Origin of the sequence: Azohydromonas lata, assembly GCF_034427735.1 — a bacterium.
GTDB lineage: Bacteria > Pseudomonadota > Gammaproteobacteria > Burkholderiales > Burkholderiaceae_C > Azohydromonas > Azohydromonas lata.
In genome coordinates this window covers 1-55,003 of the sequence record NZ_JAXOJX010000033.1, presented here as the reverse complement: position 1 = coordinate 55,003, position 55,003 = coordinate 1, and the positions used below count along the sequence as shown (strand labels likewise).

Annotated in this window: 55 protein-coding genes and 3 pseudogenes (1 of these 58 cut by a window edge); 34 read left to right on the top strand and 24 right to left on the bottom strand. The window is 70.7% G+C overall.

Annotated features, from left to right (window positions below):
• The 7 genes in view from SM757_RS19215 to SM757_RS19185 are tightly spaced (at most 39 nt apart) and all read left to right on the top strand, a layout consistent with a single transcriptional unit that may run on beyond the window.
• On the top strand, positions 1-1,249 hold the 3' portion of the coding sequence (locus tag SM757_RS19215; RefSeq protein WP_322466722.1) for a diaminobutyrate--2-oxoglutarate transaminase family protein. Its footprint begins 128 nt before the window's first position; the window shows 1,249 of its 1,377 coding nt (coding positions 129-1,377); its start codon lies off the left edge, out of view; its stop codon occupies positions 1,247-1,249.
• Between the two features lie 14 nt (positions 1,250-1,263).
• A complete protein-coding gene (locus SM757_RS19210) occupies positions 1,264-2,586 on the top strand; it encodes a SidA/IucD/PvdA family monooxygenase (RefSeq protein ID WP_322466721.1) in 1,323 nt (440 codons plus the stop codon).
• Positions 2,567-3,856 (top strand): NAD(P)/FAD-dependent oxidoreductase, encoded by a 1,290-nt coding sequence (locus SM757_RS19205; RefSeq protein WP_322466720.1) that lies wholly within the window; start codon positions 2,567-2,569, stop codon positions 3,854-3,856. Before SM757_RS19210 ends, SM757_RS19205 begins: the two co-directional genes overlap by 20 nt.
• A 39-nt stretch (positions 3,857-3,895) precedes the next feature.
• The gene (locus SM757_RS19200; RefSeq protein ID WP_322466719.1) at positions 3,896-4,522 is read left to right on the top strand and encodes an FMN-binding negative transcriptional regulator; all 627 of its coding nucleotides are present in this window, start codon (positions 3,896-3,898) and stop codon (positions 4,520-4,522) included.
• Positions 4,504-5,595, top strand: a complete 1,092-nt coding sequence (zapE, locus tag SM757_RS19195) for a cell division protein ZapE (protein ID WP_322466718.1) — start codon at positions 4,504-4,506, stop codon at positions 5,593-5,595. Before SM757_RS19200 ends, zapE begins: the two co-directional genes overlap by 19 nt.
• Entirely contained in the window at positions 5,586-5,978 is a 393-nt protein-coding gene (locus tag SM757_RS19190) for a tautomerase family protein (RefSeq protein ID WP_322466717.1), read from the top strand. Before zapE ends, SM757_RS19190 begins: the two co-directional genes overlap by 10 nt.
• Positions 5,979-5,989: 11 nt before the next feature.
• Positions 5,990-6,493 carry a flavin reductase family protein gene (locus SM757_RS19185; protein WP_322466716.1) on the top strand — a complete coding sequence of 168 codons (504 nt, stop codon included), beginning with the start codon at positions 5,990-5,992 and terminating at the stop codon, positions 6,491-6,493.
• A gap of 33 nt (positions 6,494-6,526) precedes the next feature.
• Here the strand turns inward: SM757_RS19185 and SM757_RS19180 are convergent, their stop codons facing one another.
• Positions 6,527-6,880, bottom strand: coding sequence for a hypothetical protein (locus SM757_RS19180; RefSeq protein WP_322466715.1), 354 nt, complete (start codon positions 6,878-6,880; stop codon positions 6,527-6,529).
• The gene (locus SM757_RS19175; protein WP_322466714.1) at positions 6,810-7,139 is read right to left on the bottom strand and encodes a hypothetical protein; all 330 of its coding nucleotides are present in this window, start codon (positions 7,137-7,139) and stop codon (positions 6,810-6,812) included. The genes SM757_RS19180 and SM757_RS19175 overlap by 71 nt, the downstream gene beginning before the upstream one ends.
• Positions 7,140-7,361: 222 nt before the next feature.
• On the opposite strand from SM757_RS19175, the gene SM757_RS19170 reads away from it, so the two are divergent.
• From SM757_RS19170 to SM757_RS19160, 3 genes are read left to right on the top strand one after another with little or no spacing between them, the layout of a single operon-like run.
• Positions 7,362-8,300, top strand: coding sequence for a 3-carboxyethylcatechol 2,3-dioxygenase (locus tag SM757_RS19170; RefSeq protein WP_066331062.1), 939 nt, complete (start codon positions 7,362-7,364; stop codon positions 8,298-8,300).
• A gap of 33 nt (positions 8,301-8,333) precedes the next feature.
• The gene (locus SM757_RS19165; protein ID WP_322466713.1) at positions 8,334-9,536 is read left to right on the top strand and encodes an acyl-CoA dehydrogenase family protein; all 1,203 of its coding nucleotides are present in this window, start codon (positions 8,334-8,336) and stop codon (positions 9,534-9,536) included.
• A 13-nt stretch (positions 9,537-9,549) separates the two neighbouring features.
• Positions 9,550-10,101, top strand: a complete 552-nt coding sequence (locus SM757_RS19160; RefSeq protein WP_322466712.1) for a flavin reductase family protein — start codon at positions 9,550-9,552, stop codon at positions 10,099-10,101.
• Positions 10,102-10,161: 60 nt separating this feature from the next.
• Here the strand turns inward: SM757_RS19160 and SM757_RS19155 are convergent, their stop codons facing one another.
• The 3 genes from SM757_RS19155 to SM757_RS19145 are packed head-to-tail and all read right to left on the bottom strand — an operon-like array spanning position 10,162 to position 15,573.
• A complete protein-coding gene (locus tag SM757_RS19155; RefSeq protein WP_066331070.1) occupies positions 10,162-10,791 on the bottom strand; it encodes a DUF4126 domain-containing protein in 630 nt (209 codons plus the stop codon).
• 52 nt (positions 10,792-10,843) lie between these two features.
• Entirely contained in the window at positions 10,844-13,399 is a 2,556-nt protein-coding gene (cphA, locus tag SM757_RS19150; RefSeq protein ID WP_066331072.1) for a cyanophycin synthetase, read from the bottom strand.
• Positions 13,399-15,573 carry a cyanophycin synthetase gene (locus tag SM757_RS19145; RefSeq protein ID WP_322466711.1) on the bottom strand — a complete coding sequence of 725 codons (2,175 nt, stop codon included), beginning with the start codon at positions 15,571-15,573 and terminating at the stop codon, positions 13,399-13,401. Before SM757_RS19145 ends, cphA begins: the two co-directional genes overlap by 1 nt.
• Positions 15,574-15,718: 145 nt before the next feature.
• Here SM757_RS19145 and SM757_RS19140 point away from each other — a divergent pair, with 145 nt between their 5' ends.
• Both SM757_RS19140 and SM757_RS19135 read left to right on the top strand, forming a co-directional pair.
• Positions 15,719-17,989: a cyanophycin metabolism-associated ABC transporter gene (locus SM757_RS19140; protein WP_322466710.1), complete on the top strand. Its 2,271-nt coding sequence runs from the start codon at positions 15,719-15,721 to the stop codon at positions 17,987-17,989.
• Positions 17,990-17,992: 3 nt separating this feature from the next.
• Positions 17,993-18,481: a cyanophycin metabolism-associated DUF1854 family protein gene (locus SM757_RS19135; RefSeq protein ID WP_066331080.1), complete on the top strand. Its 489-nt coding sequence runs from the start codon at positions 17,993-17,995 to the stop codon at positions 18,479-18,481.
• A gap of 25 nt (positions 18,482-18,506) precedes the next feature.
• On the opposite strand, the gene SM757_RS19130 is transcribed toward SM757_RS19135, so the two are convergent.
• The 4 genes from SM757_RS19130 to SM757_RS19115 all read right to left on the bottom strand — a co-directional run bounded on the left by SM757_RS19130 (position 18,507) and on the right by SM757_RS19115 (position 20,674).
• On the bottom strand, positions 18,507-18,827 hold the full coding sequence (locus SM757_RS19130; protein ID WP_066331083.1) for a hypothetical protein: 321 nt from the start codon (positions 18,825-18,827) through the stop codon (positions 18,507-18,509).
• A 246-nt stretch (positions 18,828-19,073) separates the two neighbouring features.
• A complete protein-coding gene (locus SM757_RS19125) occupies positions 19,074-19,664 on the bottom strand; it encodes a hemerythrin domain-containing protein (protein WP_066331086.1) in 591 nt (196 codons plus the stop codon).
• Between the two features lie 74 nt (positions 19,665-19,738).
• Positions 19,739-20,170 (bottom strand): SirB2 family protein, encoded by a 432-nt coding sequence (locus tag SM757_RS19120; protein ID WP_322466709.1) that lies wholly within the window; start codon positions 20,168-20,170, stop codon positions 19,739-19,741.
• Between the two features lie 66 nt (positions 20,171-20,236).
• The gene (locus SM757_RS19115) at positions 20,237-20,674 is read right to left on the bottom strand and encodes a DoxX family protein (protein ID WP_066331093.1); all 438 of its coding nucleotides are present in this window, start codon (positions 20,672-20,674) and stop codon (positions 20,237-20,239) included.
• A 187-nt stretch (positions 20,675-20,861) separates the two neighbouring features.
• On the opposite strand from SM757_RS19115, the gene SM757_RS19110 reads away from it, so the two are divergent.
• Positions 20,862-21,347, top strand: a complete 486-nt coding sequence (locus SM757_RS19110; RefSeq protein WP_066331102.1) for a hemerythrin domain-containing protein — start codon at positions 20,862-20,864, stop codon at positions 21,345-21,347.
• A 325-nt stretch (positions 21,348-21,672) separates the two neighbouring features.
• Here the strand turns inward: SM757_RS19110 and SM757_RS19105 are convergent, their stop codons facing one another.
• Positions 21,673-21,831 carry a hypothetical protein gene (locus tag SM757_RS19105; RefSeq protein WP_169805831.1) on the bottom strand — a complete coding sequence of 53 codons (159 nt, stop codon included), beginning with the start codon at positions 21,829-21,831 and terminating at the stop codon, positions 21,673-21,675.
• Between the two features lie 97 nt (positions 21,832-21,928).
• Between SM757_RS19105 and SM757_RS19100 the strand changes: the two genes are divergently transcribed.
• From SM757_RS19100 to SM757_RS19090, 3 genes and pseudogenes are all read left to right on the top strand, one after another.
• Positions 21,929-24,853 (top strand): ATP-binding cassette domain-containing protein, encoded by a 2,925-nt coding sequence (locus tag SM757_RS19100; protein WP_322466708.1) that lies wholly within the window; start codon positions 21,929-21,931, stop codon positions 24,851-24,853.
• Between the two features lie 43 nt (positions 24,854-24,896).
• Positions 24,897-25,403 (top strand): hypothetical protein, encoded by a 507-nt coding sequence (locus tag SM757_RS19095; protein ID WP_322466707.1) that lies wholly within the window; start codon positions 24,897-24,899, stop codon positions 25,401-25,403.
• 108 nt (positions 25,404-25,511) lie between these two features.
• Positions 25,512-26,007: pseudogene (locus SM757_RS19090) on the top strand (SDR family oxidoreductase); the annotation flags it as partial.
• Between the two features lie 59 nt (positions 26,008-26,066).
• On the opposite strand, the gene SM757_RS19085 reads toward SM757_RS19090, so the two are convergent.
• From SM757_RS19085 to SM757_RS19075, 3 genes are all read right to left on the bottom strand, one after another.
• Positions 26,067-26,537 (bottom strand): GNAT family N-acetyltransferase, encoded by a 471-nt coding sequence (locus tag SM757_RS19085; protein ID WP_218011408.1) that lies wholly within the window; start codon positions 26,535-26,537, stop codon positions 26,067-26,069.
• Positions 26,534-27,979 (bottom strand): class II fumarate hydratase, encoded by a 1,446-nt coding sequence (locus SM757_RS19080; protein ID WP_218011409.1) that lies wholly within the window; start codon positions 27,977-27,979, stop codon positions 26,534-26,536. The genes SM757_RS19085 and SM757_RS19080 overlap by 4 nt, the downstream gene beginning before the upstream one ends.
• Positions 27,980-28,117: 138 nt before the next feature.
• Positions 28,118-29,539: a sigma-54-dependent transcriptional regulator gene (locus SM757_RS19075; protein WP_322466706.1), complete on the bottom strand. Its 1,422-nt coding sequence runs from the start codon at positions 29,537-29,539 to the stop codon at positions 28,118-28,120.
• 68 nt (positions 29,540-29,607) lie between these two features.
• On the opposite strand from SM757_RS19075, the gene SM757_RS19070 reads away from it, so the two are divergent.
• The 6 genes from SM757_RS19070 (at position 29,608) to SM757_RS19045 (ending at position 33,250) form a co-directional block, all read left to right on the top strand.
• A complete protein-coding gene (locus SM757_RS19070) occupies positions 29,608-30,264 on the top strand; it encodes a cysteine hydrolase family protein (RefSeq protein WP_322466705.1) in 657 nt (218 codons plus the stop codon).
• Positions 30,265-30,327: 63 nt separating this feature from the next.
• Entirely contained in the window at positions 30,328-30,597 is a 270-nt protein-coding gene (locus SM757_RS19065; protein ID WP_066331227.1) for a GlsB/YeaQ/YmgE family stress response membrane protein, read from the top strand.
• A 145-nt stretch (positions 30,598-30,742) separates the two neighbouring features.
• A complete protein-coding gene (locus SM757_RS19060; RefSeq protein WP_322466704.1) occupies positions 30,743-31,243 on the top strand; it encodes a hypothetical protein in 501 nt (166 codons plus the stop codon).
• Positions 31,243-31,809, top strand: coding sequence for a phage holin family protein (locus SM757_RS19055; RefSeq protein ID WP_066331116.1), 567 nt, complete (start codon positions 31,243-31,245; stop codon positions 31,807-31,809). The genes SM757_RS19060 and SM757_RS19055 overlap by 1 nt, the downstream gene beginning before the upstream one ends.
• Positions 31,772-32,698: a lipocalin family protein gene (locus SM757_RS19050; protein WP_322466703.1), complete on the top strand. Its 927-nt coding sequence runs from the start codon at positions 31,772-31,774 to the stop codon at positions 32,696-32,698. The genes SM757_RS19055 and SM757_RS19050 overlap by 38 nt, the downstream gene beginning before the upstream one ends.
• A gap of 27 nt (positions 32,699-32,725) precedes the next feature.
• Positions 32,726-33,250, top strand: a complete 525-nt coding sequence (locus SM757_RS19045) for a DUF421 domain-containing protein (protein WP_066331117.1) — start codon at positions 32,726-32,728, stop codon at positions 33,248-33,250.
• 62 nt (positions 33,251-33,312) lie between these two features.
• On the opposite strand, the gene SM757_RS19040 is transcribed toward SM757_RS19045, so the two are convergent.
• On the bottom strand, positions 33,313-33,603 hold the full coding sequence (locus SM757_RS19040) for a hypothetical protein (protein ID WP_066331124.1): 291 nt from the start codon (positions 33,601-33,603) through the stop codon (positions 33,313-33,315).
• 146 nt (positions 33,604-33,749) lie between these two features.
• Here SM757_RS19040 and SM757_RS19035 point away from each other — a divergent pair, with 146 nt between their 5' ends.
• Positions 33,750-34,313: a hypothetical protein gene (locus SM757_RS19035; RefSeq protein ID WP_174548599.1), complete on the top strand. Its 564-nt coding sequence runs from the start codon at positions 33,750-33,752 to the stop codon at positions 34,311-34,313.
• A 111-nt stretch (positions 34,314-34,424) separates the two neighbouring features.
• Here the strand turns inward: SM757_RS19035 and SM757_RS19030 are convergent, their stop codons facing one another.
• A complete protein-coding gene (locus SM757_RS19030; protein WP_322466702.1) occupies positions 34,425-37,403 on the bottom strand; it encodes a hybrid sensor histidine kinase/response regulator in 2,979 nt (992 codons plus the stop codon).
• Between the two features lie 199 nt (positions 37,404-37,602).
• Positions 37,603-38,832 carry a cation:proton antiporter domain-containing protein gene (locus SM757_RS19025; RefSeq protein ID WP_157118699.1) on the bottom strand — a complete coding sequence of 410 codons (1,230 nt, stop codon included), beginning with the start codon at positions 38,830-38,832 and terminating at the stop codon, positions 37,603-37,605.
• A 176-nt stretch (positions 38,833-39,008) separates the two neighbouring features.
• Between SM757_RS19025 and SM757_RS19020 the strand changes: the two are divergent.
• The 8 genes and pseudogenes from SM757_RS19020 to SM757_RS18990 all read left to right on the top strand — a co-directional run.
• A pseudogene (locus SM757_RS19020) lies at positions 39,009-39,569 on the top strand (glycosyltransferase); the annotation flags it as partial.
• Between the two features lie 254 nt (positions 39,570-39,823).
• Entirely contained in the window at positions 39,824-40,459 is a 636-nt protein-coding gene (locus SM757_RS19015) for a D-glycero-alpha-D-manno-heptose-1,7-bisphosphate 7-phosphatase (RefSeq protein ID WP_322466701.1), read from the top strand.
• Complete coding sequence (locus SM757_RS19010; protein ID WP_084267120.1) at positions 40,456-41,631, top strand: glycosyltransferase family 9 protein; 1,176 nt, start codon at positions 40,456-40,458, stop codon at positions 41,629-41,631. The genes SM757_RS19015 and SM757_RS19010 overlap by 4 nt, the downstream gene beginning before the upstream one ends.
• Positions 41,628-43,466 carry a carbamoyltransferase family protein gene (locus SM757_RS19005; RefSeq protein ID WP_322466700.1) on the top strand — a complete coding sequence of 613 codons (1,839 nt, stop codon included), beginning with the start codon at positions 41,628-41,630 and terminating at the stop codon, positions 43,464-43,466. Before SM757_RS19010 ends, SM757_RS19005 begins: the two co-directional genes overlap by 4 nt.
• A 59-nt stretch (positions 43,467-43,525) precedes the next feature.
• Positions 43,526-43,675, top strand: a pseudogene (locus SM757_RS35590) (glycosyltransferase family 2 protein); the annotation flags it as partial.
• A gap of 37 nt (positions 43,676-43,712) precedes the next feature.
• On the top strand, positions 43,713-43,922 hold the full coding sequence (locus SM757_RS19000) for a hypothetical protein (protein ID WP_322466699.1): 210 nt from the start codon (positions 43,713-43,715) through the stop codon (positions 43,920-43,922).
• 11 nt (positions 43,923-43,933) lie between these two features.
• On the top strand, positions 43,934-45,073 hold the full coding sequence (locus SM757_RS18995; RefSeq protein ID WP_322466698.1) for a glycosyltransferase family 9 protein: 1,140 nt from the start codon (positions 43,934-43,936) through the stop codon (positions 45,071-45,073).
• A gap of 316 nt (positions 45,074-45,389) precedes the next feature.
• Positions 45,390-45,689, top strand: coding sequence for a hypothetical protein (locus SM757_RS18990; protein ID WP_066331137.1), 300 nt, complete (start codon positions 45,390-45,392; stop codon positions 45,687-45,689).
• 345 nt (positions 45,690-46,034) lie between these two features.
• On the opposite strand, the gene SM757_RS18985 is transcribed toward SM757_RS18990, so the two are convergent.
• From SM757_RS18985 to SM757_RS18970, 4 genes are all read right to left on the bottom strand, one after another.
• A complete protein-coding gene (locus tag SM757_RS18985; RefSeq protein WP_322466697.1) occupies positions 46,035-46,385 on the bottom strand; it encodes a hypothetical protein in 351 nt (116 codons plus the stop codon).
• A gap of 10 nt (positions 46,386-46,395) precedes the next feature.
• On the bottom strand, positions 46,396-47,517 hold the full coding sequence (locus SM757_RS18980; RefSeq protein ID WP_322466696.1) for a DNA topoisomerase IB: 1,122 nt from the start codon (positions 47,515-47,517) through the stop codon (positions 46,396-46,398).
• A 33-nt stretch (positions 47,518-47,550) separates the two neighbouring features.
• Positions 47,551-48,408 (bottom strand): DUF4142 domain-containing protein, encoded by an 858-nt coding sequence (locus SM757_RS18975; protein ID WP_322466695.1) that lies wholly within the window; start codon positions 48,406-48,408, stop codon positions 47,551-47,553.
• Positions 48,409-48,517: 109 nt separating this feature from the next.
• Positions 48,518-48,970: a ferritin-like domain-containing protein gene (locus SM757_RS18970; RefSeq protein WP_066331240.1), complete on the bottom strand. Its 453-nt coding sequence runs from the start codon at positions 48,968-48,970 to the stop codon at positions 48,518-48,520.
• 97 nt (positions 48,971-49,067) lie between these two features.
• Between SM757_RS18970 and SM757_RS18965 the strand changes: the two genes are divergently transcribed.
• Both SM757_RS18965 and SM757_RS18960 read left to right on the top strand, forming a co-directional pair.
• Positions 49,068-50,324 (top strand): glycosyltransferase, encoded by a 1,257-nt coding sequence (locus SM757_RS18965; protein ID WP_322466694.1) that lies wholly within the window; start codon positions 49,068-49,070, stop codon positions 50,322-50,324.
• Positions 50,325-50,337: 13 nt separating this feature from the next.
• Positions 50,338-51,162 (top strand): polysaccharide deacetylase family protein, encoded by an 825-nt coding sequence (locus SM757_RS18960; RefSeq protein ID WP_322466693.1) that lies wholly within the window; start codon positions 50,338-50,340, stop codon positions 51,160-51,162.
• 84 nt (positions 51,163-51,246) lie between these two features.
• Here SM757_RS18960 and SM757_RS18955 read toward each other — a convergent pair whose 3' ends face one another.
• Positions 51,247-51,483 (bottom strand): hypothetical protein, encoded by a 237-nt coding sequence (locus SM757_RS18955; RefSeq protein ID WP_066331151.1) that lies wholly within the window; start codon positions 51,481-51,483, stop codon positions 51,247-51,249.
• A gap of 158 nt (positions 51,484-51,641) precedes the next feature.
• Between SM757_RS18955 and otnI the strand changes: the two genes are divergently transcribed.
• Positions 51,642-52,439 (top strand): 2-oxo-tetronate isomerase, encoded by a 798-nt coding sequence (gene otnI / locus SM757_RS18950; protein WP_322466692.1) that lies wholly within the window; start codon positions 51,642-51,644, stop codon positions 52,437-52,439.
• A gap of 132 nt (positions 52,440-52,571) precedes the next feature.
• On the opposite strand, the gene SM757_RS18945 is transcribed toward otnI, so the two are convergent.
• From SM757_RS18945 to SM757_RS18935, 3 genes are all read right to left on the bottom strand, one after another.
• Entirely contained in the window at positions 52,572-53,117 is a 546-nt protein-coding gene (locus SM757_RS18945) for a phosphatase PAP2 family protein (RefSeq protein WP_322466691.1), read from the bottom strand.
• The gene (locus SM757_RS18940) at positions 53,101-54,261 is read right to left on the bottom strand and encodes a glycosyltransferase family 4 protein (RefSeq protein ID WP_322466690.1); all 1,161 of its coding nucleotides are present in this window, start codon (positions 54,259-54,261) and stop codon (positions 53,101-53,103) included. The genes SM757_RS18945 and SM757_RS18940 overlap by 17 nt, the downstream gene beginning before the upstream one ends.
• Positions 54,262-54,357: 96 nt before the next feature.
• A partial coding sequence (locus tag SM757_RS18935) for a phospholipase D-like domain-containing protein (RefSeq protein ID WP_407655784.1) occupies positions 54,358-55,003 on the bottom strand: 646 nt, incomplete at its 5' end.

Genomic DNA, 55,003 nt, shown 5'->3' with positions numbered 1-55,003 from the left:
GGAGTATATTGACTGCCTGGCTTGCGCCGGTGCGCTGCCCCTGGGCCACAACCACCCGCTGATTCAGGAGAAGGTGGCTGAATTCCTGAGATCCGGCCAGTTGCAACAAGCCCTGGATATTGCCACTCCCGCCAAGCTGGATTTCGTCGAGGCGCTGTACCGGGCTTTGCCGGCCAGGTTTGCGGAGGATGCCCGCGTTCAGTTCTGCGGACCTTCCGGCTCGGACTGTGTGGAGGCGGCTCTCAAGTTATTCAAAACGGCCACCGGGCGCCGTTCGGTACTGGCTTTCCAGGGCGCCTACCATGGCATGACCATGGGCTCGCTGGGCATGATGGGCAATTTGGGTCCCAAGGCCGCCGTCAGCGGCTCTCCGGCGGAAATACAGTTCCTGCCTTTTCCTTATGCCTATCGCAGTCCTTTCGGGGTGGGTTCCCGGGAAACTGAGCAGTTGTCGCTGGCATTCATTGAGAATCTGCTGTCCGATCCTGAAAGCGGTGTGACCAAGCCGGCCTTGCTGATCGTGGAGCCTATTCAGGGCGAAGGGGGCTGCATTCCGGCCAGTGCCGAGTGGCTGCGTGGCCTGCGCGAGATTACTGCACGCCATGATGTACCCCTGGTGCTGGACGAGGTTCAATCCGGGTTTGGGCGCAGCGGCGACATGTTTGCCCATGAATATGCCGGCATCGTGCCGGATGCCATTTTGATGTCCAAGGCGGTGGGCGGCGGATATCCGCTGGCCGTGATGGCCTACCACCGCAAGTATGACCGTTGGGGGCCTGGCGCCCACGCCGGCACATTCCGCGGCAACCAGATTGCCCTGGTCAGCGGCGCGGCCACACTGGAGTATCTGCAGCGCCCTGGCGTGCTGGAGCATGTGCGGCAAATGGGCCAATTGTTGCGCCGGCGGCTGGACGCGCTGCAGCAGCGGTTTGCCTGTATCGGCGAAATTCGGGGGCGGGGGCTGATGCTGGGAATCGAATTGATCGATCCCCAGGGGCCCAGGGATAGCCATGGCCGGCCGCCAGCCCATGGCAGCCTGGCCAAGGCCCTCAAGCGTGCCTGCCTGGAGCGGGGACTGATCATCGAAACCGGTGGCCGGCACGGCGCCGTGATGCGCATGCTGCCGCCGCTGGTGGTTTCAGCCGACGACATCGAGGAAATCAGCCGGCGTTTCGAAGCAGCGCTGTCCAGTGCCTGGCCCGCGGCTCCCGTGCCGGGGGCCATACCCGAGGCCGCCTTGGCCATTTGAATTGGGATGACAAAGTGAATCAGCCCGTTTACGACATCATCGGCATAGGCTTCGGCCCTGCCAATATCGCGCTGGCCATTGCGCTGGAGGAACAGGCTCCGCAATTGTCGGTGCGCTTCCTGGAGCGGCGGGAATCCACCGTGTGGCAGCCCGGCATGCTGCTGGAGGGGTCGGACATTCAAAACCATCCCTTGCGCGACCTGGTGACGCCGCGCAACCCGCGCAGCCGCTATACCTTCACCAATTTCCTGCATGAGCACAACCGGCTCTACGAACACTTGAATCTGCCGCTGCATTACCCGCTGCGGCTGGAGTATTCACAGTATGTGAGCTGGGTGGCGGGCTGTTTTGCGCAGCAGGTGGAATATGGCTGTGACGTCGCGGACATCATTCCGGAGATGGCGGACGACGGCTCGGTGGCGCATTACCGCGTGCCTTGCGCCAATGGCACGCAATACCTGGCCCGCTGCGTGGTGCTTGCGCCTGGGCGCAGCCGCAATATTCCCCAGCCTTTTCGCAGCATGAGCGATGCGCGCGTCGTACACCTGGACGACTACTTGCCGGCGCTGGAGCAGCTCAAGGCGGCGGGCGGCGGGCGCCTCGCAGTGGTCGGGGGCAGCCAGAGCGCGGTGGAAATCCTGCTGCATGCCAGTGCCGAGCCTTTGCTCACGCACGTGCTGGGCATCACGCGGAACTTCGGCTATCGGCAAAAGGACACGAGCCCGTTTTCCGACGAGGTCTATTTCCCGGCCTTCGTGGACGCCTTCTTCAAGGCCAGCGCCAAGAACAAGGATCGCCTGCGCCGGGAGCTGGTGTTCACCAACTATTCCTCGGCGGACATCGACGTGCTCAACCAGCTCTACGTCAAGCGCTACGCCAACCGGTTGCAGGGCAAGAACAGCCTGGAGTTGCTGACGTGCATGGCGATCGAGGGCTGCGAAGCCGGCGCCGAAGGCGTGACGCTGCGCATGCGCCACTTCCTGGAGGAGGAAACCCCGCGCCAGGAGACCGTGGACCTGGTGGTGCTGGCCACGGGCTTCCTGGACCTGGGCGAAGGCCCCAAGCACGAGCCCTGGCCGCGCCTGATGCAGACCGTCTCGCCGCGCCTGGCGGCGCAGCGCAACCCGGTGGACGTCGGCCTGGACTACCGGGTGCAGCTCCAGGGCGCGGCGGACCAGGGGGCGCCGCTGTACCTGAACGGCCTGTGCGAGTCCTCCCACGGCATGGGCGATGCTGGCTCGTTCAGCCTGCTGGCGCTGCGCTCGCAGGCCATCGTGCAGTCGGTGCTGCAGCGCCTGGCGCTGCCGGCGACCGGGCATGCCCGTGTCGGCGCTTGAGCAACTGCTGCGGGCGCCGGCGGGCTGGGCGCTGCGGGCTGACGCGGCGGTGCCCGCGCCGGTGCCGCCCAAGCTGCCGCCGCGCTGCGAGCTGGCCGTCGTCGGGGCCGGGCTGACGGGGCTGGCCGCGGCGCTCACCGCCGCCCAGGCCGGCTGCTCGGTGGTGCTGCTGGAATCGCACCGGGTGGGCAGCGGGGCGACCGGGCGCAACTCGGGCTTTGTCATCCCCATCACGGCGCGCATCGGCCCCGGGCAGTTGCGCCAATGGCTGGGCGCACAGGCGCCGGCCTTCACGGCGGCGCTGGGGACGGCCGCCGCGGCGCTGTTGGCCGAGCCGGGCGCCAATGCCGCGCGCAAGGGCTGGATGCAACTGTTCCTGGAGCCGCCCTCGTCGGAACAACAGGCGCTGGCGCAAGCTTGGGCGGACCTGGGCGTGCGTGCGCGGCTGCTGCAGGCGTGCGACGTGCAGGCACTGGCGGGCACGTCGCACTACCAGGGCGGCATGCTGCTGGAGGACGGCGGCCAGATCGACCCGCTGGCCCTGGCCCGCGCGCTGGCCGACCGTTGCCGCGCGCTGGGCGTCGTGGTGGCGGAGCACTGCCCGGTCACCGAGGTGCGCCCCGGCGAGGGCGATGCCTGGCAGACCCTGCACACGCCCGCCGGTACCGTGCAGGCGCGCCGCGTTCTCATGGCGGGCAATGCGTACAGCCATGAAGCGCTGCGTCCGGCGGCCCGCCATTCGGTGCCCCTGGAACTGGTGCTTGGGCAGTTCGACCTCGCGCCCGCCGCCCTGCGCGAGATATTGCCTGCCGACATTCCGTTTTCCGACAACTGCCGCGACATGTGGTTCTTCCGCAAGACGCCGCAGGGAAAACTGATGACGGGATGGTTCGCGCTCAATCGCCACGCGTCGGCATCCAGCCATGCCGAGCATTTGCGGCAACGGATCCAGACGGTATTTGGCGTGAAGCCCGCGCCCTCGGAAGATATTTGGGGCGGCCGCGTGGGGCTCACCCCCGACGGCCTGCCTCGCCTGTTTGCGCAAGGCGCCGGGGTGTGGGCCTGGAGCGGCTGCAATGGGCGCGGACTGGCTTTGTCTTATATGGTGGGCCAGACTTTGGCCCGGCAATTGATCTGCGGTGCACCGGAACTTCTGCCACCGGTCCACAAACCCTTGCATGGCCGGGTTTTCGTGCAATGGCTTGCTCAAGCCGCCATTGCCGGCGACCGCTGGAGGCGTGCCCGGGTCAGTATCCCCATTGTCGATTGACGCAGGGGTTTGACCTAAATTCACATGGGAAATAATTCAGTGGCCACCTGCGCCTTCCATTATCAGGAATACACAAGCCTGCGTGCCGATCTGATAGACCAGATGATCAGCCAGTATCCTCTGGCTTTGGTGTGCAGTGAATACCAAGGGGTCATGCACGCCAGCCACATACCCTTGTTCCGTGACGCGGACCGCAGCTTGTTCGGCCATGTGGATCGCCGGAATCTGCAGTTCCAGGGGCGAGGCGTTTTCCCCGCCAAGCTGGTGTTCATGGGGCCGCAGAGCTACATACCTCCAGAGGCTTACCATAGCCGACAATTGCCTACCTGGAATTACGTTTCTGTGCATATGGATGTGAAAATCCAGGTGGTGGACCATCCGGAAGCGGTGCAGCACGTGCTGCACGCTACTGCGGCCAGGCTGCAGCCGGCGGACGCTCCCTATCAATTCGATGCGGCCGACTCGCGTGTCATCAAGTATCTTCCCCATATCCTCGGCTTGAGGATTCATTCACACCATGAGGAAGGGCGGTTCAAACTCTCACAGGACAAGCCGCACGCGGATCGCGAAGCCGCGCTGGAGTATTTGCTGCAGCAGCATGGGGCCTGCCGGCGTGAATTGATGGCCACGCTGCTGAATTTTTCGGAATGCGCAAGAGCGGAATGAGGGCCAGCAATACTCTCCTGGCCGGGCATTTTTCGCAGCGCAACGTCGTGCTGGACGCGAGCCAGCGCCGTGCCTGCGACGTCCTGGACGGCTTGCAGGCACGCATCCCGTCACGGCTGGCTCCGTTGCGCCGTGCCCCCGCGCTGGGCGCCTACCTCTGGGGCGAGCCCGGACGAGGCAAGACCATGCTGATGAATGGCCTGTTCAGCACGGCCGCCCATCCGGCGCGGCGCATCCACTACCACCAGTTCCTGCGCGACCTGCACCGTGGCCGCGCCCAAGCGGAAAAAAGCCAGGCGGATTACCTGGGCACGTTGGCGCGCAAGGTGGCGCAGCAGTGCCGGATATTCTGTCTGGACGAGTTTCACCTGCACGACGTGGCGGATGCCATCTTGATGGAGCGCTTTTTGGCCGTGCTCCTTGACGAGCGTGTGCTGGTGATATTGACGTCGAATTATGCGCCTGAACAATTGCTGCCGGATCCGCTGCTCCATCGGCATGCCCTGCCGTTGATTGCGTTGATCGGGAAGCACATGAGCATCGTGCGGCTGGATGGCGAGAGGGATTATCGCTATCGCGAGCCCCCTTGCCGCCAGCATTATCTTCACCCTTGCGGCGAGGCCACGGACCAGGCTTTGCAAAACCTGGTGCACACGCTGGGCATGTCGTTGCGTCGCGGCCCGGACCGTATTTCTCTTCATGGCCGCTCCATTCCCGTGCGCGGCTTGGGAGAGGATGGCGTCTGGTTCGATTTTCAGTCCATTTGCCTGGGGCCGCGCTCGCATCTGGACTACCTGGAAATTTCCGAGCGCTGGAGCGGGGTGGTCGTGTCGGACATGCTTCAGTCTCAACTGAACAAGGCCGATGGCTTGCGCCGCTTCATTTGGCTGGTGGATATTCTCTACGACCGTCGCCGGCGCCTGCTGCTGGGCGGGGAGTGGCCCGTGGAGCAGATGTTGCGCGACGTTCCCTGCGCCGTGGACATGGAGCGCACCCTGAGCCGGCTTGCCGAGATGCAATCCGCATCCTTTGCCGTTGCAACACCTCTGGAAATGAGTCCCTTATGCCCATAGTCAGAATCGAAGATTCCCGCCCGCGCAGCAGGGCCGAGCGCCAAGCCGTCATTCAATGCATATTCGACGGCTTGAAATCCGTGTTCGGTGTGAGCGACGAGGAACTGCAGGCAAGGTATCAGGTGCTCGATCCGGACGGTTTTGTTCCGCCCGGCGTGGGCGCCGTCAATTACATGCAGTTGGAGATTACGGTGTTCGCGGGGCGCAAGGCGGAGACGAAAAAGAAGCTGTATGAAGTTCTGGCGCAGAATTTGTCGGCCTTGCTCGGTGTTGCGCCTGAATCCATTTTGATTTTGCTGGTCGAGCATCCCATGGAAAACTGGGGTATGCGCGGCGGCCGCCTGGGCAGCGAAATTGATTTCGGCTACTGCGTGAACGTCTGAGGGACATGAGCATGGGCGCGACAGTCGCGGCAGTGGAACCCTTGGCGCTTCGGCGCACCCTGGCCGGGTTTGCCACCGGCGTGGTGGTGGTGGCCACGCACCAGCCCGGCATGGGGAACGTCGGCCTGACGGTCAATTCGTTCGCCGCCGTCTCGCTGGAGCCGCCGCTGGTGTTGTGGTGCCTGCGCAAGAGCTCCAGGCTGCTGGGCGCCTTCGTCAGGAGCGGGAAGTTCTCCGTCAGCGCCTTGACGGAGTTTCAGCTGGAGCCCTGCAACCATTTCGCCTCCCGCGAGCCCGGCAAGCGGGGCGACGGTTATTTCCGGCCCGGTGCGCAGGACGTTCCGGTGGTGCGTGAAGCCAACGCGGGCCTGGTCTGCCGCGTCAAGCGGCACTTCGAGGAAGGCGACCACGTGGTCTTCATCGGCGAGGTGCTAGAGGCCTTTTCCCGCGCGGAGCCCGCCGGGCCGCTGGTGTTTTTCGGAGGGCGCTTTCATCACGCCCTGCCCATGGGCTGACAACGCCGCGAGCGGTTTCCCGCGCGGGCCGCTTCAGCCGTCCACCCGCGCGCAGCTGCCGCGGCCCATGGAATGGGCCAGCCGCTTCAATGCCGGCACGAAGCGCTGCTGCAGGTCGTTGCTGGACACCGCCGCCTTGGCGAACACCAGGTTCATGGCCGCCAGCAGGCGCGATCCGGCGTGCACCGGCACCGCCACGGCAGCGAAGTTCGCCTGGGGTATCGACTCGCCCTCATTGACCGCGTAGCCCCGCTCCAGGGTCTCTTCCACCAGGCGCCAAACGCAGGGCTCGTCGCGGGCGAGCTCTCCGAGCCGGTCATCGCGCCGACGCAGCAGCTCCAGCAGCGCTTCGCGCTTGCCTTCGCCGGCCGCGGGCCAGGTATGCAAGGCCTATGGCCAGGGGCATGCGCTCGCCGATCCTCGTCCGGTGCTGCGACAGCGCGCTCCAGCGGTGGGTGGACTCGCGCACGGCCATGAAGCCCGCTTGCGCCGTGGCGAGGTCGCAGGGCCACACCAGCTCGCGCACGGCGGCCTGCATCGCCGGCAGCGCGATGTGCCCCACCCAGCCTTCGTCCTCGAACCCCTCGCTCAACCTTCGCACCTCGAAGGTCAGGGTGTATTGACCATCGCGCTCGCCCTGGCGCACGGGCTCCTTGGTCGGGGTAAACCCATGGCCGGATGTGCACTGGGTGCACGCAGTTTACGGTTTGCAACGGCACAACGACAGTGCGTCCCGTCGCGGCAATCCACCGCACCAGCCCATGGATGCCACGGTCCCGGCGCTCCCCGCACGCCGGTTCTCCTGCACCCATTCCGATCGCCGACACCGTGTCGCCTGGGGCCGCTGCCCATGGCGCGAGGAGTACTCATGCCCGTGCAACTGAAATGCCTGTCCCACACGCCGCTGCGCGGCCTCAACGACCCCGGCGCGGAGGTCATTGCCGAAGTGGACGCCGTGCTGGCCAAGTGCCGCGCCGAGGTTGAAGCCTACGATCCGGAGCTGATCGTGGTGTTCGCGCCGGACCACTACAACGGCCTCTTCTACGACCTGATGCCGCCCTTCGTCATCGCCACCGCCGCCGAGTCGGTGGGCGACTACCAGACGAAGCCGGGTCCGCTGTCGGTGCCCGGCGGCCTGGCGCTGGAGCTGGCCAGGCACCTCCTGGACAGCGACCTGGACATCGCCATCTCGCACCGGCTGCAGGTGGACCACGGCTGCACGCAGACCCTGCAGGAGATGACGGGCAGCCTGGAGCGCTACCCGGTGATTCCCATCATCATCAACTCGGTGGCGCCGCCCTTTGGCCCGTACCGCCGCATTCGCAAGCTGGGCCAGGCCGTCGGCAGCTTCATTGCCAGGCTGGGCAAGCGGGTGCTGATCCTGGGCACCGGCGGCCTCTCGCACGAGCCGCCCGTCCCGCTGCTGGCCGACGCGCCGCAGGACGTTGCCGACTTCCTGATTGCCGGGCGCAACCCGACGCCGGAGTTCCGCGCCGCCCGCCAGGCCCGCACCATCGCCACGGGAAAGATTTTCGGCACGCCGCAGTGCGGCCTGACGCCGCTCAATCCCGAGTGGGACAAGGCCTTCATGCGGCTGCTGATCGAAGGCCGCCTGGAGCAGGTCGATGCCTTTCGCATCGACGAGATCTCCAAGGCGGCCGGCCGCTCGACGCACGAAGTCCGCACCTGGGTCGCCGCCTTTGCCGCGCTGCAGGCCGTCGGCGACTACAGCGCGCGCGAAGACTACTACCGCCCCATCAACGAATGGATTGCCGGCTACGGCGTGGTCAGCGCCGCGACCGTCTGAAACGTCCTGCCCTTCACAACCGAGGCCCAAGCCATGAGCAAGATTGAAATCGCCCCGCTGCAGATCCCGAGCGCCGAGGACATCGTCCAGCGAGCCCAGGACATGATCCCCATGCTGCGCGAGCGCGCGCAGGCTTGCGAGGCCAACCGCATGGTTTCCAAGGAAACCATACAGGCCTTCCAGGACGCGGGATTTTTCAGAATCCTCCAGCCCAAGCGCTGGGGCGGCTACGAAATGCACCCCAACGTTCTCAACAAGGTGCTGATGGAGCTGGCCCGCGGTTGCCCGTCCAGCGCCTGGAACGTGATGGTGCTGGGCGTCCACCCCTTCGAGGTCGGCCTGCTGCCGGCCCGCGTGGGGGACGAGCTGTGGGCGCAGGACAGCAGCGTCCTGGTCTCCTCGTCCTACGCGCCCTTCGGCACCGTGGACAAGGCCGAGGGCGGTTATGTGCTCAACGGCGAATGGCTCACCTCCAGCGGCTGCGACCATGCCGCGGGCGGCGCCTTCGTCGGCGGGCGGGTGCAGGAGCAGGGCGAGACCGTGTTCTGCTCCTTCTGGGTGCAGCGCAGCCAGTTCGACATCGTCGATGACTGGCATGTGGTCGGCCTGGCCGGCACCGGCAGCAAGAAGCTGTGCCTGCGCAACGCCTTTGTCGCCGGCTACCGCAGCCATGTCATCGGCGCGTATGACGAAAGCTCGCACGGCGGCGTGAACAACCTCTACAAGATGCCGTTCTTCTACGTGTTCTACGCGGCCGTGTCGTCCGTCATCATCGGCATGGCCCGCGGCATGGCGGACCTCTACATCGAGCACATGAAGCTGCGGCAGAATATCAACCAGGCCGTGGGCGCCGCGGTGAACGATCCGTTCATCAAGGGCCGGCTGGGCGAGGCCCACGCCAAGATCCTGGGGGCGACCTCGCGCGTGCTGCAGAACACGGACGAGGCCTGGAGCTACGCATCCCAGGGCCGGCTGGTGCCGCTGGACGTGCGCATCCGCCATTTCTCCACCAACCAGTTCACGGGCGGCGAGTGCTTCGATGCGGCGCACATGATCTTCAAGAAGACCTCCACCCGCGGCATCTGGATGAACAGCCCGCTGCAGCGCCAGATGCGCGACATCCTGGTGGGCGCCAACCACATCACGCAGAACCAGGACAACATCGGCGAGCTGCTGGGCGGCCACCTGCTGGGCAATCCGCTGCCGCAGCCCAATCCCTTCGGTGCCAAGGCTTGAGCGGGGGCGCGCAATGAGCAAGGAGATCAACCAGCGGCTGGACTGGGTCCCCAACGCGCGGCTGGGGGCCATGCCGACGGTGTCGTCGGAGCACCATCGCTACGGCATGCGCCACTTCGCGGTGGGCGTGACCATCATCACGGCCGGCCATGGCGCGGCGCGCGCCGGCCTGACGGCCACGGCGGTGTGCTCCGTGACCGCCGATCCGCCGCGGCTGGTGGTGTTCGTCAACAAGAACGTCGCCGCCAGCCAGAGGGTGCTCGACAGCGGGGCTCTGTGTGTGAACGTGCTGGCCGGAGATCAGGAGGAGGTGGCCAAGGTCTTCGCGGGCATGCTCCAGGACGTGCACGGCCTTGCGCGCTTCGAGCACGGCCTGTGGAACGAGATCGCCACCGGCGCGCCGGCCCTCGACGGTGCCCTGGCCAACTTCGACTGCCGGGTCATCAAGGTGTTTGACGAGAGCACCCACCACGCCTTTCTGTGCGAGGTGCTCGCCACGCGCGAGCGCAACGACGGCGAGGCGCTGATCTACCTGAACGGCAGCTTCCACCGCGTTGCGCAGTGAACGCGCGGGCGGGCCGGCGCTGCTGAACAGGCGGCGTTGCGGCCGCGGTTCTTGAAGACCTCAAGCCGCAGGCCCGGCCCCCCGGCGCAATCTCCTCCAGCGCCGCCGCACGAAGCGCCACAGCGTGACCGTCACCGCCAGCGCCACCGCCACGCCCACGGCCAGCACGGCGAAGAAGACCACCGGGTGCGTCCACGACAGCCACAGCAGCCCCGGCACGGCGGCGTCGCCGGCCAGTGACAAGGCGAGATTGGAAAAGGGCTCCGGCGAGGTGTTCACCGCCGCGCGCGTCGTGGCCTTGCCGGCGTGGGCCGTGGCGGCCAGGGTGCCGCCCAAGAGGGCCGTCACCGTGCCCCAGGTCAACGCGTCGCCGCCGAAGGCGCCGGCCATGGCGGCCGTGGCCAGCGCGGCACCGGCCGGGATGCGTATGAAGGTGTGCACGGCATCCCACAGCGAGTCCAGCGCCGGCACCTTGTCAGTGACGAACTCCACCACCACCATCGCGCCCGCCGCGCCCAGCACCAGCGGCTGCTGCAGCACCTGAAGCCCCGGCGGCAGCGTCACCCACTGCAGCCAGCCGGCCAGGCCGGTGAGGAAGACCGCGGCGTAGAGCCGCAGGCCGCTGCTGTAACCCAGCGCCGCGGCCAGGGCGGCGAGCTGGGCCAGGTTCTGCGGGGCGGCGGCATCCATCACGAAGTTGCAATGGAGGGCCGCGCCGCCGGTTTCAGCGCCCTCGGGGCCCTTATCGCGCCTCGGCGATGCGCTGCGCCAGGTGCGCCAGCGCCTCTTCCACCTGGTCGATCAGGATCAGGCACAGGTCGCCCGGCTCCAGGCGGGAGAGGGCAGAGTCGATGGCGACGAACTCGCCGCGTATCTCCTCCACGTGCCGCGTGCGCGCCGCGCCTTGCAGGCCCTGGCGCAGCAGGCCGATCACCTCGCCGTCGGCACGGCCGCGCTGCGCGGCGTCCTGGTAGAGCACGACCTCGTCGAAGGCCGCGCCCAGGATCTGCGTCTGCTCGGTGATGTCCTCGTCGCGCCGGTCGCCCGCGCCGCTGATGACCACCGAGCGTTTCTTGGCCGGCATGGTCGAGATGGCCGCCACCAGCGCCCGCATGGCGTCGGGGTTGTGGCCGTAGTCGGCGATCAGCGTGGCGCCGCGATAGTCCATGACGTTGAAGCGCCCCGGCGCGTTGTGCGCGTCGTTGACGAAGCTGGCCAGCCCGCGGCGCACCGCGTCCCAGCTCAGCCCCGAGGCCCAGGCCGCCGCCACCGCCGCCATCACGTTCTCGACCTGGAAGCCGATCGAGCCGCCCCGCGTCAGCGGGATGTCGCGCAGCGGCAGGCTCTCGCGCCAGGTGCCTTCGGCCGCGACCACCGCGTCGCCGTCCACGAACACCGTGCGCTGGCCCTGCGCGCGGTGCGTGGCCATGATCGGGTGGTGCCGGTCGGCGGCAAAGAAGATGACCTTGCCCGGGCACACGCCGGCCATGGCCGCCACCGTCGGGTCGGCGGCGTTGAGCACCGCGTAGCCGCTCTCGGCCACGTTGTGGACGATCACGCGCTTGAGCACGGCCAGGTCGTCCAGCGTGGTGATGTAGTTCAGGCCCAGGTGGTCCCCGGCGCCGATGTTGGTCACCACCGCGACGCTGCAGCGGTCGAACCCCAGGCCCTCGCGCAGCACGCCGCCGCGGGCGGTCTCGAACACGGCCGCGTCCACCTCCGGGTGCAGCAGCACGTTGCGGGCGCTCTTTGGGCCGCTGCAGTCGCCGCTGTCGGTCTGGCGGCCGTTGACGTAGACGCCGTCGGTGTTGGTCATGCCCACGCGCATGCCGGCGCTGGCAAACAGGTGGGCGATGAGCCGCGTCGCCGTCGTCTTGCCGTTGGTGCCGGTGACGGCCACCACGGGGATGCGCCCGTCGTCGCCCGGGGCGTAGAGGTGGCTGATCATGGCCTCGCCCACGTTGCGGCCCTTGCCGAACGAGGGCGACAGGTGCATGCGCAGGCCCGGCGCGGCGTTGACTTCCACCACGCCGCCGCTTTGCTCCTCCAGCGGGCGCAGCACGCTCTCGGCCACCACGTCCACGCCGCAGATGTGCAGGCCGATCATCTGCGCCGCCGCCACGGCGCGGGCGGCCACGTCGGGGTGCACGTCGTCCGTCACGTCGGTGGCGCTGCCGCCGGTGGAGAGGTTGGCGTTGTTGCGCAGGATGACGCGGCGGCCCTTCTCGGGCACGGACTCCGGCGTCAGGCCCTGGTCGGCCAGGCGCGTCAGCGCGATGTCGTCCAGCCGGATCTTGGTCAGCGAGGTGGCGTGGCCGTCGCCGCGGCGCGGGTCGGCGTTGACCTGCTCCACCAGCTCGCGCACGGTGTGGCGCCCGTCGCCTGCCACGTTGGGCGGGTCGCGCCGCGCGGCGGCCACCAGGCGGTTGCCCACCACCAGCAGCCGGTAGTCGCAGCCGGGCAGGTATTTCTCCACCAGCACGTCGCCGATCTCGGCCGCGGCCTTGTAGGCGCTCTCCAGGTGCTCGCGCGTGACGACGTTCACCGTCACGCCCTTGCCCTGGTTGCCGTCCTGCGGCTTGAGCACGACCGGCAGGCCGATTTCCTGAGCCACGGCCCACGCCTCCTCGACGCTGGACACCGGGCGGCCGATGGGCACCGGCACCCCGGCGGCGGCCAAGAGCTTCTTCGTCAAATCCTTGTCCTGAGCGATGGACTCGGAGACGGCGCTGGTGGTGTCCACCTCGGCGGCCCAGATGCGGCGCTGCTTGGCGCCCCAGCCGAACTGCACCAGCGAGCCCTCGGTGAGGCGCCGGTAGGGAATGCCGCGCGCCAGGGCGGCGGTGACGATGGAGCCGGTGGAGGGGCCCAGGCGCACGTCCTCATCCTTCTCGCGCAGGGCGGCCAGGGCGGCGTCCAGGTCGAAGGGGGCGTCGGCCAGGGCGGTTTCCACGAGCTCGCGCGCGGTCTGGAAGGCCATGCGGCCCACGGCTTCCTCGGTGTACTCGACCACCACCTGGTAGACGCCGGCCTCCAGCGTGGGCTGCACGCGGCTGAAGCTCACGGGGCAGCCGGCCTGGGCCTGCAGGCCCAGCGTGGCGGTTTCGAGCACATGGGCCAGCGAGGCGCCGGCGTGCAGCGGCGCCAGGGCCGGGAAGCGCCGGCGCAGCCGGTTTTCCAGGCCCGGCAGGCCGTCGATGGCGTTCTCGGCGCCTTCACAGGCCACCACGGCCTCGATGGCGGTATGGCGGCTCCACAGGTTGGGGCCGCGCAGGGCACGGATGCGGGAGACGTTCATCAGTGGGTCGGGTTCTGGTTGCGCGCGAGCTCGGCGGCGAAGGTTTCGATGCCGGCACGGATCAGGGCAGGGGCGATGCCCAGGGCCCAGGCGGCGGACACGGCCGGCAGCACGCCTTCGGCGCGTTGCGGCGTGCCCCAGGCGCCCAGCTCCAGGCGCTGCGGCGTCGTGTCCGGCGCCAGCAGCTCGGCGCTGCCGCCGTTCAGCCGCACGGCGCGGCCGCCCGCGGCCACGTGCGCGTCCAGCGCGGGGTTGGCCGCGTCCAGGGCGTAGAGGATGGTGTCGCCGTCGCACAGCGAGGCCAGCGCGGCGATGCGCTCGTCGCCGGCGTTGAGCACCGCGACGCCCTCGTCCAGCACCACGTCCACCTGGGTGCGCAGCACCTTGGGCAACTGGTCGGCGTCGCGGATATCGTGCTCGGCCAGCGTCTCGGCGCCTTCCAGGTCCGTCACGATGCCGATGTTGCAGCGGTCGTAGGGCAAGCCGTCGCGCAGGATGGACAGCGGGCCGTTCTCGACCACGGCCGCCTCGATGCGGCGGTTCATCAACAGCCGGTGGCCGCTGGCCCAGTCGGCGCGGTTGCCGCCCTGCACGGGGCGGTTCTCCAGGAACAGGCCATCGCGGCAGGCCAGGCCCACGGGCAGGCCGCGCAGGTGCAGCAGCCAGGCGATCAGCCGCGCCGTGACGTGCGTCTGCCGCGTGCCGGCCACGCCCACGATGGGAATGCGCCCGCTCTCGCCCTCGGCGAAGAGGTGGTCCACGATGGCGCGGCCCACCGGCTGCGGCGTGCCCACGGCCGGCTTCAGGTGCATCAGCAGACCGGGGCCGGCGTTGACCTCGACGATGGCGCCGCGCTGGCCGTCCAGCGGCTTGCTGATGTCCTCGGCCACCATGTCGATGCCGGCGATGTCCAGGCCGACGACCTTGGCCGCCAGCACCGCCATGGCGGCGACCTCGGGGTGCACTTCGTGTGTGCAATCGAAAGCCATGTTGCCGTTGCGCTGGATCAGCACGCGGCGGCCCGCGGCGGGAACGGAGCCGGCGTCCAGCCCCTGGCGCTGCAGGAGCTGGCACATCACGGGCTCGCGCTCCAGGCGTATCGTTTCCAGCGGCAGGTCCTCGGCCTCGCCGCGGCGGGGGTCGGAGTTGAGCTGGCTGTCTATGAGCTGGGTGACGGTGCCCTGGCCGTCGCCGGTGATCCACAGGCTCTCGCCACGCGCCGCGGCCACGAGCTTGCCGCCCACCACCAGCAGCCGGTGCTCGTTGCCGCGCACGTAGCGCTCCACGATCACCTCGGAGCCTTCGGCGTCGGCGATGCCGAAAGCGGCCTCGATGTCGGCCTGCGCCGTCAGCTCCAGCGACACGCCGCGGCCGTGGTTGGCGTCCGACGGCTTCACGACGACGGGAATGCCGATGTCTTGCGCCGCTTCCCAGGCCTCGGCCGGGCTTTCGACGACTTGCCCTTCCGGCACCGGCACGCCGCAGGCGGCCAGCAGGGTCTTGGTGAGGTCCTTGTCGCCGGCGATGCCCTCGCCGATGGCGCTGGTGCGGTCGGTCTCGGCCGTCCAGATGCGGCGCGAGCGCGCGCCGTAGCCGAGCTGCACCAGGTTGCCGCTGTTGAGGCGGATGTGCGGGATGCGGCGGTCGGTGGCCGCCTCGACGATGGCGGCGGTGGAGGGGCCGAGGTAGCAGTCGTCAAGCTCCTCGCGCACCACGTTGACGGCGGCGCCCACGTCGAAGGGCCGCTCGTTGATGGCGGCCATCAGCAGCGCGTGGCCTTGGGCCAGCGCCGCGCGCGCCACCTGCTCGTCGCGGGCACGGAACACCATGCGGTAGACGCCGTGCTGCGAGGTGCTGCGCGTCTGGCCGAAGCCCGTGGGCATGCCCGCCAGGTTGAGCAGCTCGATGACGACGTGCTCCAGGATGTGGCCGGCCCAAGTGCCTTCGCGCAGCCGCTCCACGAAGCCGCCGCGCTCGCCCACGCCGCAGTGGTGCTCCATCAGGTTGGGCAGCAGCCCAAGCAGCCGGTCGGTAAAACCGGGCAGCAGGTTGGAGGGAAAGTCCTCCAGCTCACCGAGGTCCAGCCAAACTTCCAGGGCGGGACGGTAGGTCCAGATGTTGGGCCCGCGCAGGTGGTTGATGCGCAGCAGCCGTATGTCGTTCTTGGGGCTCATGGTCAGTAATGCTGTCCCGGTCGAGTGCGGGATTGTGCAGCCCGCGCAAAGTGTGGTTTCCGCCCCACGGGGCGCAAGGCGTAAGAGTTGCCCGCTTGCGCGAAAATCCTGCGCCCCCGGCGTGCGCCGGTGGCGCTCAAAGCCCATGCCAAATTCAATATCCGCTCCCTTGTCCGGTGATGCCGGCGCCGCCTGGCGCACAGCCTTGCCATCCCGCCTCGAAGCTGGCGACAACGTGTTGGCGACGCTCCAGGTTGACCTCGACGCCCAATTGCGCTTTGCCCAGGGTGCCGTGGTGCTCACCGAGCGCACGCTGCAGGCGGTCGCGCCGGACGGGCGCTGGCAGGACTGGCCGCTCACGCGCGACCTCGTGCTGCGCCTGGTGGACCACGCCGGCGTGGGCACGCTGGAGCTGGCCGACGCCCACCGCCGCCTGGCGCTGTGGCGCTTCACGCTGGCGCAGGGGCCGGCGGCGGCGCAGCTCATCGCCGCCTTCGAGCGCCAGCTCTCGCGCCGCGCCGGCACCTTCACCGCCGAGGACGAGGCCGACCTCGCCGCCGAGGCGGCCGAGGCCGAGGAGTTCGGCGCCAAGGGCGGCGCCAAGGCGACGTCCACCTGGGTGCTGCTGCGCCTGGCCCGCTTCGCCAGGCCCTACCAGGGGCGGCTGCTGATCGGCTTCCTGCTCACCCTGGCCTCCACGGCGGCCACGCTGGTGCCGCCGTACCTGACCATCCCGCTCATGGACCGGGTGCTCATCCCCTTCCAGAACGGCCAGCCCATAGACACCTCGCTGGTGCTGCTGCTGTTGGGCGGGCTGCTGGCCTCGGCGCTGCTGGCCTGGGGCTTGAGCTGGGCGCGCACGTACTTGCTGGCGCTGGTGAGCGAGCGCATCGGCGCGGATCTGCGCACCACCACCTACGAGCACCTGCTCACGCTGTCGCTGGACTACTTCGGCAACAAGCGCACGGGCGACCTGCTGGCGCGCATCGGCTCGGAGACGGACCGCATCAACGTCTTCCTGTCGCTGCACGCCCTGGACTTCGCCACCGACGTGCTGATGATGGCGATGACCTCGGTCATCCTCTTCTCCATCAACCCGTGGCTGGCGCTGGTGACGCTGCTGCCGCTGCCCATCATCGGCTGGCTCATCCACGCCGTGCGCGAGCGGCTGCGCACGGGCTTCGAGAAGATCGACCGCGTCTGGTCCGAGGTGACCAACGTGCTGGCCGACACCATCCCGGGCATCCGCGTGGTCAAGGCGTTCGCGCAGGAGGCGCGCGAGGCGCAGCGCTTCAAGGACGCCAACCGCCACAACCTGGAGGTCAACGACAAGCTCAACCGCACCTGGAGCGTGTTCACGCCCACGGTGACGCTGCTCACCGAGATCGGGTTGCTGGTGGTGTGGGCCTTCGGCATCTGGCAGATCAGCCGCAACGAGATCACGGTGGGCGTGCTCACCGCCTTCATCGCCTACATCGGCCGCTTCTACTCGCGGCTGGACTCCATGAGCCGCATCGTGTCGGTGACGCAAAAGGCCGCTGCGGGCGCCAAGCGCATCTTCGACATCCTGGACCACGTCTCCAACGTGCCCGACCCCGTGCAGCCCGTGGCGCTGCCCTCGGTGCAGGGCCGCATCGAGATGCGCGGGCTCACGTTCCGCTACGGCAACCGCAGCGTCATCCGCGGGCTGGACCTGGACATCCGCCCGGGCGAGATGATCGGCCTGGTGGGCCACAGCGGCTCCGGCAAGAGCACGCTGGTCAACCTCATCTGCCGCTTCTACGACGTGAGCGACGGCTCCATCCGCGTGGACGGCACCGACATCCGCCGCTTTGCCGTCTCCGACTACCGGCGCCACATCGGCCTGGTGCTGCAGGAGCCTTTCCTGTTCTTCGGCACCATCGCCGAGAACATCGCCTACGGGCGGCCGGATGCCACGCGCGAGCAGATCGTGGCCGCGGCGCGGGCGGCGCATGCGCACGAGTTCATCCTGCGCCTGCCCCACGGCTACGACTCGCTGGTGGGCGAGCGCGGGCAGGGCCTCTCAGGCGGCGAGCGCCAGCGCATCTCCATCGCGCGGGCGCTGCTGATCGATCCGCGCATCCTCATCCTCGACGAGGCCACCTCCAGCGTGGACACGGAGACCGAGGGCGAGATCCAGAAGGCGCTGGACAACCTGGTGCAGGGCCGCACCACCATCGCCATCGCGCACCGCCTCTCGACGCTGCGCAAGGCCGACCGCCTGGTGGTGATGGACCGCGGCCGCGTGGTGGAAGTGGGCCCGCACGACGAGCTGATGGAAAAGCAGGGCGCCTACTGGCGCCTGTACGAGGCGCAGGCGCGCAACGTCGATACCGAGCCGCAGGTGGCGCGCACGCCGGAAGCGCACCTGGCACGGCAAACCGGGGAGGTGTGATCCATGGCGACTTCAAACCTTGCCGGCACCGGCCACGATTTCCTGCTCTCGCGCAACGCCTTCGGCCGCCTGGTGCTGACCGACGCGGCCGGGCGCGAGCACGTGGGCGTGACGCCCGTGCGCTCCTTCCCCATCGCGGCGCCGCAGGAGGGGCTGTCGCTGGTGGGCCCGGACGGCCACGAGCTCGCCTGGGTGGACCGCATGGACGCGCTCACCCCCGCGGCGCGCGTGCTGGTGGAAGAAGAGCTGGCGGTGCGCGAGTTCATGCCGCGCATAGAGCAACTGCTGTCGGTCTCCACCTTCACCGTGCCCAGCACCTGGAGCGTGCGCACGGACCGGGGCGCGACGAGATTCGTGCTCAAGGCCGAGGAGGACATCCGCCGCCTGGCCGGGGGCATGCTGCTCATCACCAGTGCCGACGGCGTGCAGTTCCTGGCCGAGCGCTTTGCGCTGGACAAGGGTTCAAAACGGCTGCTGGAGCGCTTCCTGTAAGGCGGCCCCCTACAAGCCGTCTGACTCAGACCGTCTTGCGGCTGCCCTGCTGCAGCCGGCGCAGCAAGGCGTCGGTCGCGTCGCGCAGCTCGCGCGCCTGGGGCCCGGCGCTTTGCAGCAGGCCGGCCTCGTCGAAGCTGCGGTTGTCCATCACCTCGCACACCACCTCGTAGGTCATGAGCACCTGGAGCTGCCGGCGCGGAATGCCCACCAGCGCGTGGCGCAGCATGCGGGCGTGCACGCGGTAGTCCAGCGCGTTCATGCGGCGCTGGCCCGTTTCCAGGGCGGCCAGCCGGCGCGCGAGGTCTTCGATGAAGAGGTGGCGGTTGTGGGCAAGGTCGTTCACGGCGGCTTTCCTGCAGTTCAGCCGCCATTGAGCCGCACCCTGCCGCCCGGGCATCGGCCGACCAAGCGGCCTTTGGCACGGCAGTTCGGGCCTTCCCGTTCCCCTGGTAACAAGCCCCGCGCACCGGCCGTGACGAATGTCCTTGGTTCGCCGTTTTTCTTGGCCCGGCAAGGGTTTTTCCGCGACGGCCGCCAAAAGGAAAGCGGGCCCCGGGGGCCCGCTTCGCGGTGGCAGGGGCCAGGCCGTTCAGCCCATGTGGCGGCGGCCTTTGAACGTCTGCTTGAGCATGTAGCCGCCCATGAGCAGCGCGCCCGCGGCCAGCGCCATGGAGCTCGCGGGCATGGTGCGCACGGTGTTGGAGGCGATCTCGCCCGCGTGCGGCGCGGTCAGCTCCAGACGGCGCTTGGTCATCTTGGCGCCCAACTCGCCCAAGCGGTCGGCCAGGCCCAGCTCGGCCTGGGGCAGCAGCGTGGTTTCCTCGTCGGCCACGTGGTGCATCACGGCGCGCATGAGCGACATGAAGACGCGGTCGTGCTCGGGGTCGGTCGGGTCCAGCGTGCGCAGCCGCGCGATGAGGGTGCGCATCTCGTCGTGCTCCGGCACGCTCTTGTCCAGCACCGCATTGTCGCTCTGCGCCTCGCGCATGGCGGGATAAAAGATTTCCTCTTCCAGTTGGGCGTGGATTTCCAGCGCCAGGCACACCGTCTTGGCCAGGGCCTGCTTGGTCTTGGGCGGGGTGTCCACTTCGTACTGGTGGAAGGTGGCCAGCACGTGGGTGTGATCCATGCGGATCATGTTGGTGATGCTCGGCGAGAGCTTGTTCAGGAACTGGTTCATGGGGTCTCCGGAAGGGTGAGCCTTGCGCGGCGGCAAGCCGCATTCCTGTTGCGCGGCACGCAGGGCGCGCCGCGTCAGCCTGCCAGGGTGTGCAGTAGTCCGAGCGGGTGGTGGGCGCGGGCCACGGAGATCATGAAACCGAACACCGCCAGCGCCAGTAACCAGCCCGCCACTCTTTGTGTGCGGTTGCGCGCACGCTTGAGCGCATAGGTGCCCAGCGCCACGTACACGGGCAGCAGCGCCAGCTTCACCCACAGCCAGGGCGCCGCCAGGGGCTGAAAGGCCAGCGAGGCCAGCACCAGCAGTGCCGCGGTGACCAGTGCCGTGTCCACCGCCACGGCCGCGATGCGCAGCGGCACCGCCATGGGCCAGCGCGCCCCGGCGGCGAGTGCCCCGCCGCGCAGCGCGAACAGGCTGCCGCTGAGATAGACCAGGCCCACGTGGGCGTGCTTGAGGGCGAAGTAGTGCTCGGTGAGGGCCATCGGGATGAGAAGGCGCCCGCGCAAGCCGGGCGCCGTGCTGTCGTGAATGCCCGCCAGCCTAAGCCCTGGCGGCGGGGCAGGCCGCCGTCTTCAGTTGAGGCGTCCGCGCAGTCCGCCCATGCTGTAGCGCCCCGCGCCCAACAGCGCCACGGCCAGGGCGCCAAAGAGGTACATGCCCTGCAGCTCCAGCTCCCAGCCGCCTTGCTTGTTGATCTGGCCGATCTGGCCCATGTGCACCAGGCCTATGGCTACCAGCATGTTGATGAAGACGATGAGCGCCGCCGCTCGCGTGTACAGGCCCACGATGAGCAGCAGCGGCGCCACCACCTCGCCGATGTAGACGCCGTAGCCCAGCGCCGCGGGCAGCCCGGCCTTGGCCACCAGGCCCATGATGAAGCCGGGCCCGCCCACGATCTTGGCGATGCCGTGCAGCAGGATGAGCACGCCCAGCGCCACGCGCAGGACGAGCTTGCCGGCGTCCTCGCCGGGGCTGGAGACGGCGAGCGGGGCGGTGGTGGTGACAGTCATGGCGTCCTCCTGATGAGAGGGGTGTACGCGCCGGCAGGCGCGTTTATTCCGGAGCTGCTCATCACGCAGCGCGCCGCCGGAGCAAACCGCGCTCCTGCCGCGGCAGCCCAGGCCTATTTGCGGCTCCTGCGGGCATGCCGCCTGCCAACTTGCGCGCATTGAAATCACTCACTAGGAGCCCCGACCCATGGACGCCATAGAACTGCTCACCGGCCAGCACCGCAAGCTGGAGGCGCTGATGAAGCAATGGATGGACTCGAACGAGGCGCAGCGCCCCTCGCTGTTCAAGCGCGTGGGCGACGAGCTCACCGTGCACGTCACCTCGGAGGAGCAAATCTTCTATCCCGCGGTGAAGGCAAAGCGCACCGAGGACATCCTGCTGGAATCGCTGGAGGAGCACCTGTCGCTCAAGCGCGTGCTGGCCGACCTAGTGGAGATGGACCCGTCCGACCCGGCCTTCGAGCCGAAATTCCACGTGCTCAAGGAACAGGCCGAGCACCACCACAAGGAAGAGGAAGAGAACCTCTTCCCCAAGGTGAAGCAACTGCTGGAGCCGGCGGCGCGCAACAAGCTGGGCGAGCAGATGGAAGCGCTGCAGCAGCAGCTCAAGCGCGAGGGCGACCCGCGCGAGGCCGTGACGCAGCAGACGGACGAGGCGGCCAAGCTGGAGTGACGGTGAGCTTGGGCGCGGCATGCGTGGTTTTGGCTTGCATCCCGCCAGCCGAAGTGCTTCGCCCTCTACGCCGGCATGCCCGCGAAAGCGGGCATCCACCCCTGCTGCTGCGTTGGCGTGCCAATGCCGGCTTGTGGCAATGCAAGTACGAAGGCCGCACCCCGGTGTTCGTGGATGCCCGCTTTCGCGGGCATGACGGGTGAGGGTGCGGGGCAGCTTTGCCACAGCGCTGACAAGGCACTGCGGTTTGCCGCAACGCCTTGCGTGCATTCACCCATGAGGTGATGGCGAGGCAGCCGCAGCCAGCCCACGGCTGGCCGCTGCCTCAACCTCCCTGGTGCGCCCGCTTGCCGGGGTTCTTCTTGCTGCGCGTGGCCACGCCGCGCTCCTTGCTGCGCTTCTGGCCGGTGGCCTTTTGCTCCTGCGCGGGGCGCAGCGGGAGGGTGGCGCGGGCGTCGGCTTCGGTCTTGATCTGGTTGCCCATGCGGGACTCCTTGCGTGGTTGACGTTGGACTGTCATGACGGCAAGGCCCGTGCCGACGCCGGGCCGCACTGGGCACCCCACTTGCCGCCGCGCGGCGATGGCAGATACCCCCCCGGACCAGGACCAGCCCAACGTTTTCGCCGGCCTTGCGCAGGCCGCGTGGCGGCACCGCAACCGCACCCTCCTGGCCCTGTCGCTGCTCATCGCGGCCAAGCTGGCCGCCGTGGCCGTGCCGCTGCTGCTCAAGGCCGTCATAGACCGCTTCAGCGAGCCCGGCACCCTGGCCACCAGTAGCCGCTTGGGCGACACGGTGCTGGTGCTGCCGGTGTTCCTGCTGCTGGGCTACGCGCTGCTGCGCTTCGCGGGCACCCTCTTCACCGAGCTGCGCGACCTGGTGTTCGCCCGCGTGACGCTTTCCACCGTCACCGACTTCGCCGAGCGCTGCTTCGCGCACCTGCTCTCCCTGAGCCCGCGCTTTCACGTGCAGCGCAACACCGGTGCGCTCATACGCGACGTGGAGCGCGGCACGGCCGGCGTGGGCTTCCTGCTGGGCTCGGGCCTCTTCACCGTGGTGCCCACGCTGGTGGAGTTCGTCGCCGTGCTGGCCGTGATGGCCGCAGGCTACAGCCTGTGGTTCACGCTGGTGATCATGGCCACCTTCCTCGTCTACGGCAGCTTCACCATGGCCAAGACGGGCACGCGCGCCCTGCGCCAGCGCCGCGTCAACGACATGGACTCGCGCGCCAACGGCCGCATGGTGGACACGCTGCTCAACTACGAGACGGTGAAGACCCACGTGAGGGAAACCTACGAGCGCCGCCGCTACGGCGGCGTGCTGGGCGAGTGGGTGGAGGAGGGCATGCGTAACCAGCGGGCCTTGTGCGGGCTGCACATCGGCCAGAGCGCCATCATCGCCGCGGGCGTCGCGGCGGTGATGCTGCTGGCCGGCGAGCAGACCGTGCGCGGCCAGATGACGGTGGGCGACCTGGTGCTGGTCAACAGCTACATCATCCAGATCTGCCTGCCCTTGAATGCCCTGGGCTTCGTCTTCCGCGAGGCGCGCGACGCGCTGGTCAACACGGAAAAGCTCTTTGCGCTGCTCAACCAGCCCGTGGACATCCAGGACGGGCCGCAGTCCCGGCCGCTCCAGCTGCAGGGCGGCGCGGTGGCCTTCGAGCATGTGCACTTCGGCTACGAGCCGGGCCGCCCCATCCTGCACGACCTCAGCCTGGAGATCGACGCTGGCCAGACGGTGGCCGTGGTCGGCGGCAGCGGTTCGGGCAAGAGCACCCTGGCGCGGCTGCTGCTGCGCCTCTATGACCCGCAGGAAGGCCGCGTCACCGTGGACGGCCAGGACTTGCGCGAGGTGCAGTTGAACTCGCTGCGCCGCGCCGTGGGCGTGGTGCCGCAAGACACGGTGCTGTTCAACGACACCATCGCCTACAACATCGCCTACGGCCGCGAGGGCGCCGGGATGGCCGAGGTCATCGCCGCGGCGCAGGCCGCGCAGGTGCACGAATTCATCATGTCGCTGCCTGCCCAATACGACACCGTGGTGGGCGAGCGCGGCATGAAGCTCTCCGGCGGCGAGAAGCAGCGCATCGCCATCGCGCGGGCCTTTCTGAAGAACCCGCCGCTGATGGTCTTCGACGAGGCCACCTCCGCCCTCGACACCCGCGCCGAGCGCGCCATCCAGCACGAGCTGGACCGCATCGCCCAGGGCCGCACGACCTTGATCATTGCCCACCGGCTCGCCACCATCGTGGGCGCGGACCAGATCGTGGTCATGGACCGCGGCCGCATCGTCGAGCGCGGCCGCCACGGGGAGCTGCTGGCGCGCGACGGCCTCTACGCCCAGCTCTGGAAGCTGCAACTGCAGCAAGAGCAGTTCGAGAAGCTGGAGCGCCGCCTGGCGCGCCAGCCGGTCAACCTGGCCGTGGTCATCGCGCAGGCGGTGGACGGCCTGGCCGCGGAGCTGGACGCGCGCCAGGTGCGCCTGTCGGCCCACATCGACCTGGGCAACGCCAGCGTCACCGGCGACCCGACCACGCTGTCCCAGCTTGCCCGCGAGCTGTGCCTGGCCGCGCTGCAGGCCACGCCGCGCGGCCGCCGCATCGAAGTGCGCCTGGAACGCCAGGGCGAGCTGGCGCGCTTGAGCATTGGCGACGGCCGCCATGCCGTTCCCGCCCTGGAGCCCGCGGGCGTGCCGGCGCAACGGCCGCCGCGCGAGAGCGCCGCGCTCACGCCGCCGCCCTTCGGCCTGGACACGCCGCTGGACCCGCTGGCGCTGCGCTCCACCGTGGAGCGCCAGGGCGGACGCTTCCACATCGAGCCGCCCAGCGCCACCCACGGCCTGCGCTACGTGATGGAGCTGCCGCTGCGCCCCGTCTCCGGCCTGGAGCCGGGCGACGTGGCCTTGCCGGCACCGGACGCGGCGTTCGCCGAAACCGTCGCCACGCCCGCCGTGCCAGCCGCCGCGCCCGCGCAGGCCCCGGCGCCCGCGCCACAGGCCGCGCCCCAAGCCATGCCGCCGGACGACCCGCTGGACGCCGCCGCGCTGCCGCAGCTCGACGGCCTGCGCGTGATGGTGCTGGAGCCGCGCCCCGAGGCACGCGAGGCCTTGCAGCAACTGCTGGAGGCCGTCGGCGCGGACGTGCTGCTCTTCGACACCGCCGCCGCCACGCTGCAGTGGCTGGAGCGCCAGCCCGCGGCGATGTGGCCGCAGCGGCTGCTCAGCGAAGTCGCGTTGGGCGAGGAGGACGGGTTGCAATTCATGCGTGCCGTGCGGCAGCTGGAGTCGCGCCGCGGCGTGCCCGTGGCGCGGCGGCTGCCGGCGCTGGCGCTGTCCGGCCTCACCGGCGCACAGTCGCACGCGCAGGTGCTGGCAGCCGGCTTCAACGCCCATCTCAGCAAGCCCGCGCACCCGCGGCGGCTGCTGCTGGAGCTCATGGAGCCGGGCCCACCCCGGGCCGACGCCGCCGCGGCCAGCGCCGGGCCGCCTTCGCCGCCCATAGAGGTGTGATGCCGCTGCCCTGGCTGGGCGTGCCGGTTGCCCCCTCGCGCGCATGCCCAAGAATCCCGCGCGCCCCGGCAGCCATTTCGCCGACCGCCATGCCGCCGAGCAGGCGCTGGCCCTGACGCTGCCCATGATCGAGGCCGCCATGTCCGACCCGCAGGTCAGCGGCTGCGGCTTTTTCTACGTGGTGGTCATGGACCCGGCGCTCACGCCGGCCGATGGCGCCTTCGAGGACGCCATCCTGCTGGAGCACGCCGTGGGCGACCGCAGCCGCTGGGATGCCGACTACGCCGCCTTCGCCCGCGACAAGGCGCGCCTGGCCTGGACCCTGGGCGACACCCACGCGCTGCAGACGCGGCAGCCGCACCGGCTGCGCGAGGGCGACAGCCTGCTGTGGGGCAGCGTGGTGCTGGACGGCATCGTGGTGGCCGCCAGCGGTGCCTTTCCCTGGTTCGACGAGGCCTTCGCCACCGCGCTGGCCGCCAACCTGCGCGCCATCGCCAAGCAGCGCCACGCCGCCGCGCTGGAAAAGCGCCAGCTCAGCGCCGGCGGCTGACCGCCCCCGCGTCGCCGCCTTCGATCTCTCGAATTCCCCGCCACGGCCTTGCGGCCTTCGCCGCGCCGGCCCCATGCGGGCGCGCCTTTGCACTTCCCAATTCGGCCCGGCCGCCAGGACGACGTCATCAACAACGCCACCATCGACATCACCGTGCCCATCGCCGAGCTGCACGGCCAAGAGTGGGAGCGCATCGTCCGCACCAACCTGAGCGCCCCCTTCTACGTGGCCCAGCATGCGGCGGCGCTCATGGGGCGCGAGTCGTCCTGCGGTGGGGGGGCGGGCACATCGTCAACATCGCCTCCACGGCCTCCAAGCGCGCCTGGCCCAACGCCGCGGGCTACCACGCCACCAAGTGGGGCCTGCTTGGGCTGTCCACGCGCTGCACGCGGAGCTGCGGCCCAAGGGCATCAAGGTCACGGCGGTGGTGGCCGACGGCATGCGCACGCCTTTCCTGCTCGACCGCTGCCCCGACATCGACCCCGGCGTGCTGCAAGACCCGGTGCAGGTCGCCAAGACCGTGCGTTTCGTCTTGCTGCAAGACGAGGAGACCGTCATTCCCGAAGTGATGGTCCTCCCCATGCGCGAGAGCAGCTGGCCCTGAGGCCGGCGGGCGCGCGCGGCAGGGCGCGCGCTCCTTGAGGCACGACCCCACGCGGCCGCTCAGGCCGCGTTTTCCTTCCTCATCAGGAAGCGCGTGAACGACGCGCCGCGCCGCGTCACGGTCTGGGGTTCCACCACGGTGAAACCCTGGGTTTCGAAGAAGGGCCAGGCGCTGAGGCTGGCCTCGGTGCTGAAGACGGTCACGCCCACGGCGCTCAGGGCGTCCTCGGCTTCCTGCACCAGCCGCGTGGCCACGCCGCGGCGGGCACAGCGCGGGGCGGTGTAGAGCAACTCGATGTGGCCGTCCTCCTCCCAGGCGATGAAGCCGCAGGGGCCCAAGGCGTCCTCGGCCACCAGCGTGGTGAGCGCTTCCATGCGCTGGCGCCAGCCGGCCAGGTCCGGCGGGCGCGGGGCCCAGGCCGCGAGCTGGTCGGGGCCGTAGTGCGGCGCGCCCAGGGTGTGGACCGAAGCGGTGAACAGCGCCACCAGCGTGGGCAGGTCCGCGCTGGCGTAGGGGCGTATGCGAATCAAAGTCCTCCCTCCGTGAGCCGCGCCGGGTCCAGCAAGGCCTGAAGTTTCTCCCGGCCCAAGTCGGTCATCTCATCCGCCACGTCGATGATGGGTCGGCCCTGCTTGTAGGCCGCCTTGGCGATCTCCGCGGCCTTCAGGTAGCCCACCAGCGGGTTGAGCGCCGTCACCAGCACGGGGTTGCGCGACAGCGCCTCGCGCAGGCTGGCCTCGTTGACGGCAAATCCTGCGATGGCCTTGTCCGCCATCGCCCGCGCCGCGGCCGAGAGCAGCTGTTGGCTTTCCAGCAGGTTGCGCGCCACCAGCGGCAGCATCACGTTGAGCTCGAAGTTGCCGGACTGGCCGGCGATGGTGATGGCCGCGTCGTTGCCGATGACCTGCGCGCCGGCCATGGCCACGGCCTCCGGGATCACCGGGTTGACCTTGCCCGGCATGATGGAGCTGCCCGGCTGCAGCGCGGGCAGCTCGATTTCGGCAAGGCCTGCCAGCGGCCCGGAGTTCATCCAGCGCAGGTCGTTGGCGATCTTCATCAGCGCCACCGCCGTGGCCTTGAGCGCGCCGGAAAGTTGTACCGCCGTGTCCTGCGCGCCCATGAGCGAGAAGCGCTCGGCCGCGGCCTGGAAATGGATGCCGGTGCGCTTTTGCAGCAGCGTGCACAGCATGGCGGCGAATTCGGGATGGGTGTTGACGCCCGTGCCCACGGCCGTGCCGCCCTGCGCCAGCGTGGTCACCGCGCCCTGCAGCGCCACCAGTCCGTTGATGGCCTGCTGCACCTGCGCGCGCCAGCCGCCCAGCACCTGGTCCAGGCGCACGGGCATGGCGTCCATGAGGTGCGTGCGGCCGGTCTTGACGTGCTGGCGCAGCGTGGGCGCCCTGTTCTCCAGCGCTAGCGCCAGATGCGCCAGCGCCGGCAGCAGCTCGCGCTCCAGTTGCAGGGCGGCCGCGACGTGTATGGCCGAGGGCACGGTGTCGTTGCTGCTCTGGCCGAAGTTGACGTGGTCGTTGGGGCTCACGGCGCGGTTGAGGCGCCGCGCGGCCAGCGTGGCCAGCACCTCGTTGGCGTTCATGTTGGAGCTGGTGCCGGAGCCGGTTTGGAAGACTTCCACGGGGAAGTGCGACTGGCGGGCCGGGTCGGCCAGCAGCTCGTCGGCGCTGGCGGCAATGGCCTCGGCCAGCGCCGGCTCCAGCAGGCCCAGTTGCGCGTTGGCGTGCGCCGCCGCGGCCTTGATGTGCAGCAGCGCCTCCACGAAGGCCGCCGGCATGGCGATGCCGCCGAAATGGAAATTCTCCACCGCGCGCTGCGTCTGCGCGCCCCACAGCGCGTGGGCCGGCACGCGCACCTCGCCCATGCTGTCCTTCTCGATGCGCCAGTCGAGGGCGTCGGTGGCGCCCGGCGTTGCGGTGGAGGAGGGCGGCGTATCGCCGCCATGGTCTGCTGTGGTCATGGCGTTCCCCGGCGCCGGCCGTGGGCGCCCCGTCCCGTGTTGAGCAAGCGCCGTGCGCCGCGGTCCAAAAAATAAGCCGCCCGGTTGGGCGGCTGGTTGCCGGATGCGACGGCGCCGCTGCGCCGCCGTGGGGCCGGGTCAGGGCGCGGGGTCGCCGCCCTCGGGGACCTCGCCGTCCTTGTCCTCGGCGGCGTACTCCTTGAGGCGGTTGTAGAGCGTCTTGAGGCTCACGCCGAGCACGGCGGCGGTGCGTTCCTTGTGCTGGTTGAAGTGGCGCAGCGTGGCCAGGATGAGCTGGCGCTCGGCGTCGGCCATGGATGTGCCCAGCTTGATGGTGATGCTGCCGTTGTTGGCGCCGGCCGCGGGTGCGGCGGAGGCGGCGGCCGGGCTGCCGTCGGCCGAGGGCGGGTCGGTGGGCAGCCACTCGTCGGTGATCTGGTCGCCCTCGGCCATGACGAAGGAGCGCTGCACCACGTTGCGCAGCTCGCGCACGTTGCCCGGCCAGCGGTAGGCGGTGAGCTTCTCCAGCGCCCCGGGCGTGAAGCGCTTGCGCACGCTCTCGCGCTCGCACACGGCCGCCAGGAAGTGCTCGGCCAGCAGCGGCACGTCGCTGGAGCGGTCGCGCAGCGGCGGCAAGCCGATGGGGAAGACGTTGAGCCGGTAGTACAAGTCCTCGCGCAGCTTGCCCGAGCTCACGGCCTGCTCCGGCGTGCGGTTGGTGGCGGCGATGACGCGCACGTCGGTCTCTATCGGCGTGGTGGAGCCCACGCGCATGAAGGTGCCCGTCTCCAGCACGCGCAAGAGCTTCACTTGAAGCTCCAGCGGCATCTCGGTGATTTCGTCGAGGAACAGCGTCCCGCCGTGGGCGCGCTCGAAGAAGCCCTGGTGCATGCGGTCGGCGCCGGTGAAGCTGCCCTTCTCGTGGCCGAAGATTTCGCTCTCGATCAGGTTGGGCGAGATGGCGCCGCAGTTGACGGCCAGGAAGGGCTGCTTGCGGCGGCGGCTCAAGTCGTGCACGGTCTGCGCGACGACTTCCTTGCCCGTGCCGCTCTCGCCGGTGATGAACACGCTCACGGCGGTGCCGGCCACGCGTGCGATCTGCGCATAGATGCGCTGCATGGGCGCCGAACGGCCCCAGAGGTGGCCGAAGTGGCCGGTCTTTTGCCACTCGGCGTTGAGCGAGGCCAGCTCGTCCTTGAGCACGGAGGGGCGCATCACGCGCGACAGGATGCCGCGCAGCTGCTTCATGTTGACCGGCTTGGTGAGGTAATCCGCGGCGCCCAGGCGCAGCGCCTGCACCGAGGTTTCGAGGCTGGCGTGGCCGGTGATGAGCACGACTTCGGAGTGCGCGACCAGCTCCGGGTCGTCGAACAGGTCCATGCCGCTGCCGTCGGGCAGTTGCAGGTCCAGCAGCACGATATCGGGCTGCTGCAGCGCCATCTGGCGCCGCGCATCGCGCAGGTTATGGGCGGTGGCCACGGTGAAATGCTCGGCCGCGATGAGAGCCGCCATCATCTGGGCCGAGTCCGTGTCGTCATCGACGATCAGGGCATGACTCAAGAGTGTTCTCCTCAGGTGTCGGGGGATCCCCCGCACGGGGACAGGAACCGAAGTTGCCGCAACGGCGCATGGACGCAAAGCCCCCGCACAGGCCGGACCTCGCCATAGGCGCCGGCGACAACACATTGCCTCGAAGCCGCAGCGTGCTGCTGCTGGTGGATTTCATCAATCCGCTTCAATTCCCAGGTGCCGACAGTATGGCGCCCGCGGCCCTGCAGGCGGCGCGCTGTACGGCACATTTGAAACAGGTGCTTTCACAACAAGGCATCCCCACAATTTACGCCAACGACAACTACGGCACCTGGCGTTCGCAGTTCAGCGATGTGCTCCAGTACTGCCAGGACTTGCCGGGCGAGGCCGGCGAGATCGCGCGCCTGCTGGCACCGGACGAGCACGATTTGACCATCCTCAAGCCGCGCCACTCGGCTTTCTATGCAACGCCGCTGGAGCTCTTGCTCACGCAGATGCATACCCACGAGCTGATCGTGGTCGGCCTGTCGGCCGACATGTGCGTGCAGGTCACGGCCATGGATGCGTATTTGCGCGGCTACACGGTGTGGGCGCCCTGCGACTGCACGGCTGCCGAAAGCCCCGAGCGGCTGCGCGATGCGCGGGCTTACATGGAGCGCGTGTTCAAGACCGACGTGTCGCACAGCACCGCCAGGCGCCCTGCGCAAAACACCGACGGCGCCAGCGCTGCGGCACACCGTTTGCCTCAGGGTTGACACGGGACTCGCGCATCAGGGCGCCGTTCTGCAACCTCTGAAACCTAGGAGTAATGCACCATGATCAACCTGATTGTCTGGCTGTTCGTTGGCGGTCTGATCGGCTGGGTGGCCAGCCTGATGATGCGCACTGATGCCCAACAGGGCATGTTCCTGAACGTGATCGTCGGCATTATCGGTGCCGCGCTGGCGGGCTGGTTCATCTCGCCGCTGGTGGGCATTCCGTCCATCAACGCCAACTCGTTCAGCATCGGCTCACTGTTGGTCTCGCTGGTAGGCGCCGTGGTGCTGCTGGCCATCGTCAATCTCGTGCGAAGGGGCAGCGTGCGCTGAAGCAGCCCGCGGCAATTCCTTGACGAGAGCTCCCTGCGGCCGTCCCGGTGCCGTGTATAAGCTGGCATCGGGGCGTGCCACGTCCCCCCCTTTCGGCGCTTGCCGAAACTCCACGCGTCTTTCTTAAAAGCACAGGAGAGTATCCATGGCCTCCACTTCCAGCCCCTTCCCGACTTCCGGCAGCTCCAGCGGTTCCACCCTGGGCAGCGGCAGCACCCTGGGTGGCACGGGTGACGGCACCAGCGGCCTGTCGTCTTCCACGGGCATGTCGTCGTCTTCCCCGGGGATGTCGTCTTCCGGCATGTCGTCGTCTTCGGGCATGTCCTCTGCCGGCATGTCTTCCAGTGGCGGCGTGTCCGGCGGCAGCACCTCGCAGGGCGGCAACGCCTCCATGGACCGCATGGTGCAAAGCGCCCACGAGGCCGTGGACCGCTTCGCCGAGAAGGCGGCCCCTGCGCTTGAAAAGCTGCGCAGCACCATGGGTAGCGCGACTGAAAAGCTGCCCATGAGCAAGGACGAGCTCAGCGCCATGCAGCAGGAATGGACGTCGACGCTGCGCGACACGGTGCGCGAGCATCCGCTGGCTTCGCTGGCCGTGGCCGCGGCCGCGGGTGTGCTGCTCAGCCGCATGATGTCCTCGCGCTGATGGACGAGCTGCAGCCCCAGCCGGCTTCGCCGGCCTCTGCAGGGTCCGCGTCCCAGGCCGCCGCTGCCGCCCAAGCCGATGAGGCCCGGGCGGGCGTCGACGGCCCGGCGTCCGATTCGCTGCTGGACAACGTCAAGCAGGTGCTGCGCGACCTCCCCGGGCTGGTGAGCGACCGCGTGCACCTGCTGGCGCTGGAGCTCAAGCGCTCCGGCCTGGCGCTGGCTCAGATGGTGGGCCTGGTAGTGGCTGCGGGGGTGCTCTTGTGCACGGCCTGGCTGGCGTTGTGGACGGGCATAGGCATCGCACTGGTCGAGGCGGGCGTCGCCTGGGGCTGGACGCTGATGCTGATCCTGCTCATCAACCTGGCCGCGGCCTGGCTGGCGGTCAAGCGCGTACTGGCGCTGGCCCGCTACCTGGCACTGCCGGCCACGCTGCGGCGGCTCACGCTTGGGCCGCCGTCGCCGGTGGCGCCGCGAGCCGGTGCGGCGTCCGGCCCCTATACCCATACCACTGCGGGAGGAGTCTCCGATGAGCGCGCAGCTTCGGCAGCCGGCAGCACGTCCTGAGGCGCCCGCCGGTACCGTGCCGGCGAGCCTGGACCAGCAGATCATGGCCGCCGAGATGGCCATCCTCGAACGCGAGCAACGGTTGCGTGAGCATGCAAGCCGCATAGGGCTGCAGATCCACGACAAGCTGCCGGCGCTGGGCGCGGGCGCGGCCAGCATGGTGGGCGGCGTGGTGCTGCGCCGGCTCTTTCGCCAGCGCCGTGCCGTGGGCGGCACGGGCGGCGGCGGCGCAGTGAGCACGGGCGCGAGCTGGCTGTCGCACCTGCCTTGGGCGCAGTTGAGCGCCGTGATCTGGCCGCTGCTGCCGCTGACGGTGCGCAACCGCGCCAATCCCAAGCTGGTGGCCGCGCTCATGGCCACGGCCGTGCCGCTGGCCGCGGCGCACTTCAAGGCCGCGCGCACGCCGCCCGTGGCCACCACGCCGCTGCTGGACCTGCGCCGCTACGCCGGGCGCTGGTTCGAGATCGCGCGGCTGCCGCTGCGCACCGAGCGCGAGTGCGACAGCGACGTCACCGCCACCTACACGCTGCTGCGCAGCGGCCGCATGCGGGTGGTCAACAGTTGCCGCACGGCCGAGGGCGAAGTGGAAGAGGTGCGCGGCATCGCACGCCCCTCCGGCGACGACGGCGCCAAGCTGGAGGTGTGCTTCGCGCCCGCGGGCCTGCGCTGGCTGCCCGGCGCCTGGGCCCCGTACTGGGTGCTGCACGTGGAGCCGGACTACAGCGCCGCCGTGGTGGGCACGCCCGACCGCAAGCACCTGTGGCTGCTGTCGCGCACGGCCTTCATGGACGACGCGCAGCTGCAGCGCCTGATGCTGCATGCCCGCGCCCAGGACTTCGACACCACGCGGCTGATGCGCACACCGCAGGGCGTGCGCGGCGCGGCCTGAACCGGGCCGGCCGCCACGCCACGAGCCGTGGACTGGGACGCACTGTTCGGCCTGGACCACGCGCTGGAGCTGGTCGTGCGCGGCACGGCCGTCTACTGGTTCCTGTTCCTGCTGTTTCGGCTGGTGCTGCGCCGCGACGTGGGCGCGCTGGGCATTGCCGACGTGCTGCTCATCGTCCTGATTGCCGATGCGTCGCAGAACGCCATGGCGGGCGAGTACGAGACCATCAGCGACGGCTTCGTGCTGGTGGGCACCATCGCCGGCTGGAACGTGCTGATGGACTGGGTCAGCTACCGCTTCCCGGCCACGCGGCGCCTGCTGGAGCCCGGGCCGCTGCCGCTGGTGCGTGACGGCCGGATCCAGCAGCGCAACATGCGCCGCGAGCTCGTCACCCGCGACGAGCTCATGGCCCAACTGCGCCAGCACGGCATAGAGAAGCTGTCCCAGGTCAAGCTGGCCACCATGGAGAACGACGGCAGCATCAGCGTCATACGCGCCGACGACGGCGACGCGGACGAGGCGCCGGCCGGGGGCGCGCAAAAGACTTTTTGACGCACGCCCCCATGCGGCACCAAGCGGGCAGGATGGCCCCGCCCGCGCCGCATTGAGGGCCCTCAACCCCCGCGATGCGGCGCGTTGCCGCTGTCGTCGTTGGTGTTGGCGCGCCCGGCGCTCTTGCCGGCCTGGTCATGGCCGCTGGCGTGGGGTTGCAGCGTCTGGTGCGAGCCGCTGGCAGCCGGGTGTTGCGGCCCCTTGCTGCCTTGCTGATGCTGCTGTTGCGCGCTGCCGCCGCCGGCCTGCTGCGTTTGCTGCTGCTGGCGGTTGGTGCCGGCGTCCGAGGGGTTGTTGCCGAGCTGCTCGCGCCGCTGGCCCTGCTCGGTGTCCTTGTCCTTGTGGTCCTTCATGGAGGTCTCCTGCGTGTCCTGGAAAGTAGGCGGCCGCCTTCTGGGCCGCATGCCTTGCCAGGCGGCAACGCCTGTGCCCGGCGCGTCGGGGCATGGCGCTTGCTGAATGGCGTGCAGCACTGAACACACCGCGACAGGAGCACACCATGGCCACCAGTTCCATCCTGGGCACCGACCAGGCGCCCGCGCCCACGCCGGGCCGCGACACCGCCGCGCTGGGCCCCAGCGACACCACCGACTCCGGCAGCGACATCGCCGGCCTAGAGGACGACCTGGACCCCGGCGGCCCGCTGGACGCCATCGCCGAGCCCGACAGCCTGCGCCCAATGACGGGCCTGGAAGTGCTGGGCTCCGACAGCGACTCGCGCGGCACCGGTGAGCGCCGCAGCGCCGGCAGCGACGCCGGGGTGGAAGCCGCCGACATCGCGCCCGACAGCATCCAGACCATCGCCGACATCGACCCGCTGGTGGACGGCAACTTCAACGAGGACGCCGCCGCCGGACTCTCCCCCGAGGAAGCCCGCGCCCGCGAGGACGCCGCCGCCGACATGGTCAACGCCTCCACGCTGGAGGACGACGACGACCTCGATGAGGACGAGGAGGCCGACGCCGAACTTGAAGACGATGACGACGGCCTGGCCGCCGACGAAACCGGCGACGTGCCCGACATGGGCGACGCCGCCGAGGACGACGAGGCGGACGGGCGCTGAGAAGGGGTACTGAAAAGGGGCGCTGAGGAGGCGCCGGAGGGGTGCTGGCGCCGCGGCGGCCGGCCCCCTGAACACGGTGTTAGACCATCTAACACCCGCCGCCGGCCGCCTTCAAGGCTCCGCCAGCAGCCGCCGCAGCGTCTCCGGGTCCACCGGCTTGACCAGGTGCGCATCGAAGCCCGCGCGCAGCGCCTGCTGCACGTCGCGGCCCTGGCCGTAGCCGGAGAGCGCGATGAGCTTGCCGCCGTGCCCCGCGGCGCGGCTGCGCTTGGCGACTTCGTAGCCGGTGAGGCCGGGCAGGCCGATGTCGATGATGGCCACTTCCGGCCGCAGCCGCAGCAGCTCCGCCAGGCCCGCCACGCCGTCCACGGCCGTGCTCACCGTGTGGCCGTCGAGCTCCAGCAGGCTGCGCAGCGCGCTCATGGCGTCGGCGTTGTCCTCCACCAGCAGCACCTGGCGGGGCCGCGAGGCCAGCCGCGTCTCGCGCACCGGGTGCAGCGCCGGCGGCTCTATGGCCGGCAGCCGCACGCGGAAGGTGCTGCCCTCGCTGGAGCTTTCCACCCCCACGGTGCCGCCGTGCAGCTCCACCAGGCGGCGCACCAGCGTCAGGCCAATGCCCAGGCCGCCGGCACGCCGGTCCAGCGTGCGCTCGCCCTGGACGAAGAGGTCGAAGATGCGCGGCAGCAGCGAGGCCGGAATGCCCAAGCCCTGGTCGCGCACCTCCAGCACCGCTTCGGAGCCCTCGCGCGCGAGCCGCACCTCGATGCGCCGGCCCTCCGGCGTGTACTTCAGCGCGTTGGACAGCAGGTTGTTCACCACCTGCTCCACGCGCGTGGCGTCGGCGTCTCCCCACACGCCTTCCTGCAGTTGCAACTGCAGCTCGTGCTGCTGCGTCTGCCCGGTGAGCTGCATCGTGGAGACCAGCCGCTGCACCAGGGCTGAAAGCTCCAGCGGCTGGCGCGAGAGCACCACCTTGCCGGAGATGACGCGGGCCACGTCCAGCAGGTCTTCCATCAGCCGCGCCAGGTGCCGCGTCTGGCGGCCGATGATGTTGCGGGCGTTGGTGGCCAGCGCCTCGTTGGCGCTGCCGCGGTTGAGCACTTCCACGGCGGAGGAGATGGCGCTCAGCGGGTTGCGCAGCTCGTGGCCCAGCATGGCCAGGAACTCGTCCTTGGCGCGGCTGGCGGCCTCGGCCTCGCGCCGCGCGGCCTGCTCGCGCTCCACCAGCGCGGCGCGCTCCTGCTCGGCGGCTTTTTGCTCCGTCATGTCCACGGTGATGCCTATGGCCTGCAGCGGGCGCGCGTCCTCGGCGTAGGTCACCAGCACGCGGCTGGAGAGCCAGCGCGTCTGCCCGCCCTCCAGCGCCACGCGGAACTCCAGCGTCAGCCGCTCGGCGCGCTGGTGCAGCAGCCGCGCCAGGGCGTGGCGCACGCTGGGCCGGTCCTCGGGGTGGATGCGCTCTATCCACTCGGCCAGCGGCCCCTCCACGCGCTTGCTGCGCAGGCCGAAGAGCTTGGCGTGGCCGGAGGTCCAGGAGGCCGTGTCCGTGCCCACGTGGTAGTGGAAAAAGCCCACGTGCCCGGCCTCCTGCGCCAGGTCCACCAGGTGCTGGCTCTCGCGCAGGCGGCGGTCGGCGTGGGTGAGGCGGGCCTCGGCGAGCTTGCGCTCGGAGATGTCCACCAGCGCGCCGATGGCGCCGCGCGGGCGCCCGGCGGCGTCCAGCAGCGGCGCGGCGTGGGCGATGACATGGCGCGGCGGCCGGTTGGGGAACTGCAGCTCCAGCTCCAGCCCGCGCAGCGCCTGCCCGCTGGCGGCGGCGCGCTGCAGCGGCTGCTCCTCGCGGCCGAGCAGGTGGCCGCGGTGCAGCATGCGCACGGTGTCGCTGGCCTCGGCGCCGCCCACCAGGGCGTCCATGGCCGCGTTGTGCAGCACGGAGCGGCACTGCGGGTCGTGGGCCACGGCCAGGCCCACGGGAATGCTGTGGAACAGGGTCTCGAACTCGTCGGCCTTGCTTTGCAGCCGGGTGCGGGCCACGGCCTCCTGTGCCTCGGCCGCCACCAGGGCGTCGCGCAGCACCGTGATCTCGTCGACGACGATGCGCCCAAGCGGCTGCCGCGGCCCGGCCGTGGCCAGCAGCCGCAGCGGCAGCGTCACGCGGCGCGCCACGTACAGCGCCACCGCCACGCCCAGGAGCAGGCACACCAGCGCGGTGCTGAGCGTGGCCACCACGGCGCGGCGCGCGCGCGTCTCCAGCGGCTCGGCGGCCACGCCCACGCCCACGCCCCAGCCGTAGCCCGCGGGCTGCCAGGCGACGTAGCCGTCGCCGCCGCCCAAGCGGTCGGCCCGCGTCACGCCGGCGGGGCTGCCGGCCACCAGGCGCAGCGCCTGCGGCGGCAGCTCGCGGCCCACGGCGACGGGCCCCTGGTCGGCCACGCGGGCGATGAGGCGGCGCTGCCGGTCGAAGAGGCTGGTGAAGCCTTCGCCGGGCCGGCCCATGTTCTCCAGCAGGCGCTGCCACACGTTGCTGTCCATCCACGCGCCCAACACGTAGCGCACCTGGCCGTCCACGCGCACCGGCACCAGCACGGCGGTGCAAAAGCGCCCCTCGAAGCGCGCGGCCAGCAGGTCGGAGACGGCGGGCCGGCCGCTGCTGGCCGTGTCGCGGGCAAGCTGGCGCAGCCAGGGCGCGGGCTGGGCCGGGGGCTGCGCGGTGTCGAGCAGCGGCTGGCCGTCCGGGTCCAGCAGGAAGACGCCGCTCCAGGCCGCGCGCATCTGCGGCTGCTCGGCGAAGGAGGCGGCGAAGGCTTCGACGTCGCCGCGCTGCAGCGCATCGTCCCAGGACAGTATGGACAGCGCCTCCATGCTGGCCGTGAGCTCGCGCTCCACGCCGTGCGCCAGCCCTTCGGCGCTGCGCTGCAGTTGCACGTCGAGCTGGTCCTGCTCGGCCCGGATGCTGGAGAACACCTGCCAGGACATCAGCAGCACGCTGGGCAGCGTGCCCAGCAGGATCATGGCCACCAAGTAGGTGCGCAGCGAAGCCCGCGGCCAGCCCGGCCACCAGGACCGCCCAAGGGTTCGCGGGGGATTCATCACAGGCAAGCTATCGGGCAAGCCCAATACCCGTGGTGCAGTGGAAGAAGCAGGAGCGTCATTGGTTTTTTGTGGAGGCCTGGAGTGGATGCGGCGCCGCGCATGCGGGGCAGTCTAGTCCTGCGGCGCGGGGGACGTTGAGGGCGCAACACCGCCGCCGGCCGGCTGCGCTGGACCGCCCAGCGCTGCAGGGCGGCTTTCATGCCTGGTGCACGCGGCGGGCGCGCCAGTGCCGGTACCAGCGCATCAGCGGCGTGGCCGAGATGCCGTGCAACACGATGGACAGCGCCACCGCCACCAGCGTGGCCGAGATCAGCACCTGCGCCAGCGGTCCCTTCACGCCGTGCTGCAGCGCGTAGCTGACGTAGAACACCGAGCCCACGCCGCGTATGCCGAACCAGGCCAGCAGCCGGCGCTGTGCCGGCGGCAGCCCGCCGATGGTGAGCAGCACGGCCAGCGGGCGCAACGCGAACACCATCAGCAGCGCGTAGGCCACCACCGGCCAGCTCCAGCGCACCAGCGTCATGGCCGCGCCCAGGAACACCACCATGCTGACCTCCACCAGCCGCTCCAGCCGGCCGCTGAAGGCCGACAGCCGCCGGCCCAGCGCGTCGCCCTCGTGCGGCGGCTCGCGGTGGCCGTGCAGCAGCGCCACGCCGGCGGCAAAGACGGCCAGGAAGGACGTGACCTGCAGCAGCTCCGACAGCGCGTAAGTGAGGGCGATGGTGCCCAGGTAGAGCAGCTCGTCCCAGCACAGCGGGCTCTGGCGGCGCATCTGCCACGCCACCAGGTGGCCCACCGCGCGTCCGCACAGCCAGCCCAGGCCCAGCCCGCCGCCCACGGCCCACAGCAGGTCGTGCAGCGCCCAGGTGCTGCCGCCTTCGCCCAGGTCGTGCAGGCCCAGCAGGCCCAGCGCCAGCGTCACCAATGGAAAAGCCGTGCCGTCGTTGAGCCCGCCCTCGGCGGTGAGCGACAGGCGCACCGCGTCGCGGTCGCCGGTGTCGTGGATCTGCACCTCGGAGGCCAGCACCGGGTCGGTGGGCGCCAGGATGGCCGCCAGCAGCAGCGCCGCGGCCCAGGGCAGGGCCAGCAGCCACACGCCCGCCGCGGTGGCCAGCGCCACGGTGGCGACCATGGTGGTGCTGGCCAGCAGCAGCGCCACGCGCCAGCGCTTCCAGCGCGCGGGCAGCTCCAGCTTGAGGCCGACGCCGAACAGCGAGATCAGCACCGCCCATTGCGACAGCAGCTCCAGCAGCGCGGCCTGGCGCAGCGGGTCGGGCTGGGGCAGCGGCGCATGCAGCACGGCCGCGCCCCAGCCCACGGCCAGGTAGATCAGCGCCGAGGACAGCGGCAGCCGCCGCACCGGCGCTTCCAGCAGCGCCATCGCGACCAGCACAAGGCCCAGCAGCAGCATGGTCGCGGTCAGCATGTGCGCTGCATCAGCAAGCGCAATGCCCCGCGGCAGGCCCTGGCGGGGCGCGTGTCAAGGGCCTTGAGCCCTCGCACCGCGCAATCCCCGCAAGCTCGGAACAGGGGAATGGCGATTGCCGCGGAAAACGGCACCGCCGCCATGGGATTGGTTTCATGAGCTCCCCGCCACCGCCTCTGCGTGTCGCCTTGATCAGCGAACACGCCTCGCCCTTGGCCCCGCAAGGCGGTGTGGATGCGGGCGGGCAAAACACTTACGTCTCCCACGTGGCGCGCTGCCTGGCGCGGCGCGGCCATCACGTGGACGTGCTCACCCGCCGCGACGCCGCCGCGTTGCCCGCCGCCGTGGACCTGCGCCCTGGCGTGCGCGTGCTGCACATCCCGGCCGGGCCGGCGCGTTTCGTCCCCAAGGAGCAACTGCTGCAGCACATGCCGGCATTTACGCGCGCGTCCCGGCAACTCCTGGCGCACAGCGTCCCTTACGACGTGGTGCACGCCAACTTCTTCATGTCCGGCCTGGTGGGCCTGCGGCTGAAGGCCGGCTTCGGCGTGCCGCTGGTGATGACCTTCCATGCGCTGGGCCGCGTGCGGCTGGAGCACCAGGGCGCGGCCGACGCCTTCCCGCCGGAGCGCATCGCCATCGAGGCGCGCATCGTGCGCGGCGCGGACCGCGTGGTGGCCGAGTGCCCGCAGGACAGATCGGATTTGCTGCGCCTTTACGGCGCCGACGACGCCCGATCGGCCGCCTGCGCGCGCTGGCCCGCGAGGCGGGGGTGGCGGATGGCGCTGGCCGCGCGCATCGCGCAACTGCACGCCAACCCGGCGCTGGCGCAGGCCATGGGCCGCGCGGGCATGCGCCGCGTGCGCACGATGTTCACCTGGGACGGCGTGGCCGACGCGCTGGCCACCGTCTGCCAGCAGGTGCGCCGCCCGCGCGAAGCGGCGGCGGTGCCGGCGGCCGATCTCGACCGCTCGCAACCGGGAGCCGTGGCATGACGCACCACGGCGCCGCCGCGCCGCCGTGTCCGGCCGTGTTCCTGGACAAGGACGGCACGCTGGTCGTGGACGTGCCCTACAACGCCGACCCCGCGCTGCTGCGCTTCACGCCGCGCGCGCTGCCGGCCCTGCAAGCGCTGCAGCGCGCGGGCTACGCGCTGGTGGTGGTGGTGAGCAACCAGCACGGCCTGGCGCTTGGGCGCTTCAGCGCCGAACAGTTCGAGACACTGCGCCGGGCGCTACATGACAAGCTGGTGGCCGAGGCAGGCGTCACGCTGGACGGCTTTTACTTCTGCCCGCATGCGCCGGACGCCGGCTGCGATTGCCGCAAGCCCGCGCCGGGGCTGCTGCTGCAGGCGGCTGGGGCGCTGCACCTGGACCTGGCGCGCTCGTGGATGGTGGGCGAGATCCTCAACGACGTGGAGGCCGGGCGTCGCGCCGGCTGCCGCAGCGTGCTGCTGGACGTGGGCAACGAGACGCAGTGGCAGCTCTCGCCGCAGCGCCTTCCGCACCACCGCGCCAAGGATTTGTTCGATGCCGCGGCTTTTATTTTGGGGAGCGACGACATGGGCGAGAACCAAACGTTGCGGCATGACGCCGCGCCTGTTGTGAGCCACGAGGTGCTGTCATGAGTGCCCCCTGCGAACGCCAGCGCCTGTGGCAGGGCGCGCGGCGGGTGCTGGCCATACGCCTGGACAACCTCGGCGACCTGCTGATGACGACGCCGGCGCTGGTGGCGCTGCGCACCTCGCTGCCGCAGGCGCACATCGCCCTGCTGGCTTCCAGCGCGGGCGCGGCGCTGGCCTCGCACGTGCCGGTGGTGGACGAAGTGCTCGCCTACGACGCGCCCTGGGTCAAGCGGCCGGCCGGCGCGCTGGAGCGCTCGCTGGGCCCCGGCGAGGCCGAGGCGCGCATGGTTCGGATACTGGCCGAGGCCCGCTTCGACGCCGCCGTCATCTTCACCGTGTGCACGCAAAGCGCGCTGCCCGCCGCGCTGCTGTGCCTGCAGGCCGGCATCCCGCTGCGCCTGGCCTACAGCCGCGAGAACCCCTATGAGCTGCTGAGCGACTGGATCGCCGACACCGAGGTGCCCGCCGACGGCATGCGCCACGAGGCGCAGCGCCAGTTGGACCTGGTGCACCACGTGGGGCTGCAGGCCGACGCGCAGCGGCTGCTGTTCCGCTTCAAGGTGGAAGAGGCGCTGGCCATGCGCCACAAGTTCGAGCGTGCCGGGGGCGACCTCACGCGGCCGTACTTCGTGGTGCATCCCGGCGCCACGGCCGCCTCGCGGCGCTGGCCGGCCGAGCGCTTCGGCCAGGCCGCGCAGGCGCTGGCGGACGCCACGGGCTGCCAGGCCGTCTTCAGCGGCGGGCCTGACGAGCTGCCGCTCATCCACGAGGCCATGGCCGCCATGCGCGACGGCGGGGAGGGCGCCGTGTCGTTGGGCGGCGAGCTGGTGCTGGGCGAGCTGGCCTCGCTCATCGCTGGGGCGCAGGTCACCCTGTGCAACAACAGCGCGCCGGCGCACCTGGCCGCCGCGCTCAACGCGCCGGTGGTGGTGCTGTACGCGCTGACCAACCCGCAGCACACGCCCTGGCAGGCGAGGGCGCGGGTGCTCAACCATCCGGTGCCTTGCCGCCATTGCCTCAAGAGCGTGTGCCCCGAGCGTCACCATGACTGCCTGGAGCGCGTGCCGCCACAGGATGTGGTACAGGCGGCGCTCGACCTCATGGGACCGCTGCCCGGCGTGCCGCTGCATCCGGCCAGCCCCTGCATTCCCCACCCAGTTACGGCACTTGGATGATCACTCTCGGCATCAACGCAGCTTTCCACGACTCTTCCGCCGCCCTCGTGCGCGACGGGCAGCTCATCGCCGCCGCGGAAGAGGAGCGTTTCACACGCATCAAGCATGGCAAGCGGCCGTTGCCGTTCACGGCGTGGGAGCTGCCGTACCACGCTATCGATTACTGCCTGGCCGAGGCCGGTCTCACGCTGGCGCAGGTGGACCATGTGGCCTACAGCTACGACCCGCAGCGCTTCATCAGGGGCCGCCTGGAAGGCGACAGCATCACGCTGCCGCTGCAGCCCTCGGCGCAGCCCGCCCCCGGCTGGGACAACCCCTGGGACCCGCTGTTCGCCGCCTACGTCAGCAACGCCCCGCGCCAGCTCGCCGACGGCGCGCCGCACCACCTGAAAAAGCGCTTCAAGGGCTGCCGCTGGGACGGCCCCTTCCAGTGGCATTTCATCGACCACCACCTCTGCCACCAGGCCAGCGCCTTCCTGGCCGCGCCCTTCGAGCGCTGCGCGGTGATGACGCTGGACGGCCGCGGCGAGGACGCCACCACCGCCTACGGCCTGTGGGCCGACGGGCTGTACCGCCCGCTGGGCGAGGTGGACATGCCGCACTCCCTGGGCCTGCTCTACGAGCGCGTCACCAGCCACCTGGGTTTCCTGCACAGCAGCGACGAGTACAAGGTCATGGCGCTGGCGGCGCTGGGCAAGCCGCGGTTTGCGCAGGCGCTGCAGCTCCAGGTGCGCGTGTTCCCCGACGGGCGCTACGAGATCGAGCGCATCGACCTTGGCGCCCTGGTGCCGCCGCGCGAGCGCGGCGCGGCGCTGGAGCAGCCGCACCTGGACCTGGCCGCCTCGCTGCAGCAGGTGCTGGAGCGCTCGGCGCTGCAACTGGCCGGCTGGCTGCGCGAGGCCAGCGGCGAGCCGCTGCTGGCCATGGCCGGCGGCGTGGCGCTGAACTGCGTGATGAACGCGCGGCTGCGCGACGCGGGCCTCTTTGACCAGGTCTGGGTGCAGCCCGCCGCGGGCGACGCCGGCACGGCGCTGGGCGCGGCGCTGTGGGTGGATGCGCGCGAGGGCGCGGGTGCCGCGGCCGTCGTCAACGCCGTGGCGGCCGCGGCCCAGGACGCCGCGGCCCCGGCGCGCGACGTGGCGCTGGCAAGCCGCGCCGCCCCCAACGCCGTGCCCACGGTGCTGCGACGCTCGGACTGGGCCATGGAGCACGCCTACTGGGGGCCGGGCTACGGCGACGACGAGATAGCGCAGCTCCTGAAGTGGGCCAAGCTGACGTACCGCCGCGTGGACGACGTGGCCGCCGAGGCCGCGCAACTGCTGGCGCAGGACCTGGTGATCGGCTGGTTCCAGGGCCGCATGGAGTTCGGCCCGCGGGCGCTGGGGGCGCGCTCCATCCTAGCCTCGCCGCTGCACGCGCAGATGCAGGCGCGCATCAACGAACTGAAGGACCGCGAGGACTTCCGCCCCGTCGCCCCCGCCGTGCCGGAGGAAGACCTGGGCGACTGGTTCACCCCCGCGCAGGCCAACGGCGGGCAAGCGCGCTTCATGCTCTTCATCTACGACGTGATCAAGCGCCAGGCCCCGCGCATCCCGGCCGCCTGCCACGCCGACCTCACGGCCCGCGTGCAGACCGTCACCGCCGAGGCCAGCCCGCGCTACCACGCGCTGCTGAAGGCCTTCGGGGCGCTCACCGGCGTGCCGGTGCTGATCAACACCTCCTTCAACGTGCGCGGCGAGCCCGTGGTGTGCACGCCCAAGGACGCGCTGGACGCCTTCTTCAGCACGCCGCTGGACGCGCTGGTCATGGGCAATTTCATCCTGCGCAAGGGCTGAGCGTTTCGTTGCGCGCCGCAACCGCATCGAGAAATCCCACTGCAAGAGCTGATGCACCGATGAGCCCCGTCGAAATCGCCGTCGTCATTCCCACCTGCCGGCGCCCGGACCTGCTGCGCGGCTGCCTGCAGGCGCTGTTGCGCCAGCGCCTGGACCCGCCACGCTTCGAGGTGCTGGTGGTGGACGACGGGCGCAGCGACGATACCCGCGCCGTGGTGGACGAGCTGGCCGCGCGCCCCGGCGGCGGTGATCGCCTTCACCGACGACGACACCGCCCCCGGCTGGCTGCAGGAGGGCCTGCGCGCCCTCCTGGGCTTTGCCTTCAAGCGACGGGGCGTCGCGTCGCTGGCGCCCGCGCACGTGGCCGAGATGCTCGTGACTTCCTTTGCCATTCCGTACCTCGCGGTGTACTGGCGCTTCGTCGGCGCCTGGCGTTTCCGCGTGCTCTTTATATGAACGAGGGTGACATGCCGATTTCCCTGCCCACTTCCCAACGGGACCGCTATCCGCACAGCCTGCCTGGCGCGGTGCCCGCCGCCGAGGGGCCCTTGCGCCGCATAGGCGTGTTCCGCGCCCTGATGCTGGGCGACGTGCTGTGCGCCGTGCCGGCGCTGCGCGCGCTGCGCGCGGCGCACCCGCAGGCCGAGATCAGCTACATCGGCCTGCCCTGGGCGCGCGAGCTGATGCAGCGGCTGCCCATGGTGGACCGTTTCATTGATTTCCCCGGCTTTCCCGGGCTGCCCGAGGGCGGCGTGGACCATGGGGGCGTAACGGACTTCCTGCACCAGATGCAGCGCGAGCACTTCGATTTGCTGCTGCAGATGCACGGCAGCGGGCGCATCGTCAACCCGCTCATGGCCGCTTGCGGCGCGCGGCGCTCGGCCGGCTTCTTCGAGCCCGGCGCCTTTTGCCCGCAGCCCGAGCTGTACACGCGCTGGCCCAGCGAAGGGCACGAGGTGCACCGGCTGCTGCGGCTGCTGGACCACCTGGGCGTGGCGCGGCAGGGCGACCACCTGGAGTTTCCGCTGCGCCCGCAGGACTTCAGCGACCTGCAGGCCGTGTGGCCGGGCGCCGCGTCCGACGAGCCCTACGTGTGCGTGCACGCCGGCGCGCGGCTGCCCAGCCGGCGCTGGCCGGTGCAGCGCTTTGCCGAGGTGGCCGACCGCATGGCGCGCCAGGGGTTCACGGTGGTGCTCACCGGCAGCGCCGGCGAGGTCGCGCTGGCGTCGGAGCTGCAGGCGCACATGCGCCAGCCCAGCATCAACCTGGCCGGGCGCACCACGCTGTGGACCTTGGGCGCGCTGGTGGCGCGCGCGCGGCTGCTGCTGTGCAACGACACGGGCATCTCCCACGTGGCCGCGGCGCTGGCCACGCCCAGCGTGGTGGTGGCCAGCGGCTCGGAGGTCTCGCGCTGGCGGCCGCTGGGCCGCGGCTCGCACCACGTGCTGTGGCAGGCCATGGAGTGCCGGCCCTGCCACCACGTGAGCTGCCCAACGGGCCACGCCTGCGCGCTGGCCATAGGCGCGGCCGAGGTGTCGGCGGCCTGCGAAGGGCGCCTGGCCGCCACGCTGGACCAGCCCCGCGCCGAGCCGCATCTCTACAGCTGAGAGCGCAGCGCTGATGCCCATGCCCGGCCGCCCCGCTTCCTCGGCGTCCTGCGGCGGCCGCCGCCTGCGCGTGCTCACCTGGCACGTGCACGGCAACTCCCTCTACGACGGGCGACAAGGCCGAGGGCCTGGTGGTGGTGATGGGCGAGCGGCTGCACGACCCGGCGCTGTTTCGAAGGCGTGCCGCGCGCCGCCGGTGGCTTGCAGCGGGTGATCGCGCTCGGTAATTGCGTAAGCGTTTGGCAAGGCTCAAGGGCTGGTGGAACCGAGCAGAGTTCACTCCCGGCCGGCGCGTTGGGCCGCCTAGACTGCGCCCATGCTTCTCACCCCCGACCAACGCCACGCCATCCGCCAGACCGTCGAACAGTTCACTTTCGGCCGGGGCCAGGCCTGGCTCTACGGCCCCTGTGCCTGCGCGAGCGCGAAGTGCGACGACGTGGAGCTGCTGGTGGATTGTCCCGATCCGGTGGACGACCCGGGCACCTGGGAAGACACCTTGCGCGCCCAACTGGTCGAAGCCCTGGGCCCGCGCCGCGTGGAAGTGCTGCTGCAGGCGCCCAACCTGCCGGACCGGCCCGTGCACTGCGTGGCGCGCGCGACGGGGCAGATGCTGTAAGGGGGGCAGCCGGAAGCGGGGCAGGGCGCAACAAGCAGACGGCAAAGGGCGCCGCCGCCGGTTTTCGGTGGCCGCAAGCTGATCCGCTGAACTCGTTGCTTCGTCATCCCCGCGCAGGCGGGGACCCAAGCGGTCCCCAAGCCGGCCGCCAGCTCATGGGCCGGCCTCACAAGGGCCAAAACCGCGGCTTTCCTGCAGTGTCCCTTCACTCCGGTCTGGGGACCGCCTGGGTTCCCGCCTTCGCGGCAGTGACGGATCAAGGTGCACTGCGCACCGCCCTCCGGCTGACCGTTGCCGGGCTTTTGCGCTCAGCCCCCCTCGCAGCCCCCTTCAACCCGCGCACCCTCAACCCCGTCCCAACCCTTTCTCCACCAGCGCACACAGGTTGTGCCCAATGAAGATGTGCGCCTCCTGGATGCGCGCCGTGGACTGGCCCGGGAAGATCAGCGGCACGTCGCTGGGCGCCGCCAGCGGGCCGCCGTCGCGGCCCAGCAGCCCAACGGTGTGAACGCCCAAGTTGCGCGCCACGGCGCGCTGCGCGGCCTGGGCGCGCGGGCACAGCTTGGGCGACAGCACGGACTCCCGTATCGCCCCGGAAGCCTCCTGGGGAGAGAAGGGGTGGGCTGCGGTGGAGGCAGCCTCGTGGGGGGAGGAGACGGGAAGGGCGCTGTTGGAGGGGGCAGGTGGCGTCGGCACGTCAGACGGCTCAGCGGGGACGCTGCGGTTCGGCAATGCACATCTCCCGCAGGGCCTTGCGCCCGTGGGTGCGCGCCCAGGACGTGCCTGGGCTGCTCAGGAAGCGCAGCAGCCGCCACTCGTCGGCTTGCAGCCCGCCATGGGCGCGCACCGACTCACCCAAGCGGCGGCACAGCGCGGCGCCGGCCTCCCAATCCTCGGCCAGCGCCAGCACGGCCGGGTGCACATAGGCCTTGCGGCACACGGCGGGCGTGTTGCCCAGGTGGCGGGCGACCTCGGCGATCACGGGAGCCAGCTTCGGCGCCCCTTCGCATTTCAGACAGGCCAGCCGCAGCAGCGCCAGCGCGCGCACGCTGCCGTGCCAGGTGCGAAAGTCCTTGGCCGTGAACCGCTCGCCCGCGGCGGCTTCCAGGTAGTCGTTGACCTCGCCGGAGCCCACGGCGTGGGTTTGGCCGTCCTCGCCCACGTAGTGAAACAGCTCCTGGCCGGGCAACTGCTGGCAGCGGCGCACCACGCGGGCCACTTGCGGATCGTCCAGCGCCACCTCGTGTTGCACGCCGTGCTTGCCGCGAAAGCGCAGCTTCAGCTTGCTGCCGGTGAGGCCCGCGTGGCGGCGGCGCAGCGTGGTCAGGCCGTAGGAGCGGTTGTCGCGGGCGTACTCGTCGTTGCCCACACGCAGCACGGTGCTGTCCAGCAGCCGCACCAGGGTGGCCAGTACCAGCGTGCGCGAGGGCCCGCCGCGGGTGCTGGCCTGCAAATCCTCGGCCACGCGCCGGCGAATGCGCGGCAGCGCCTGGCCGAACTCCAGCAGGCGCTCGAACTTGTGGTCCTCGCGGTGGGCGCGGAAGTCGGGGTGGTAGCGGTACTGCTTGCGCCCGCGCGCGTCGCGCCCGGTGGCCTGCAGGTGGCCGTTGGCCTGGGCGCAGATCCACACGTCGGTGTAGGCGGGCGGGATGGCGAGCTGGCGTATCTGCGCCAGCCGCTTCTCGTCGGTGAGCTCGCGGCCGCGGGCGTCGAGGTAGACGAAAGCGTCGCCGCGGCGCTCGCGGCGCAGGCCGGGCTGGGTGTCGCTCACCCAGCGCAGGCCGGGCGGCAGGGTTTCCTCAACACTGTCCTGGAGCACGGCGGCCATGGCGGCGGCTCCCGGCGGCGTGCTTGCTCGGCGTCAGCGGGCGTCGGCTCCCGGCAGCTTGCGCGCCTGCGCCAGGTGCTGGCGCAGCGTGGGCAGGGTCTGGCGTATCCAGGCCTGCAGCTCGGGGTCCTTGGTGTCGCGCGAGGCCTTTTCGAAGCGCTCGATGGTGCTCACGTGGTCCTGCACGCCCACGGTGTTGACGAAGGCGGTGTCGAAGGGCGTGGCGCCCTGCAGCCGCTCCAGCACCGTCTGGCGGTCGGCCGGCATCTGGCCGGGCAGCTCGACGCGGTGCGCGTCGGCCAGGGTCTGCAGCCGGCCCTGGGCGCGCACGTGGTCGCGCTGCATGTGGGCGGCGAACTCGCGCACGGCGGCGCTGGAGGCGCGGTCCTGGCCGAGCTGCGCGGCGGCGATCTCGTACAGGCCCAGGCCGGCGGCGGTCTGGACGAAGGTGCGCTCGGCGCTGCTGAGCTGGGTGGCGGATGGGGCAGGCGTTCCCGTTTTGGCGGACGCTTCGCCGGCCCCAGCGGCCATGGAGGCGGTGCTCGCGGCCGGCACGGCCACCGGGGGCGACGACGTGGCGCCGGTGGCCTGGCCGCCACCCGCGCCCACGGGTGCGCCGCTGCTGCCGCCGGCGGTGGGCTCGTTGCCGGCAGGCACGGCCGGCCCGGAGGCTTCAGGCAACGAGCCCGAAGGCGTGCCGGGCGCCGTGGTGGAGCCGGCGCCGCCGGTGCCCGTGGCCGTCCCCGCGCTGCCGGTGATGCTGCCCGCGGCGTGCTCGACGCCGGAGGTCGGCCGGTGGTCCTCGGTGACCTTGGGCGACTTGGGGTCACAGCCGGCCAGCAGGGCCAAGCCCAACAGGCCCGCCAGGGGCAGCGTCCTGAAGTTGTTCATGGTGTGTGCGGGGGGAGGGCGGTGCGGCTGCCAAGGGAAGGCTGGCGGCCGCGGGCCCCGCCTTGGGCGCGCCAAGCGCGTTGGGCACCCTGCGGCGGGTTCAGTAGGGTCAGGTCGCGGCGCGCAGGCGGTTGCGCAGCTCGCGCACCTGGTCGTGGTTGCGCTTGACGCCCTGGTACTGGCGGTCCACCACGGCCTGGATTTGCGGCGGCAGCGGCTTGGCCAGCGCGTTGCGGTAGCTCGTGAGGGCGGTGTCCTCGCCGCGCTCGCACTCTTCCAGGATGGCCTTGTCGTCGTAGGTGGAGAGCGTGGCCTTCACCGCCACCCAGCCGCGGTGCATGGCGCCCATGGCGCTGCCGCCGGTGTCGGCCTCGCCGCCGAGCTGGGCCACCAGCGACTGCAGCTCGCTGGCGCCGCGCTGGCAATCGCTTGCACGTTGCAGCAGCAAATTCTTCAAGTCGGGCGACTTGGCGTGCTCGGAGCTGGTGCGGAAACCGTACTCGCCGTCCTTGCTGGTTTCGATCAGGTCGTTGAGGGTGTCGATGACTTCGTCGTTGCTCATGGGGAAACACTCCTTGAATGCGGGTAGGACCTTCCAGGCAGACAGCGTGCCCATGGGATTGCTGCACTGCGGCATGAGGCTTGCATCAGTTCTGCGCATGAAGCCCCCGCACGCGCCCGCGCACGCCCGCGACCCCGACGACGAGGCGCGTTGCCATGTCGTCGACACCACCATGTTCTGGAGCCCGACCGGCGGAGGCGTGCAGCGCTACCTGAAGGTCAAGCACGCGTGGCTGGCGCGGCAGCCGGGCTGGCGGCACACGGTGTTCGCGCCCGGCGCACGCGGCTGGGGCTTCGAGGACGCGGGCGGCATCCCCCTGCCGGGCTTGGGCGGCTACCGGCTGCCGCTGGACCGCCGCGCCGCGGCCCGCCGCATCGAGGCGCTTGGGCCGGACCTGATCGAAGCCGGCGACCCCCTGCGCCTGGGCTGGGCCAGCCTGGACGCCGGACAGCGCCTGGGCGTGCCGGTGGTGGCCTTCTGCCACAGCAACGTGATGGAGATGGCCGCGCGGCTCCTGGGCGGGCCGAACTGGCTGCGCCGCCTCGTGCGCCGCACGGTGGCGGCCTACCTGGCGCGCATGTACCGGGACTTCGACCTCGTCCTGGCTCCCAGCCGATCCATGGCCGAGCAGTTGCGCGCCATAGGCCTGAACAGCGTGGAGCAGCAGCCCCTGGGCGTGGACACGCGCGCCTTCCACCCCTCGCGGCGCGACCCCGGGCTGCGCGAGGAGCTGGGCATCGCCCCCGACGTGAAGCTGCTGCTGTTCGCCGGCCGCTTCGCCCCGGAGAAAAACCTGCCGCTGCTGGCTGACGCCGTGCGCCGCCTGGGCAAGCAGTACCTGCTGCTGGCCGTGGGCGACGGCCCGCTGCCGCCGCACGGCTCGCGCGTGCAGCGCCTGCCCTACGAGCCGCGGCCCGCGCACCTGGCGCGGCTCATGGCCAGCGCCGACGCCTTCATACACGCCGGCGACCAGGAGAGTTTTGGCCTGGCGCCGCTGGAAGCCATGGCCTGCGGCACGCCCGTCATCGTGCGCAAGGCCGCGGGCCTGGCCGAGCTGGCCGAGGGCGGCGCCGCCCTGGCCGTGGACAGCGACAAGCCCGCGCAGTGGGCGGAAGCGATTGCGGCATTGTTTGCTTCGGATACCACCCCCTGGCGCGAGGCCGGCCGCGCTTGCGCCGAGCGCTATGACTGGGACGTGGTGCTGCCCCAGCTCGTCACCTGCTACCGGCGGCTGATGCACGGCAGCCGCCTCACCGGCGAGGAAGCCACGCTGCCCGCGCTGCACTGGTGCGGCATGCCCGCGTCCTCCAGCCTGTCCTCGCCCATGGCGCCCACGGGCAAGGACGTGCTCTGAGCCCGCGCCGGCCGTGGCCCTGGCCCTGAACCCGGCGTCCGCCCTGTTGGGCGCCACCCCCGCCGAGCTGCCGCGCGACGCGCTGGCCCCCGGCGGCGCGCTGGCGCTGGTGGTGCACGACGTGGCGCCGGCCACCTGGGAGCGCTGCGCCGCGCTGCTGCAGGCCGCGCGCGATCTGGCGCCCGCGCTGCCCGCCACGCTGCTGGTGGTGCCGCGCTGGCACGGCCAGCCGTCCACGCGCGCTTTCGAATCCGCCATGGACGCGGCGCTGGCCGAAGGCCACGAGCTGGCGCTGCACGGCTGGAGCCACCTGGACCCCGTGCCCGCGCGCGGCACGCTGCAGCGGCTGCGGCGGCGCTTCTACACGGCGGGCGAGGGCGAGTTCGCCGCACTGGCGCGCGAGGACGCGGCGCGGCGCATCGCGCTGGGAAAGCGCTGGTTCGCGCGCCGGGGCTGGCCGCTGGCGGGCTTCGTCCCGCCGGCCTGGCTGTTGGGCGAGGGCAGCGCGCAGGCGCTGGCCGACGCGGGTTTTGCCTACAGCTGCACGCTGGACCGCTTCATCGCGCTGCAGGGCCAGGCGCCGCTGCGCTCGTGGAGCCTGGTGTTCAGCACCCGCGCGGCGTGGCGGCGCGGCGTGTCGCGGCTGTGGGTGCCCTTCCTGGCGCGGCGCTTGAGCGATGCGCCGCTGCTGCGCTTCGAGCTGCACCCGGACGACGTGGTGTACCCCGAGGTGCGCCGCTGCTGGCTGGACTTGCTGGCGCGCGCCCTGGCGCAGGGCCGCCAGCCGCTGCTGTTGCGCGAGGTGGCGCAGCGGCTGCCCTTGAAGCCCAGCCTGTAGGAGCGCCGCGCCCCCTGCGCTCCTGCCGCGCCCAAAGAAAAAGCCCGGCGGGGCCGGGCATTTCTCCTGGTTGAAGGTGAGCCGTTACTGCCGCGTGAGCACCACGTCGCTGCCGCGCATGCGCAGCGTGCCGTCCGGCAGCATTTCCAGCGGTTCGCCACTGTCCAGCCGGTATTCGGCCTGGCCGGTGGATTCCCAGTGCTCTTCGGCGGCGACGAAAAGGTCCTCCCGCATCATGTGTTCATAGCCCCTGACCTTGTAGCTCTTGCCGTGCGCGTCGCGAGCGCTGAAGGTTTCGAGCAGATGCAGCTTGTGGTCCATGTGTACCTCCTTGTGCGGCGTCCGGCGCCATTGGGCCGGCCGTGCGGGCATCGTAGGCAGTCGGCCGCCGGCTGCAAACCGATGCCCAATGCCAGCGCTGGACAATGCGGGCTTGTCACAGGACTGACGCCCCAGCGCAAACACAAGGGAGACCCGCCTTGCCCCGCTTCGCCGCCAACCTCTCGCTGCTGTACACCGAGCACGCCTTCCTGGACCGCTTCCAGGCCGCGGCGGCCGACGGCTTCGACAGCGTGGAATGCCTTTTCCCCTACGCCTTCGAGCCCGCCGAGGTCGCCCAGCGCCTGCAGCGCCACGGCCTGCGCCAGGTGCTGTTCAACGCGCCCCCGGGCGACTGGGATGCCGGCGAGCGCGGCCTGGCCGCACTGCCGGGCCGCGAACAGGCGTTCCGCGACGGCTTCATCCACCAGGCGCTCCCCTGGGCCCGCGCGCTGCGCTGCCCGCGCGTGCACGTGATGGCCGGCTGCATGCCCGCGGGCGTGCCGCGCCAGGCGCTGGAAGAGCTGTTCCTCGACAACCTGCGCTGGGCCGCGCGGCTGGCGGCCGAGGAGGGCATCGAGCTGCTGATCGAGCCGCTGAACCCGCGCGACGTGCCCGGCTACCTGCTGCAGCGCCAGGAAGACGCGCACCGCCTGGTGCAGGCGCTGGGCGAGCCCAACGTCAAGGTGCAGATGGACCTCTACCACTGCCAGGTCACCGAGGGCGACCTCGCCATGAAGCTGCGCCAGTGGCTGCCCACGGGCCGCGTGGGCCACATCCAGTTCGCGGGCGTCCCCGAGCGCCACGAGCCGGACGTGGGCGAGCTGAACTACCCATACCTGTTCGGGCTGATCGACGAGCTGGGCTACACGGGCGTGGCCAGCGCGGAGTACCGGCCGCGTGCGGGCACGTCCGAGGGTTTGAGCTGGCTGCGGCGCTGGAAGGCCGGTCAGGCTTGAGGTTTTGAAGGGTTTATTGCGGGCGCAACGGCGGGGCTGTCCTGGGGAGGCTGTTCGTCCGTGTCAGCCCTGTGGCAAGGGTGCTGCGCTCGTCCCGTGCCGGCAGCACCCACGCCAAAAGCCGGCGAACGCTCACCAGGGCCATAGCGCCAGCAGCGTCCCCGCCGTCACGAAGCCCGTGATGGCCCCCGCCGCCACGTCGCTTGGGTAATGCAGCCCCAGCACCACGCGCGACGCGGCCACCAGCAGCGTGAAAGCCCACGCCAGCGGCGCCCAAGCCGCGTAGTGCCAGCTCAGCAGCACGGAAAAACTCACCGCGTGCAGCGTGTGGCCGCTGGGAAAGCTGTAGCGGTCCAGCGCCTTGGCGCAGGCGCGGATGTCGGGGCAGTCCACGCACGGGCGCTCGCGCCCGGTGCGCAGCTTCACCCAGCGGTAGAGCACCACGTTGATCACGCCGGCCGCGCCCATCTGCAGCGTGCACACCAGCCCATCGGGGCTGCCGCCCAACCAGGGCAGCACCAGCATGAGCGCGTACCACAGGCCGCCGTCGCCCAGCCGGCTGGCCACCACCAGCAGCCGCAGCAGCGGCAGGCGCTGCGCACCGCGGTGCAGCCACCGCGCCCATTGGCGGTCGATTTCCAGCCAGCGCTCGCGGCGCTGCTCAGGCCATGGCCACATGGGGCAGCCGCACCGGCAAGGGCTGCAGCGCCAGTTGCGCCAGCCGCTGCTCGAAGCGCGAGAGCACCTGCTCCCAGCGCACCTGCAGCGCCGCCTGGCGCGCGGCCAGCCGCATGGGCGCCAGCAGCTCGCCCATCTCCGCCGCGCGTATGGCCGTGCGTATGAACGCCTCCTCGTCGTCCGGCGGCACCAGCAGCCCGCTGTGGCCGGAATCGACGTGCTGCGCCGCGGCGGCCAGGTCCACCGCCACCACCGCCAGCCCGCTCGCGAGCGCCTCCAGCGTCACGTTGCCGAACGTCTCGCTCTGGCTGGGAAAGAGGAACAGGTCGGCGCTGGCGTAGTGCTCGGCCAGCGCCTGGCCGTGCTGGGAGCCGACGAACTCGGCCGCCGGAAAGTCGCGCTCCAGCCGCGCGCGCAGCGGGCCGTCGCCCACCACCACCATGCGTGTGAGCGGGCGCAGCCGCCGCGCTGCCTGGAAGGCGCGCAGCGCCAGCGTCACGTTCTTCTCCGCGGCCAGCCGGCCCACGTAAAGCATGACCACCTGCCGCGGATCGGCCGCGTTCCAGCGCGCGCGCAGCGCGGCGCTGTGCCGGTCCGGCGAAAAGAGCTCCGTGTCCACGCCGCGGCCCTGCACCTCCACGCGCTGGAAGCCGCTCAGGCGCAACTGCCGCGCCAGCGCCCGCGTGGGGACGAAGCAGCAACTGGCCTCGTTGTGGAAGCGCCGCAGGCAGGCCGCGATCAGCGGCTCGGCCCAACCCATCCGGTAATAGCGGGCATAGCCGTGAAAGTTGGTGCGGAAGTCGGTACTGACGGTGAGCCCAAGCCGCCGCGCCGCGTGCACCGCCGCATGGCTCATGGGCCCAGGCGTGGCGACGTGGACGATGTGCGGCTTGAACGCCTGCCAGTGCGAGATGAAGCGCGCCTGCCGCTCCACGCCGAAGCGCAGCGCCGGGTACAGCGGGATGGGGAATCCGTGCGTGCGCCACTCCTGCGCGTCGTCCCGCGCCGCCTCGCCGCGCTGGCGCGGGCGTATGAGCTGCACCTCGTGCCCGCCCTCACGCAGAAACCGCACCGTGCGCTCCGTGGTCAGGGCCACGCCATTGAGCTCCGGCGGGTAGGTTTCAGTGACGTAGGCGATGCGCACGGCGGTCGTGTTGGTAGCGGCAGTGCAGCGGCCGAAGCAGTTTGTGTTCCCGAGCGGGGCGCTGGGACTTGCACTGCGGCCCGACCCGGGCCCCGTTCAAGGTGTGAGGGTGCAGCCGGCCGCGTCGAAGCGGCGCTTGAAGTGCAGCTCGACCTGCGCGCCCACCTCGGCATCCAGCAGCACGGGCGCAGGCTCGTCCAGCAGCCGCGGCGTGCCCAGCGTCACCCACAGGCCGTCCACCACCGCCAGCGCGGCACAGGGCACCGGCGTGTCGGTCCGGGCCGGGGCAGTATCGGCCCACTGGCAGGCCGCCCCTGAGCGCTGCAGCAGCTTGAGCGCGCGCCCCGGGCGCGAAAGCAGCACCTGCACGTCCACGCCGCGCCAGGCGGCCTGGCAGAGCAGTCGCAGCAGCACGGGGCCGGGCTTTTCGCCCGGACCCAGCGCCAGCCGTATGCGGAACTGAGCCATGCCCAGCGCCTGCAGCAGCGCGCCGCGCAGCGCCAGCGCGCCTTGCGGATGCCCAAGGGGCGCGGGCGCCATTTGCTGCTGGCCCGCCACGGGCAGCAGCGTGCGCCAGCGCCGTGCGGGCAGCTCAGGCTGCAGGCGTCGGATCCAGTCCTGGACGAAGCCTTGCTGCAACGCGGGGACGACGGGGCCTTCCAGCGCCATGGCCGGCGCGCGCGTGCCGCCGGGGGTGATGAAGGCCCAGCGCCCGTCGGCCACCAGCAGCGGCAGCGAAGCC

Bases quoted from the DNA above. Each gene is read 5' to 3' on its own strand.
- SM757_RS19205 (WP_322466720.1), top strand. From the start codon at position 2,567: ATGCCCGTGTCGGCGCTTGAGCAACTGCTGCGGGCGCCGGCGGGCTGG.
- zapE (WP_322466718.1), top strand. From the start codon at position 4,504: ATGCGCAAGAGCGGAATGAGGGCCAGCAATACTCTCCTGGCCGGGCAT.
- SM757_RS19190 (WP_322466717.1), top strand. From the start codon at position 5,586: ATGCCCATAGTCAGAATCGAAGATTCCCGCCCGCGCAGCAGGGCCGAG.
- SM757_RS19185 (WP_322466716.1), top strand. From the start codon at position 5,990: ATGGGCGCGACAGTCGCGGCAGTGGAACCCTTGGCGCTTCGGCGCACC.
- SM757_RS19170 (WP_066331062.1), top strand. From the start codon at position 7,362: ATGCCCGTGCAACTGAAATGCCTGTCCCACACGCCGCTGCGCGGCCTC.
- SM757_RS19165 (WP_322466713.1), top strand. From the start codon at position 8,334: ATGAGCAAGATTGAAATCGCCCCGCTGCAGATCCCGAGCGCCGAGGAC.
- SM757_RS19160 (WP_322466712.1), top strand. From the start codon at position 9,550: ATGAGCAAGGAGATCAACCAGCGGCTGGACTGGGTCCCCAACGCGCGG.
- SM757_RS19155 (WP_066331070.1), bottom strand. From the start codon at position 10,791: ATGGATGCCGCCGCCCCGCAGAACCTGGCCCAGCTCGCCGCCCTGGCC.
- cphA (WP_066331072.1), bottom strand. From the start codon at position 13,399: ATGAACGTCTCCCGCATCCGTGCCCTGCGCGGCCCCAACCTGTGGAGC.
- SM757_RS19145 (WP_322466711.1), bottom strand. From the start codon at position 15,573: ATGAGCCCCAAGAACGACATACGGCTGCTGCGCATCAACCACCTGCGC.
- SM757_RS19140 (WP_322466710.1), top strand. From the start codon at position 15,719: ATGCCAAATTCAATATCCGCTCCCTTGTCCGGTGATGCCGGCGCCGCC.
- SM757_RS19135 (WP_066331080.1), top strand. From the start codon at position 17,993: ATGGCGACTTCAAACCTTGCCGGCACCGGCCACGATTTCCTGCTCTCG.
- SM757_RS19125 (WP_066331086.1), bottom strand. From the start codon at position 19,664: ATGAACCAGTTCCTGAACAAGCTCTCGCCGAGCATCACCAACATGATC.
- SM757_RS19115 (WP_066331093.1), bottom strand. From the start codon at position 20,674: ATGACTGTCACCACCACCGCCCCGCTCGCCGTCTCCAGCCCCGGCGAG.
- SM757_RS19110 (WP_066331102.1), top strand. From the start codon at position 20,862: ATGGACGCCATAGAACTGCTCACCGGCCAGCACCGCAAGCTGGAGGCG.
- SM757_RS19105 (WP_169805831.1), bottom strand. From the start codon at position 21,831: ATGGGCAACCAGATCAAGACCGAAGCCGACGCCCGCGCCACCCTCCCG.
- SM757_RS19100 (WP_322466708.1), top strand. From the start codon at position 21,929: ATGGCAGATACCCCCCCGGACCAGGACCAGCCCAACGTTTTCGCCGGC.
- SM757_RS19095 (WP_322466707.1), top strand. From the start codon at position 24,897: ATGCCCAAGAATCCCGCGCGCCCCGGCAGCCATTTCGCCGACCGCCAT.
- SM757_RS19080 (WP_218011409.1), bottom strand. From the start codon at position 27,979: ATGACCACAGCAGACCATGGCGGCGATACGCCGCCCTCCTCCACCGCA.
- SM757_RS19070 (WP_322466705.1), top strand. From the start codon at position 29,608: ATGGACGCAAAGCCCCCGCACAGGCCGGACCTCGCCATAGGCGCCGGC.
- SM757_RS19060 (WP_322466704.1), top strand. From the start codon at position 30,743: ATGGCCTCCACTTCCAGCCCCTTCCCGACTTCCGGCAGCTCCAGCGGT.
- SM757_RS19055 (WP_066331116.1), top strand. From the start codon at position 31,243: ATGGACGAGCTGCAGCCCCAGCCGGCTTCGCCGGCCTCTGCAGGGTCC.
- SM757_RS19050 (WP_322466703.1), top strand. From the start codon at position 31,772: ATGAGCGCGCAGCTTCGGCAGCCGGCAGCACGTCCTGAGGCGCCCGCC.
- SM757_RS19040 (WP_066331124.1), bottom strand. From the start codon at position 33,603: ATGAAGGACCACAAGGACAAGGACACCGAGCAGGGCCAGCGGCGCGAG.
- SM757_RS19035 (WP_174548599.1), top strand. From the start codon at position 33,750: ATGGCCACCAGTTCCATCCTGGGCACCGACCAGGCGCCCGCGCCCACG.
- SM757_RS19030 (WP_322466702.1), bottom strand. From the start codon at position 37,403: ATGAATCCCCCGCGAACCCTTGGGCGGTCCTGGTGGCCGGGCTGGCCG.
- SM757_RS19025 (WP_157118699.1), bottom strand. From the start codon at position 38,832: ATGCTGACCGCGACCATGCTGCTGCTGGGCCTTGTGCTGGTCGCGATG.
- SM757_RS19015 (WP_322466701.1), top strand. From the start codon at position 39,824: ATGACGCACCACGGCGCCGCCGCGCCGCCGTGTCCGGCCGTGTTCCTG.
- SM757_RS19010 (WP_084267120.1), top strand. From the start codon at position 40,456: ATGAGTGCCCCCTGCGAACGCCAGCGCCTGTGGCAGGGCGCGCGGCGG.
- SM757_RS19005 (WP_322466700.1), top strand. From the start codon at position 41,628: ATGATCACTCTCGGCATCAACGCAGCTTTCCACGACTCTTCCGCCGCC.
- SM757_RS18995 (WP_322466698.1), top strand. From the start codon at position 43,934: ATGCCGATTTCCCTGCCCACTTCCCAACGGGACCGCTATCCGCACAGC.
- SM757_RS18990 (WP_066331137.1), top strand. From the start codon at position 45,390: ATGCTTCTCACCCCCGACCAACGCCACGCCATCCGCCAGACCGTCGAA.
- SM757_RS18980 (WP_322466696.1), bottom strand. From the start codon at position 47,517: ATGGCCGCCGTGCTCCAGGACAGTGTTGAGGAAACCCTGCCGCCCGGC.
- SM757_RS18975 (WP_322466695.1), bottom strand. From the start codon at position 48,408: ATGAACAACTTCAGGACGCTGCCCCTGGCGGGCCTGTTGGGCTTGGCC.
- SM757_RS18970 (WP_066331240.1), bottom strand. From the start codon at position 48,970: ATGAGCAACGACGAAGTCATCGACACCCTCAACGACCTGATCGAAACC.
- SM757_RS18965 (WP_322466694.1), top strand. From the start codon at position 49,068: ATGAAGCCCCCGCACGCGCCCGCGCACGCCCGCGACCCCGACGACGAG.
- SM757_RS18955 (WP_066331151.1), bottom strand. From the start codon at position 51,483: ATGGACCACAAGCTGCATCTGCTCGAAACCTTCAGCGCTCGCGACGCG.
- SM757_RS18945 (WP_322466691.1), bottom strand. From the start codon at position 53,117: ATGTGGCCATGGCCTGAGCAGCGCCGCGAGCGCTGGCTGGAAATCGAC.